Consider the following 57,671-nt stretch of genomic DNA (forward strand, 5'->3'; position numbering starts at 1 on the left):
CAAAATTTACCTTGAAGGCAATAGCCTTTGGGCAAGTATGCCTAACTCAAGACGTGTTATTGAAGTTGAACTCATGTCTGGTGAATATACTGTTGTCAGAGATGTACCAATTAATACTTTGGCAGGAAAACGAGTAAGACCTAGAGACCTACTGGTAAAAAATAATTTGTTATTTGTTTCTACTGGCAACTTAGGTACGGTTGAACTGTTTTCGCTTGATGATGAATCAGGTACCGCGGTTGCGAGTTTGAATCTTGCCTATCTTGTGCGTAACGGTGATATTTTTGCTGGTCAATTAGAGTTAAAAGGTCAAACCCTATATGTTGTGAGTGGTCAGGGTGATTTGCAGCTATATGATATTTCTTCGTGGCTAGAAGGTTTATATAACAGTACGATTGAGCTAAAAGACTATTTTTCAGTACTAGGTAATGCGGAAGCATTTGCTTTTCATGCCAGAGCATTATTTGTTGGTAGTGCCTTCCCTTATGTCGATGGTGAGCCAGCAGAAAATCCGATTAAAAAATCTAGCTCAGTAAGTCAGTTAGGTGGACGTTTAAATACTATTATCAATGATTTATTAACAATTACAGAGCAAGTACCTTTCTCTGAACAGGTCCTTCCAGTTAATAACCCTATCGAATTACAGTTCAACCGTCATCTTGATTATAATCAAGTCATTGATAATGGAGAGCAACTGTTTGAAGTAACACTCGATGGCTCAAAAGTTGAAGGTTATGTCTCGCTAGAGACAACAAATGATGGTTCAAGATTATTCTTCCAACCAACTTCTCTTTGGCAAGATAACAAACGCTATCGCGTAAGTTTATCGGGTGCGATTAAGGATAATCAAGGACAAAAGCTTGGTAATAATTACAGCTTTAGGTTTGTGGCTGCTGATAACGTTACGCCAAGTATTTTAGATGTTCGACCTGTGCTAGCTAACTGGCGAGGTGGTGAAGTAATTACCATTGTTGGCGAAAACTTTACAATGGATTCGACTATTAGATTAGGTGGTAAATTAGTTGAACAAGATAATATTACCCTGGTTCATGATAATCAAATAAGCTTCCAGTTACCTGCTTTAGCAAGTTCTCCTGGCGATAACTTATTGATGGGAATAACTGTTAGCAATGGCTTGTTGAGTGCTAGTCGTCGGGCAGCCTTTACTTATATTGCAGATCCAAAAATAACAGCGATTGGCGCTTATAATCGTTTTGATGACATCTTTGCACCAAGTGTTCATAGGTTTACTTTTAATGAACAAGAAATCGTTGCCATTTCAGGTACAGGATTTAGCTCATTCACCAAAGTCAGCATTAATGGTGAAGTTGCTAAAGATGTTGTTCTAGAAAGTGCCAACTTAATCAGCTTTAGGTTGCCTGAAAACACCTTAGGTCAGCTGTTAGTTTCAGTGAGTAATCACGTAGAAACAGTCGATATATTTACTAATGAAGACTTATCTATTGAGTTAATCTTTGAACCTCAAATGGGATATTCAGAGCAGCTTTATCGACATAATGATTTATTGTTGTTAGTTGAAGGTGTAGAAGAGGGCTCAACAAATTGGCGTTTAACAACGACTGCAGAAGCTGACTTACCTCAGGTATTAGCAACAGGAAATATAGCGGGTAGTGTCATTGATGTAGACATCAGTAATAACTATTTAGCGTTTGTTGTTGAGAATAGCCAACGACAAATATTTATTTATGATATCAGCAATATTTATGCACCTAAATTAATTAACCAGTTCACCAATGAGCAAGGGTTACCGCTTGATAATATAAACCTTATGGGAGACATATTAGTCGCCTCAAATGGTAATCAGTTGTTTAGTGCCTATATCCTTGGCCAAAATATTGAAACCCAAATACTGCCTGATGATGTGCGTGCTATCAATTACGATGAAGAGGGAATATATGTTTTGTATGAAACACATATTAATTTTTATGATGTTTCAAATTTAGCTACTTTACATGCTAGTTATCAACACTTCATTGCTAACCCAATAGCGTTATTGGTCAGTGGCCAAAGAGTGTTAATTCGTTCAACGACTGAAATTGAACTTATAAACAGCTTTAACTTAAAAAATAATCAAGTAGAGCCTCTTATTGGTCGAACTAGTATCAATCACAATCAGGCTGTTTTGAATGGTGAGCTATTGGTATTACGCACTAGTAATAGTGATATTTTCCAAATATTTGATATTGATTCCTTTGAGCAATCGTTACTGTTAAATCATTTAGCTGATGTTAGAACTCAGGATATTAATGAACTTAACTTTACGGATTTTTCGACTGACTTACTCGAATGGATTGAAACTGACACAAACCCCAAATCTGCGGGCACTTATGTCAACATCAAATTACCATTTAATAATGTATCGGCTCTTTCACCAAATGAAATAACCAGTGAGTCTGATACCTTAGCCTTGTCTGTTAGTGGTGACTCGGTCAATTGGGATCTGGCTGTGGTAAATGTTACTCCTGCAAGTACAGGTGTTGCTTTACCAGGATTTAATCACCCGCTAGGTAAAAAGGTCACCTTTGATGTTGTTGGTGCTAAGTATGAATTAGGTGAAAATTACGAAGTGAAATTTGCAACAAATCCACAACAAAGCATCCAAGGTGCAGAAGTAAATATCGATTTACCTTGGTATATATCAACTGCTGAGCTGTTTGGATTAGCCCCTACACGTCTGGTGAATATTACGCCAAAAAATAGTATTACGGGTCGCTCAGTAAACTATCAAGTAACAGGCCAACAATTAGGGAAAATATTAACACTCAAACTTGGTGAACTCACACTTACACCAGACGACTTTACAGTCAATGACCTTGGCACTGAATTAAGCTTTGTTGCAGCTTCTAGCAACTCAGGGTTTAAAACACTGCAAGCATTGCAGGCAGGCAGCATAGTAGCCTCTACACTACCAGCTGCAGTATTGTTATCTCAATCCATTCAAGTTACTGATGTTGTGACAGATAACCTTCTTGGAAATAATTCATTAAGTGATAGTGGCGGCAATAGAATTACAGTCTCAGGTCTTGGGTTAAATGGTGATTTGTCAGTTCATTTACTAGCACTTAATAGTGGGATGTCACCTTCACAGAGTAATAAAGTTATACATCATCTCAGTAATGGTTCAATAATTATTGATAACTCACCAGTTACAATCTCTGCACAGCAATATCAACTCGTTATAGTGAGAGAAGCAACTGATGAAGTTTATGTTGATGGTCAATTTACTCTTAATGGCATTGATGACACTCTGCCGGTGTTAATAAAAACAAACAATGTGCTTCCTTCATTTAATGGTAGTCCATTGGTACTTTCATTTAATGAAGAGGTCAGCGCCACTGGTTTTAGCGTGATTAAACAATTTAAAGATTATAGCGGTGATAGTGACCTTGATATTTCAAGCCGCTTTGAATTAGTTAATTTATCAGCTAGCTCGGTTGCATTACGTTTACTTAGCGGTCAAATACTAGAAAACAACGCTAACTATCTACTTCATGTTGAAGGCTTACAAGATTTATCTGGTAATTTATTGGCTAAAACAGGCGCTGATACTAAGCGACCGCTTGATGGTGTGTATAACGCTGCTTTCTTAGCACAAGATACTTTACCTCCGCGTAGCCTTAAAGTTGTACGTAAATCTGATGGTATTATCGTAAACCAAGCGATGTTATTAACACGTGGACGTGGCTATGACTTTGAGGTAACGGCTGAGGATAACTATACCAATGTAGCAGAACTTAACTTTACTTATCGACTGTCAACAGAATTTGAAGCGCCTAAAACGGGTGCTATTGTCATAGGAAATAGAACTTTTGGTCAAGATATGTTGGCCAATTACAGCTATTTTGAAGTTCGACTTGATGTAACTGATGGAGCTGGATTTTCAGCTAAAGCAGACTTTAGAGCAGCTTTACGTAACCCTATTGTTGAACTTGAAAGCTTTACTACTAACCCTATTGAGCCAGAAGAATCTGTTCGTGCTACCTTAACCTTTGACCTAAATGGCGATACGGATATGGTTAACATTACTCGTATGGGGGTTGATCAAATTCAAAATGGTCAGTCGATGGATGTATTTAATAACTATAATGCGATTGATGGCACAGTAACGGGTTCATTCTTAAACCCTAAAATTAGAGACTTATTGCCAGAAGGTGCAATGATTGCACCAGTAGAAATGACCAGTAAGTTGTTAGTTCAATATGGTTTTGGTTTCAGTAAGGTATTTGAACAAAATTATACCTTATTCCTCGACCGAACTCCGCCAACGCTAAGCATAGTCTCTCCTGAAAATGGCGATTTTATTGCCATCGATGAAAGAACCGATGTATTAATAAAATCCTTTGATAAATACGGTATAGAAACTGTTGAAGTATCTAAAAATGGCGGGGCATTTGTTTTACTTGAAGACCCTTCACGTTATAGCTTTACCGCAACTATTGATGATTTATCTACGAATATAACTATTGACGCACGGGCAACCGATCCTAATGGCAATATAAGCCCTATAGACAGCGTTACTTTGTATCCATATGATGCTGAAGCTGGTGCGCCAAAAGTTGAAATAATCTCGCCAGATAATGGAGATATTTTCCATGAAAATGAAACGGTAACTTTTGAAGTTCTATTAAGAAATGTTGTTGAAGCTGAATTCTATCTAGATATAGGTGGTGTTGAAGCTGAAGAGTCTACCGCTATCAAAATCAGTAGATCAGTAGATGGGCCTGAAAGACAATTTATTACTGCATCAATACCAGAAGTTAATGAAGATATTGTCGTCCTGGCACGCATACAACGAGGCTCATTAAAAAGCTTTAAGTTCCTTAGCATTCTCAATGATCAGGGGATTGAGGAAGAAGCTATTATTAACGTTAAGCCTGCTAAGCAAGTACTTAGTGGTACGCAGTTACATATTCAAAGTATGGCTCCTGCGGATATGCTTGATTTTGATGAATCCTCTCAGATTAGTATCTTTGATCCTGTAGGCTCACCGAGCAGTAAAAATGCCGCTGTTGGTCAATATATAATGGCTGAAATTAATGCTTTAGGTGCAGAAGTTTTGATTGAGTCGGCTTTACGTGACAAGTCAGGCAATGAAAATATAACTAATCATTCAGTTGATAAACTGCATTATTTTACCGATCAACAAAGTGTTGTTTATTTCCAATCAGCTAAAAATGAAAATATTGAATTCATTGAAACTATGGCAGGATTCCCAAGTGATAGTGAGCTGCTTATGGGGATTAATCGACTTGATGGTGGCTATCGTATTGCTACAGCATCAAAAACCTTATTTGACGAGAATAAAGGCCAATTAATAAAATTAATTTATACCGGAACAGGCATTGTTGCTCAGGTAAACGTTAATGGTCAACATCGACTTGATTTTTATGCTCTAGAAAATACTAACTTTAAAGCTGCGCAATCTCAGTTAATCTTTGGCGATATCATTGATGCCTCTGGCAATACCATATGGATAAAATACGGTGAGCAGATTGGTGCTACTTCAGTGACAGATAATGGCTTTGTTCCTGTTGCAGGGCGCTCACTTAAAGAGCCTTTATTAGCTGCGCATACCACAGGTAATAATTTACTTGTATTAACTGAGTCAGGGCTTTACCAATACAATATAGATTTAGAAAATGTACCTCAAGTACATCAAGCGTTTTATGTGGCTTTACCTGATCAGCTAGGGTTTAGCAGCCAAGGTAATCAATTGTTGGTCTGGAATGAAACTGAGCTATCACGTTATCAACTGCTTGACGGCGGTAGCTTACTTACTCCAGCTAATAACACCACAATCTTTAATGGTCAGGTAATAACCACTCGATTAGATGGAAACTTAACTTGGTTAAAAGTTGATACCGAAAAAGAACTTCAGTGGCAGGCTTATTCAGGTAATGAATTAGTTGGTCTATTACCAGAAGATAAAATGAGAGGGGATAGACTTTTTGTCGCCAAACGAGGTTATCAACTTCTTACGGGGAATAGCGCTAATAATAGTAGCGATCAAATCCTTTATCGCGAAATTAATATGGCTCAAAACCCATTAGCGATACCTTCTATTTCAACTGATGTTAGTCACTCTGTATTTGGTATTAATATATCAGTAAACGTAGCTAATGCTCCTATAGGTGCAAGCAATGTCACGTTTGTTGGTGGAAATGACCAAAAACTCCCTGCGCAATCACAGTGGAATACAGGCACGCTTCAATGGTTTATTGCCTATTCTGATCTGTCAGAAACGACAACAATAGCCGTTAATGTGTTAACTCATGCGGGTGTTCTTACTGACAATGTGGTTATTAATGCGGTAAATAATAGTATTTTACCTACTGTAATCCCTGCGGACTCAGTAAATGTTACAGAAAACGCATTGATACCTGTCATTGTAAATTACTTAACTTCGGCAAAAATTAATGAACACTTTGTTGGGACCCATAATGCGCAGTTAACATTATCGCCATTAACGTCAACGGCTTACCAATGGCTATCACTTGAAGACTTTGACAATAAAGCTTTCAATATACAAATTAACAATGGCCAGCAACAAGATGTTCAGCTTAATCTGGTGAGCAACGCAGCAGAGCAAGCAAATGTTATCTTGTTAAGTCCTGATAATAATCAACGTTTTGATGAAGGTGAATTTGCTAAGGTAGAGTATTCATCAAGCAGTTTAGATAGTGACATTTATCGTTTTACTCAAATCAGCTTATTTGATTTTAATCGTAACTTGGTAGCAACTGTATTAAGTAGCCAAGAAAACGGCAATCTTGACTTACGCCTGCCAAGCGTTGAGCAATTGGATACCTTCTATATCAATGTTCGAAGTTATTACGGTGAGCAATTCCGTTATAGTGAACGTGAAATTGGTATTCGTATTTCGCCAAAATTACAAGTACCTATGCCAGAAATATCAGGTATAACCAGTCAGGTATTTGCAGGCAGTAATGCAAGTTACCAGCTACTTAATGAGGCTAATGATCAATACCAAACACGCATTGAGGTTTTTGATGAACAGCAACAGTTAATCAGTTCTGATGTGTCAATGGTGAGCTTTATAGTTCCAGAAACAACAAATATGATCAGTGTTGTTGCTACCATCAGTGATAATTATGGTAACAAAAGAGAGATTGCACATGATATTGCTGTTGTTTCAGCTATTGAGGCAGTTCTTGTTACTAACAATGAACCGTTTGATCTTATGCTTCCAGATGTTGGCAATGCTTGGTTTGTTCGTGACAGAAGTATTTTTGACGACAAAGGCAGTTTACAAGTCACCTTAGACAGTAAAATCAGTGCAATTAGTCGCTTAACTGATCGTTTATTGGTTGCATTGGAGGACTCTAGCTTAGTTATTATTGATCCGATTGAAAATTTCCAAGTGGTTGGGACCTATGAAACTGATGCAGTAATTACAGATATTGCTGTACTCAATACGCAAATAATGGCTATCGGTAATAATGAAATTTATGCATTTACTGCTACAGGAAATGCCATAGAGACGGCAGAGCTAAAAACCTCATCGGTAGTAGGAAATAGCAGTAACTTACGTAATTATGAAGACGATGAGTTTGTGCTTGATATATCAGCAACGGGGCAATTATTTACCGTATTGCGTAGTGATTCGCTGTTAACATTTACCACCGACTTTATTAGCGATGAAAGCCTGATACAGAGTATTCCTAATGCTATAACAATGGTTACGCATTTAAATACAACCTTTGTTTCAGCAGAAAATGGTGCCTTGTATACCATTAATCAAAATGCAGGCTTGTCTGTTGTAGAGCTTAATATCAATATTGACAAGATTATTCGTTATGGGCATTACCTCATTGCTCTTGCTGATGGCAGAAACATATCACCTGCTGTACATTTTATTAATGTTAATAACCCTAATTATCCTGAGTTGGTGGCAAGTTATGGCTTAGCGTTACCTGAGTCAACGCTAAGTGCTAAGATCTACAATGGTAACGTATACATTGGCGACAATAGTCACGTCATTATTGATTTACAAAAGCCTAGTTATGACCCTACTGTTATTTATAGTAGTGAAAACGCCCGTGGTTTTGCTCAAGATATATCGATAAGTGATGGTGTTATTTCAGTTGCCGCAGAGCAATTAGGAGCTCAATTACTGCAATATAAAAATGGACTGTGGCAAGCAAATAACTATCCAGCACAAGCCTATATGATCGCATCACATGTAACTGAAATTGATGGTGATGCAATCTATTTAGCTCAACATGATCGCCGTGTGGTTGAGGTGCTGAATCGTTATTCAGTTGCATCTGAACAATTGGCTGGAAAAGTTGTATTTGACAATATTGTCGCTGAACATCTAGCCACTACGCCAACAATGTTGGTTGCTACAAACGGCAATCAAATTCACTTATCAGCAAAAGGAGACATTGCACTTCAAGGTCGTGTTGACTTACCTGTAGGTGAAAACATTGTTAGTTTGATTACCCATGGTGAAACTATTTTTGTTAGCACAGATAACCGCCGTTTGTATCGAGTTATTGCAGGAGATTTACCGCTTAATAGCTTTGAAGTAAGTATTAAGTCACTTATCGACGGTGGTAGCGATATAATAGAAAACCTAATTACTTCAGGTGACTACTTATTCTTCCAAGTGGGCAACAGCCTGCATAAGTTTGATCTCAACAACTTCACCGATACCTCTTTGGAACTAACAGACAGTCTTGGTCTTTCTGCAATGGTCTATGGTAACGGCCATGTTTGGTTTGCAGATAAAAGCAGTTCAACGGTACGAGTACGTCCTGTCGATGTTGCAACATGGTCAATCATTGATGACTTTACTTATGAGTTAAGTCACCAAGTAACCGCAATGGCTATCGATAATGGCTTACTGGCTATAGCAAAAGGTAATTTTGGCATAGAGATACTAGACCTCGGTCGATTTGACTCTGCTAATACTGCCTTGTTATTACCAGGTGCTAGCCAAGTATTTACACAAGGGCAGACGTTATTGTTGTCGTTAATGGATACAACTAATGTTAGCGCTGTTAATTACTTTATCAACGGAGACTTAGTTACCGGTACTGATGCGGCACCATTTGCTTTAGATTTATTAGTGCCTGCTAATTTGCGTAATGGTCAACCATTTTATATTTCTGCTGAAATTGAAACGATTAACGGTGAAGTTCTTGCACTGAATAATCGTGAAGTATTGTTACAAGGTGAAAACTTACCTGCGAATGGCTTTGACGTTATTTTGGTTGAACCGCAGCAAAATGGTGTCAGTTATGTACCTAAACCACTTGAAATTCGTGCAGAAGTAAGAAATAGCACACAACCTATTTACCAAGTTGAATACTACGAAGCTGACTCTGCAGATGGACCGTTTAAAATTATCGGCAAACATTTTGGACCGGAGTATGTTATTTATCGTGAGTATGGCGTGGCTGACAGTGGCACTTATATAAAGCTAAGAGCAATTGATATTTTTGGTAACTTTACTGAATCTAGCCCTGTACCTTTCACTCGTGTTGAAGATAACAATCAACCGCAATCAAGCGTATTTAATATTGATGGGCCACAAGTTATTGTTAATGGCACAGCCACTAATGATATTTTTGACAACCATGACTTCTCACTAAGTATGCAAGTGAGTGACCCTGAAAGTGGTATTGAATCGGCAATTCTTCGTCGTAATGGCATCATAGTCGCTGCAACCTTTGAAGATGGAAGTTTATCCTTTAAAGAAACTACGGCGCAAATAGATGACGTATTATCCTATGAATTAACAATGCGTGATAATGCCGGCAATAGTAATGTTGTCAGTGAAACTTATACTATTGTTGAAGATGTAGCCCCTGAAATTACTTCATTTACAGTGACAAACGCTCCTATTTTTGAGCAAGGGTTATTTACTGTTAACTATGAAGTAACGGATCAAGTAGCAATTGAACGCATTGAATTACTATGGAATGGTTTTACTACAACTGTAAATGCTAATAGCGTTAAAAAGTTATCAAAGCAGCTAGACCTTCGTGATACTCGTGCAGAGCGTATTGGGGCTGAGATATCACAACCGTTAATACTTAGAGTTATTGATGATATTGGTCAAGTTACAGAACAAGAAATCATCATTACACTACAGCCTAATCAAAAACCAGATGCATCAAAGTTATTGGTTGATTATCAAGCCAATGGCATTTATGGCAATAATATGGCGATACGTGTAGATGGCCTTAACGTTGCTAATGATGATAGAGAAAACCTACGTTTAGATATCATTGCAATATCTGGAACATCTGAGCGTATTGTGAGTACTGAATCAGTGGGTAGTGATGACTTTGCTCAATTGACACAGCGTTTACCATCTGCAGATACTCCTAATGACGAATATAACTTTAAAGTTCGTATAACAGATTATTTAGGGCAAGTATCAGAAACTGGGGTAATGACCGTTTCTCTTACTAGCTTACCTAATGAGATTCGTTTCTTTAAAGAGGCAAACCAAGTTAATTACAATCCAACAGTGGTTAATGTTGATGACTCACCGATTTACCAAATAGAGGTTATTGATCAGGCTAACCGCAGAGTAGCCAATCAAGATATTACTTGGCGATTAGTCAGTGTTGCTACAGGGGGGGATCCGGTTAATATCATACTGTCATCGTCTACTTCTGACATTAATGGCTTAGTGTCACTAGACTTTAATACGGCTCAAATGGCAGGTATATATAATTTAAGAGCTGAATTATCGGCTAAAACAAATATCCTTATTGAACGCAGAATTCGTATTGATGCGGGTGAAACCAGCGAACTTCGTTTTGACACTATTCAAGACGTGAAAGCTGGGGATATCTTTACTATCAATGTGAGTGCTCGAGATGAGGGTGGCAATATAGTTACTGGCGATTCAGTGACTAGCTTCTCCGTTGCATTGCCTTATCAAGGCTTTAATTTTGGTTTTGCAAATAACGTCAGGGTTACACCTTTGAACATGGGTGGTGAAATGGCAATTGTCACGCTAACCAATGGGCAAGTAAACTTCCCAGTATCCTCAATTACAGAGTCGGGAGCCTATTTTGCGAATATTACGGTTATTGAAAATTCTGGCATTGATGTGACATATATCCCTAACAGTAATGCAGCAGTTCTAAAAACCGATAAGCTAGCGTTTAATGTTATTTCAGCAGATCCTTTCCTGATACGCTTAGAGGAAAAATCTCGAACGAATCATCAATTTGGAGAATCGTCAAGACTGGAAGCTGGTGAAGAAGTGACTGTTACAGCAACATTGTTAGATCGCTTCTACAACAGGGTATTTACTTTAAATCCATCAAGTAATGCCCAAGATGCTGATTTAGCCCTGTCACTAACAGTAACAGGAGATGCTACTTTAAATGTTGATACACTATCGTTAGCACAAGGTTATAGCGAGTTTACTGTAAGTAACGAAATAGTCGAAACAATTCAGGTGAATGTTGAACTGACAAACGGTGCCAACAGTGATTTAGCACTCGACACGTTACAAACATTTGTACCGTTAGAGTTATCGTTTGAAAAACGTAAGCCGGCAATTATTAGCGAAGAATTTATTTCGGGTATTAATACCAATGTTATGCCATTAACACTGCATTACAGTGAAGTGGTAAATGACCTTGATGCATCTTTAGCAAATATTAGCCTTAATGGTGTGGCGGTAAATGGTATCTTTGAATTGTTTACTGTAATGAATGCAACAACGAATAGTGAAGCTACACAACTTGTCTTTACGCCAGAGGCTATATTTGAGCTAGGACATTGTTACGATATTGATACCACTAACTCATCTTTACGTGGTGTGGCAGCTAATGATGCTGTACTGGAACAAACACTTAATGCATGTGCACCACAGTCATTAATGTCAGTGCCGCAAAAGTTATACCTGCTTGAGGGAGAAACAACCACCGTTAGCATATTGCTCGATAATCAAATTGATGGCATTTTTGGTCAAGCTGTTGTCGCTAGGGTTGAAAGTCAGGCGCCACTTAAACTAGTTGACCCACAATCGTTTGTTATAAATGGTGCACAATTTGATATTACTTTGCCGGTTCATACAGGTACAGGTTTAACAGACGGACAGCAAGTGATGGTAGAACTTTACCTTCAAAATGACTCTACCGAACGTGACATAAATACAGGTAATCGTCTTCTATTAACCGTATTGCAAGCCAACGGTGATTTTGACGGAGATGGTATTCCTAATGGCGTTGAATTTACCTTAACAGGTTACGACCCAACACAGATTGATAGTGATGGCGACGGAATTAACGATGGTGATGAGGATATTGATGCTGATGGACTTAGTAATGCTCAAGAAATACAGGCTAATACTAAATTAGATAATAGCGATAGTGATAATGATGGTATTAATGACTTTGATGAAGTAATCATTCATCAGTCTAACCCTAATTTAGTGGATTCTGACTCAGATGGCATATCTGACTTCATTGAGGTTATATCAGAGTCTGATCCGACCAATTCGTTAGAAGCTTTTGTTGACCCGTTCTATATTACGGCTATGCAGGTTACACCATTAAATATTACTCGAGATTTAGCTGTTGACTCTTCGTCGATACAATTAGCTGTAACGGTTACCTTTGAATACCAAGGACGTGTTGAAACAGTCGATATTACTCAGCAAAGTGACTTGTTATCATTTATCTCAGCTGATGAACAAATTGCAACGGTGAATGCAACAGGGTTAATCTCATTAATTACCAGTGGAAATACTGAAGTAACGGTGACCTTTATTGAAAACCCATTACTTACTGATACGGTGAACTTAGTGTTAAGTTTAACGCAAGTAGAACCTTTTATTATGGAACAGGAGCCTAATAACAGCCTCGAAGAAGCCCAAAATATTGACTTTAACTTCAATCTTCTTTATTCACCAGACATTGGCGATGCATACACTAATACCTCTACTGTTATTCCTCATGTCAGTATTTCTGGTACAGGTGATTACAGCCACGATTATTATAAGTTTACGGTTACTGCGGTGAACTCCCTTGTGATTTTTGATGTTGATAACGGTTTAACTGGTGAGTCAGCACTTCATAGCTCTGTTACTTTATACAATCAAAGCGGTGAGTATATTGCCAGTAGTGATCCTTATTCAGTTATTGAACACGGGCAGGGTGGAAGTTCGTCTAATCGAGATGCATTCTTAGCTTATACTTTTGCTAATCCGGGTAAATATGTTCTTAAAGTTTCTCAGTTTGAATTTGAGGGAGAGGGATTTGAAGGCGGTGAGTTTGGTAATGGATCGCCATTACCAGATTATAGTAGCTATATGCTACATATATCACTTGAAAATGGTGGTCTTGATGATACTGATGGTGATGGCTTAAGTGATGATTGGGAATTAGAGGTCGGCCTAGATAAAGATGACCCTACGGACGCATTGTTAGATAACGATGCAGACGGATTAAATAACGTAAATGAATACAAGTATGGAACTCACCCGTTTTTAGCTGATACCGATAGTGATGGCTTAAGTGATTACTTTGAAATCAATACTTCGCAGACTAATCCCGTACTAGCTGATACTGATGGTGATACTTTATCTGACTTTGACGAATATTATACCCTTAATACAGACCCCTTAATTGCAGATACCGATAATGATGGCCTTGATGATGGTATCGATAAGGAAAACGATTGGTTATTTTTCTTTAATGGTGAAAGTATATTGGGGAATTTTGGTACTTCGGTGAGTAGTGCTGGTGATGTAGATGGTGATGGCGTTTTAGATGTTATTGTTGGAGCTCCTTATGCTAACGATTATAAAGGGGGAGCATATGTTTATTCTGGTGCCAATGGTCAGTTAATTTATACCTTTAGTGGAGAGGCTTCAAATGACTCTTTCGGTTGGTCGGTGAGTGATGCTGGTGATGTTAATAATGACGGGCATGCCGATGTTATTGTCGGTGCGTATGGAAACGATACCAATGGAAATCGTTCAGGCAACGCTACGATATTCTCAGGTGCTACTGGTGAACTGCTTTATAGTTTTTTTGGTGAAGCTGAAGGTGACCAATTCGGGTATTCGGTCAGTGGGGCTGGTGATGTCAATAAAGATGGGCATGCCGATGTAATCGTGGGCGCTATTGACAGTGATAAAAATGGCTCTAGTTCAGGCAGTGCAACCATTTTCTCGGGAGAAAACGGTGAGCCGCTTTATACTTTTTATGGAGAATTTGCATATGACAATTTCGGTACTTCAGTAAGTGCTGCTGGAGATATTAATAACGATGGTCATACAGATGTGATTGTTGGGGCAACGGGGAACGATACCAACGGAGATAGTTCTGGCAGTGCGACAATATTCTCTGGTGCTAGTGGCGAAACAATATATACCTTTTATGGTGATGCATCAGGTGATCGTTTGGGCAATTCGGTAAGTGCAGCTGGCGATGTTAATAAGGATGGTCATGTTGATGTTATCGTTGGTGCAAAATATAGTGATATAAATGCTAACGGCTCAGGCAGTGCAATAATATTCTCGGGTGCAAATGGCGATAAAATCTATACCCTTTCAGGTAACTTTGAATATGAATTTTTCGGTGTTTCGGTTAGTGCTGCAGGCGATGTCAATAACGATGGTCATGCCGATGTCATTGTTGGTAACCTAGCTCAGGGTAATGACAGTCTCCCCAGTGCACGTATTTATTCCGGTGCCGATGCTTCAATCCTTTCAACTATATACGGGAAAAACTCATACGAGGTTGTCAGTGGTCTTGGCGACATTGATGGTGATGGCTATCCAGAGGTAATTGTTGGTGGCTATAATTACGCCAGTATTATTTCTGTACATAGTGACTGGGATGGTGATGGTCTAGTGTTCCTAGACGATCCTCACCCATATGTACATGAATTTGCCGACAGTGATGATGATGGCTTAAGCGATTTATTTGAGCTTGAAATTGGAACTAATTGGAATAAAGCGGATTCCGATGGAGATACCTTAAACGATTTTGATGAGTATTATACCCTTAATACACACCATTTATATGCAGACACCGATGGTGACGGTGTTAACGATGGCATTGATACGGTTGATGACTGGTTATATTTCTATCATAGTTCAGATTATGGTGGTGGATTTGGTAATTCAGTAAGTGATGCCGGAGATGTGGATAAAGATGGCTATGCTGATTATATTGTTGGTGCATATTATGGCGACAATAACGGTGATAACTCGGGTAGTGCAACAATATTCTCTGGTGCAAATGGTAAGGTCATTTATACATTTAACGGTGAGGCAGCAGATGATTATTTCGGTTATTCGGTTAGCGGTGCTGGCGATGTGAATGGTGATGGTTATGCTGATGTAATTGTTGGCGCTTATCAAAATGATTCTGGCGGTAATAATTCAGGTAGCGCAACAATCTTTTCAGGTGCTTCAGGCAAACCTCTTCATACCTTTTATGGTGAAGCTGCAAATGATTATTTCGGTTATTCTGTTAGCGGTGCTGGCGATGTAAATGGTGATGGCTTTGCCGATGTCATTGTTGGTGCTTATCAAAATGATACTGCTGGTTCTAACTCAGGTAGTGCAACCATATACTCAGGCGACGATGGCGAGGTGATTTATACTATTAAGGGTGAATCTTCTTATGACTACTTCGGTTATTCGGTAAGTGATGCCGGCGATGTAAATCAGGATGGTTTTGCTGATGTTATTGTTGGCGCTTATGGTGATGATAATAATGGATCTAGCTCTGGCAGTGCGACAATAATCTCTGGCGCGAATGGCGAACGTCTTTATATTTTTAATGGTGAATCTGCAAATTATGAATTTGGTCGTTCGGTAAGTTCAGCGGGCGATGTTAATAAAGATGGTTCTTCTGATGTTGTTGTTGGTGCTTATAAAAACAGATCTAATGGCTCTAATTCAGGCAGAGCCACAATATTTTCAGGTGCTAGTGGCGAGCTGCTTTATAATTTCCATGGGGATGAATCATCTTATTTAGGGTATTCGGTAAGTGGTGCTGGCGATATCAATAATGATGGTTATTCAGATGTAATGATTGGCGCTACTTACGACAGTACTAATGAATACCAAGCAGGCAGTGTGTTAATTATCTCAGGCTTTGATGGATCAACACTGACAACTATATTTGGACAATCTCGACAAGGATCGTTAGGAGTATCAGTAAGTCCTTTAGGGGACATTGATGATGACGGTTATCCTGAAGTTATCATTTCTACAAAAAGAAATGGTGTACGTATTGTTTCAGCAAATGGTGATTGGGATGGAGATGGTCTGGTGTTATCGGCAGACCCACACCCATACATACATGAGTATGGAGATACCGATGGTGATGGATTAAGCGATTTATTTGAACTTGAAATAGGTACTGATCGGAATAATCCCGATACCGACGGTGATACATTGACCGATTATGAAGAATATAACTCGAATAAAACAGACCCTTTGATTGCCGATACTGATGGCGATGGCGTTAACGATGGTGAAGATCAGTATGATGACTGGTTATATTTTATTAATGGTGAGTCGAGTAATAATTTTGGTCAGTCGGTAAGTGATGCTGGAGATGTAAATAATGATGGTTATGTCGATATAATTGTCGGGGTTCCAGGGGATTCCACTACTGCCTATAAGTCTGGCCGTGCAACCATATTCTCTGGTGTTAATGGTAAGCCTCTTTATACTTTTTATGGTAAGGAACAATATGATGATTTTGGTTATTCAGTCAGTGGTGCAGGTGATATTAACAACGATGGATATGATGACGTAATTGTGGGTGCTCATGGTGCGTCTACCTCTGGAACGGCAACTATATTTTCAGGTGAAAATGGAGAAGTACTCTATACCCTGAATGGTGATACTTCTGGCAGCAAATTTGGTTTTTCTGTAAGCGGTGCTGGTGATGTTGATAAAGATGGCCATGACGACGTAATTGTTGGTGCTTACGCTAACGGTACTAATGGTTATAACTCAGGCAGTGCTACCATATTCTCTGGTGACAGTGGTGAGCCGATTTATACTCTTTATGGTGAGGTTACTTATGATTATTTTGGTAGGTCGGTAAGTGATGCTGGCGATGTGAATAAAGATGGTTATGCTGATGTAATTGTTGGAGTTTCTGGTGACGACTTTAATGGCTCTAATTCAGGACGAGCGACAATATTCTCTGGAGTTGATGGCGAGCCCCTTTATACCTTTTATGGTGAGGCTTCGGGTGATAGTTTTGGAGAGTCTGTGAGTGGTGCTGGCGATATTGATAATGATGGACATCCTGATGTGATTGTCGGGGCAATTAGTAACGATACAAATGGCTCTAATTCTGGCAGTGCGAGGATATTCTCTGGTGCTAATGGCGACATAATTAACACTTTCTATGGCGAGTCTTCTGGGGATAACTTTGGTAAGTCGGTTAGTGGTGCAGGAGATTTTAATAACGATGGCCATGCTGATGTAATTGTTGGTGCACCTAATACCACTAACTATAACTCAGGTACAGCGACGATATTTTCAGGTCTTAATGGTGATGTTATTTTACAAATTAATGGTCGCCAAAATAAAAATGGTTATTTAGGCACTTCAGTCAGTGGCTTAGGTGATATTAATGGTGATGGTTACGCAGAGATTATTGTGGGTTCTCATGGTGATGACATTAATGGCTATAAGTCTGGTCATGTTCGTGTGATTTCAGCAAATCAGGTACCTGGTGTTATACCTGAAATAGATGCTCCAGAAATCGAATTGCCTCAGTAGTAGTTGTTGGCATTGATGTTTTAATGATAACATTAAGAACTTATGTAAGTCCTTAATGTGTAATAATTTTATATAGTTGTAGCAATAGGTAAATAATAATGAAACTAGTTAATGTTGCGGTAATAATAGCCTGTGCCTCTCTTGGCGCTTGCGATATGTTATCTAGCAAAGATCTTAACAAGGAAAAGTTTGAGGCATATTTAACACTTAAACGTATTCCTTTAAATGATGAAGCGCGCTATGAGCGCATGAAAAAAGAATACAATCAACGTGCGGCATTAGTTAGCGCAATTGATAGCACTAAAAAGCTCAAACCTCTGACAATAAATGCTGAAGTTGAGCAATTTCGTAAGCAATTAGTCATCAGCCGTTATTTTGAACAATATTTGAATGATGCGGTAACGGATCAGGGCCTTCAGAATTTTTATAATCAAAATATTGAAAATTACAAAAGCCGTAAAATACATGCTGCACACATTCTGTTTCGTGTGAACCCCAAAATGGGTGAAGTAGAAAGACAGGCGTTATTAACTTCTGCTCAGGACACATATAGTAAAATAACGAGTGGCAACGATTTTTCAAAATTGGCTAAATCTCAATCAGACGACAAAGTTTCTGGCACAAAAGGAGGCGATTTAGGTTGGATTAAACAAGGCGCAGTATCTGCCGAGTTTTCACAAAAAGTATTCAATCTAAAAGCGGGCGAAGTTTCAGCACCCTTTTTAACTGCTTATGGCTATCACATAGTTAAAGTAATTGAAGAGCCACAAGAAATCACTAAGTCATTTGAAAGTGTAAAAGGTGATATTCGTTATCAGCTGCGTAACCAAAGTAAACAAGCTGAAATGGCAAGATTGATAAAATCGGCTGAATAGCCTGAAGATAAAACCGAGGTCGTGCTTGAGTATTAAAGTGAATCTACTAACTACTTTAAGCCATGGCTGAGGTTATTCCGAATTAAACTCATACTTTTAGTATGCAAGGAGTCTCATTGCGACTCCTTAGAATTTATACACCAGTTTCATTAATTGAGTGATCAATTTTATACCTAGGGAAGTTGGCCAAGGACACGGCATTTATTTAATAATTAGTTGTTTTGATTATTAAATAAATTACAAAGCATTGGCAGTTTTAACTAGTAAATAAAGTCACATAGTTAGCGATAATGGTATTACTTTTAAAATAGCAAATACTGTAAAATAATAAAAAAGGCTTACTATTGTGAACGCATTATCTCAATCTATTACTATATTGCTTGGTAGCATTCTATTGCTGAGCAGTTGCAATCATGCGGAAGAAAAAAAGCATGATTTACCCGTTGAACATAGCGCAATTTTGGCTCAAGTTAATAATGAAGTAATTACCGATGAAGATGTGCAATTTTTTATAAATAAAACCTTTGGCAGCAACTCTGTGGCCATCAGAAATCAACAAATAAAGAAAAACATATTAGCAAGCCTAGTCGCTTCAAAAGCAATGAAAATTGCCATGCAAGGCGAGTTATCTCAAGATAAAATTAATGATATTAAAATAAAAACGCAACACTACGAAGAAGAGTTATTCATTAAAGAATACCTTGAGCAATACGCCATTCCTGAGCCTGTAACTTCCTCAATGATCAGTAGTTATTATCAAGAACACTTAGAGCAATTTGGTCAAGTGAAAGTGAAAACAGTAGAAATATTACAACGTAAATCAAAGCTCAACGAAAATGAACGAGATGCCATTTTAACAAGCCTAGCAACAATTAATGCAACAGATAATTGGCAATACTTTGCTGAAAACAAAGGTAAACACTTACGTTTAAGCTATGTAAAAACAAAGTTTTCTCCAGGGCTCTTTGATAAAGAAGTTGCTGAAGTTATTGAAACACTCAATAAGGATGAAAACTCTAAAATAATTTTTGTGCAAGGCCAGCCCTACATCATCAGAGTAATAGCGATACAAACCTTGCCCGCTAAATCTTTATCCTCCGTTAGCACAGCTATCCGTAAAAAATTGGCAGCACTGCAATTGAAAAAAGCGGTTAAAGAAAGCTCGAAGCAGGTATTGCAACAAGTAAATGTTGTTTACATGGAGTCAAACGGATAATGAAAAATATAAGAGTAGCCATTAAAAAGATATTTATTGTTCAACTTTCAAAAATCAGTAGTTTTCTCATGAGTAAAATTGCTCATTGTTATTATGGGTTATAGGCTAGGTTATGATTACACTACAAAAGGTTATGCTATTTTTATTGGTTTTTTTTACTTGTTTAGCAAGTGTTGCCGAAGAAGTTACTCCAGTTAATGAAGCCATTATTGGTGATCTTGATAATGACGGCGATGTCGATTTTACTGATTTGCGTACTATGAGCTTGATGATAAGAAGGGGAGAGGTCCTCCCTCCCTCTTATGATTTGAATCAAGATGGAGTTATTGACTCCCGTGATGCAAGGGAACTGAGGTTTCTATGTAGTTATCTGTATTGTAAAGCTGCTCCCGCTGCGAGCTTATTTTATCCTGGTTATGCAGAAAATCGCCCGCTACTAAATACAGAAGCCTTTATTGTCAAGCTGACTCCGCTAATAGATAGAATTGATCTGGTTGAGTTTAACCTTAATAACACAAGCTGGCATCAGGGCAGTTTTATTGAAGGCAGCTATCAACATAATTTTGGTTTGCTCAGTATTGGTACACATGAATTGCAAATTAGAGTTAATGGTTCTAACCACTATAAGTCGAGTGATGGCTCTCCTATATTTATAATTAATGTTGAATCACCAGAAGATTACCCCGATACAGTAAAGCCACAAATACAATTAAATAACACAGGACCGATTGAAGTTGAAGACAGCTTCTATATCGTATCAGGGGTAGCTGAAGATCCAGTTCAGCCATATTCCGGCATAAAATCGATAATCATTGAGTCTGACCGATATCCTGAAGCCCAGTTTACCGGCAGTTTTGATAGCAGTAATGGTGCTTTTGCTATTGAAGTCCCGTTAAAAGCCTTAGCAAATGCCATCAAGGTAACTGCTCAAGATAATTCTGGTAACGAAGCTTATGTTGAGCTAGTTATTAATAGAGATCCAGCACCTTCTTTAATGAACATATTGCCAAATAATGGCAGTGTCACTACTAACAGTAATACCACCATTAGTGGTGAAATTTTTTCTATTCTCCCAGTGAATGAACTGACATTCTGGATGGATGAATGGCAACTCACACCAACAACAACTGATACACCCAATGTTTATGCATTCTCAATTCCTGGGGTAGCACTAGAACATGGCTTGAATACTTTTAACCTAACGGTAAAGAGTTCTAGCAATAAGCAAGACCAATTTGTACTTAATATTCACTATACCGTGGAAAATGCAGATGAAATTGCAGCACCTACAATTACCCTCAACAGTCCTAGTGACGGAGCATTGCTCAATCAAGAAAGCTTTCGCGTGTCGGCATTTATACAAAGCAGTGCAGGGCCATTAACAGTAATGTTTAATGGTAATGTTGTTGTTGAAGCGACGAGTGGAAAAACACAGTATAACTTAAACGAATTAGTGAGCTTTAATGATATAGAGAGTGTCATTGCCGCCACTATTGTTGCTACTGACAGTTTGAACAAGTCCTCAACTCAAAATATCACTTATTATCGAGACATTTCTGAACCAATAATTACCTTAGAGTCACCATTATCTCTTTCAGAAACAAACTTGATTAGTGGCTCGCCTTATCTAATGAAAGGCACTATAAGTGATGATAACTTGGCGAGTGTTTTATTTAATAATGAGCCAGTCACCTTACAACCAACAGGTATTGATAATACTTACGCTTTTTCAGTGTCAATCCCAGTAGCAAGTCAAACAACTTTACCGGTAACAATATCTGCCTATGATCAAAGTGGTAACCATCGAAGGGTAGAATACCTTTTACATAATAATGAAACGGCATCTTTAGTGCCGTTAATGCCAGCGCAGGATACTGCGTATATCACTAAAGGTGATCCTATTTCGGTGCAGGTAGTCGCTCGAATGGATGGCATCTTAGGAAACGAAACTGCGAGCATTCAATTTTTATCAGATAATAACTTGAGTACTCCGGTCAATATGGATATTAGCGGTACTTTAGCAAGTGGCACTATAAGGTTACCAGCCATAGCTGCACAGATGAAAATAATTATCTCCCTTCACGGCCAAAATGGCGAACTTATCACTCAAAGTGAAATAGATGTGAACGTAACATCCTTCATTGATGTTGCTGTTGAGGTTGTGCGGGTAGAGCCTATTAACAACAGTGACTTCATTGAGCCAAATGCGCCGATAGAAATTTATTTTAATAAAGAAATAGATTTAAGTTTATTGTCGGTGCAGGTGCTCGAAACTTTACACGGAAAAACTTATATTAATGAAGATGACTTGGGCACTGACTACCTTAGCTCAGAAGGCTACAAGTTAGTTGATATTCATCGCAATAATATGCTTGTACCGGGAGAAACTGAGCTTAACCCTGGGAGCACAGGTGTTGCCTTTTATGCAAATAAAATGTTTGGTTTTAATGCCGAGGTTTATGTTGATGTGATATATGACGGAAATGAAGTATCACGTTCATTTTTTTCAGTAAGAGAATTACCAACTTTAATTAATGGCGCTGTAGCGGATCAATTTGGACAACCGTTAGCAGGGGTTGAGGTTGAAATACCTGAATTGAACCGTAAAACAAAGACCGATGGTGACGGCGGTTTTGCCTTTGGTTATCAAGAAACAGGTGAGCAGGTAATTCCGAGCGGACAGTATACCTTAGCAATAAATCAAAACTTCACTACGCCTAATCTAGGCATGATAAATACTCAAATAAGTGTACAGAGAAACTATGGTAACAATTTAGAAAGGCTCACATTACAAGAATTAGACCGTAATATTGCATTTCAAAGTATAAGCAGTGGTCAAGTTAATAACCTTGTTGGTGGCGACTTAATACTTGATCTTACTCAAGCTAAAGTTCTTTTTGATAAAGGACGAACAGATGGTGCAGCCCATTTGCAGTTCCTGCCATTTGAACATATTGGTGTAAGAATGTGGCCAGGTGCAGTACCTTTATGGATATACTCAAGCCAACCTAAAGGCGTTACGGTTGAAGGTGATATTAGCTTAACGTTAAGTATTCCCAAACTGTCAGGTAGTCATAACTACTTAAATCCAGAGTCATACCCCTATGTAGTGTTAGTGGGTTACAACGCTAACCAACAAGTTATTGAACCTATTGGGGTTGGGCGAGTTGAAAATAACAAAGTGATAAGTGTCGGCACCGTTAATCTTACTTCGTTAGATTTTATTGGTTATGCACAAGTTCATCAAAATTTAGCAGAATCTTTAATAAGTTATGCAGAAGGTGATGTAACAATACAACAATTAAAAGCACAGTTACAAGCCGTGTTGAAGGAAGAAGGTTAAGACACATGATGAGTCAATTAATGAACTGTTTAACTAACAGGTTCACCACAATAATAGTGAGTTTTAAGCATAAAAAACGTACCCTTTTATGGGGGCTTGTTGGCATACTTTCTTCTAGTTCTGCTTTTGCTATTTGGGGGCCTGCTATGTACGTAGGACCTGTACCTAATGTCGCTATGAAACATGGTTATGTTATGGCGCGTTCGGTTGTACTTGATCCTGCAACCAATCAACCTATTTTAGTGAATTACAATGAAGATGGCACTGAAGCTGGTGTGGTATCAGTAGGTGGCGGAAATAATGTAACTGAACTATCAATTATGTCTGCAGCCGCTTTTTTTGCCGAGCAACAGCGCATAGAAGTATTTAAGCTGCAATACAAAGACACACTGGCCAAAGGTGCACAATTAATGTCGCGTGATGCCTTTTTATCGGCCAGTTTTAAGACGGCCGACAATATCACCATTATTTCGTCCCCTGGTTTATCTAGTAATATAAACAGTGTGTTAGTAAGAGGGCAAAGTGATCGCATATTACCTGACCCTAATCAATTAGCCTTGCTTAAGCTTTCATTTGACCATACCACTGCTCAGGTGGCTGATGACTCAGTATCGCTTGTCGTCAGTCCTGAAGGAAATATTCTTGCGCAATCAAATAAACATATAGGTTATCGTACCGGATTTTTTGGCAAGCCCAATGAAGCACAAACAGGAAAAAGCCACGGCAGCGTAGATCGTGATGAAACGGTATTTGGCCCAGTACCCGGTGTCAAAGTTAACGTAGATGAATTTGCTTATATAGGCGGGGTTGATGTAACGGATAGAAACGGAAAATATGGTTTTTCATTTTTCATGCCTATATGCCCTATTGGGGGATTTGAATTTACCACCAACGTATGGTCCGAACTTCATTATACCAATTTACTACCCATGGGCAGTCCTGTACGATCGTACTTTTTACAAACACCAGGCTACGACTATTGTTATGCCGATTTAGTGCCTGTTATGTTAGTACCAGCAGTTATTGGTATTTTAGCCAGTATATCGACGCCCTTTTATCAAAGTAACCTCTATGCTGATGTGATGTTCCTCACAGGGGTGATGTATATTAGCAACCAACATGGCTTTGATGTGCCCATTGGTGAAACAACACATACCTCTTTTAGTGAAGAGGCCGATGACCGCTTACAGCACTTTTATGATTTTAATGGTGACGGACAGGCGGATAGTGTAGTTCAAGGTCACTTGGTAACAAAAGCCAATGCAGATGGCGATGATGAAGAGGTTTTTGAAGCCAATGCCGATGGTGATTTACAAGGACTTTATTTTCAAACACCTGAAGCAGGGGAAGCACCTGATTTACTACGTGTTATTGACCAAGAGGTTCGTAAAGCCTCTGTTGGTTTGTTAGAGAGTATTAGTACTGCTGATTTACGGAATACCGACGTGCTCTTTTTTAGAGAGTCGACCGGGCAATTAATCATGGAACGAAACGGCTTAAAAGAAGCTGAGGTTAGAGGCGGTGAAGTACAGCTAGATGAAGAAACGCAACTTGTTGGCTACCGAGTTATGCTGCGCGGCCCTAGAGATTGGGGCCTGAATATAGGTGGCGGAGTAGGCTATAAAGGACGAAAATCAAACTATGAAGAATGGGCGACTGATTATCAATTAACCGAGCCGTTTCAACAGAAAAAGTCTGACTACATTCGTGAAGGCGAGTACATTAAAATTGTTGCCATTAACCGCGCTACGGGTTACATGGGCACCGCCAAAGCGCAAATAAATAGAACATATTCAGGAAGCCTGACCGTATTAGCACCACCTATTGTTTTAAGACCACCTAATTTAAAAATATGGGCAGAACGAAAATACGATGTTGAAAAAGGCCTGACAAAAGGTGAAGAACGCACCTATACCATTGGTACTGAAGGTGCAGCCTTAACCAGTGATACCACTATCACCATTTATACCGAATGGCTCGATGAATACGGAAACCCCCTACCAGAGGAGCTTGGCTTAGATGATGGCGAGCAGTATGGTTTTACTGGACGCTTGGCAAAAGTTGTTGGAGCAAACCAATTACAGGGCGTTGGCGCAGGTAATGACTTAGCCTCTTTTGCGATAGCACCAGGCAGAAAAACACAAGTTATCAATGTAGGTAGTAATCTAAGCACTGCTGAGCACTACTATGTGCATGTTATTGGCAAGGGTAAAGATCAAGAGTGTGGTAGTGGCGGTAGTTGCCCAAGCTTTACTGAACCTGGTTTCACCGCACCTTATGACAGCAGACCTAACCTGTTAGTGCCTTTCTTAGTGCCACTTCCCGATGAAGACCTAACTTGGCTAACCTACCATGTATATCGTGGTTTACTCGCTGATGACACTATTACCGACAAACCTAATAAACCGTTGCCAGCTTATAGTTGGGCGTATCGTCCAGAGTATCAATTCAGCCAATTCGGCTTAGAAATGCAATCAATTACCGCAACCGATGACAATGGCACAACAACGGGCTCTAATATCCTAAATAGTGACAATCCGATTATAACCATTAGCGATGACTACATCACAGCGTTGTACTCTTTAATTAGTAGTAACTATGACAGATTAACCGCGATAGACGGCCCACAACAATTAGTCTTAGCACTAGGTCAAGAAGAGCAAATTATTACCATCGGTGAAGATAACAGCATTTCCTTCAGCAATATCGAGCATTTAGCAAACTTAGATCCAGAAGACTTTTTAACTATGCGATTATACAGTAATAATGATGCCAGTAATATATTGTGGGAGTATGCTTTTTTAACCAATGACTTAGATATCGATTCAGACAATAACAATGGTTTTGGTAAGCCAGACTTATCTGCGGCTGAAGAACGTATTGAGTCAAAGTTTAATGATGAAGATAAACCAGGGAAACTAATTTTTGTTGATGCAAGTATTGAAAATGAAGGAGGTAATGATAATACTTTACCAGGCTTTGCTAACTATAACGCAATAGAACAAACCACTTTTGTACCTCTAGTTATTCATGTCAACCTTGGAGAAGAGGGGGGGCGTGATAATACGTTCTTACAACTTTCTTATTATGCTTCTGTACCAGAAAGCCAAGCAAAGTTCGAATATCACTTTTATGATGAAGATGCCAAAAACGATGGTGATGAAGAGTCAGACAAAGACAAAAAACAATACATTCCAAGTAAGGGGGTATTGAGAGTTTGGACTAAAAAGTCAACAAAAGACAGAAACCACTTATCTGTCACTGAGGCTGGTGACTTTGTGCCAACAGGTACCCTGATTCCTTTAAGTAAGTTACCTGAATTGACTGATGACAAGTTAACCTTGTATGTTGAAGTCGTCGGTATTAGTGAAATACCCGGAAATTACTTAATTCAAGCTAAGGTTGAAAGCCTATAACGCCTCTAATCAATGTGTTATTTGTCACTTGAATTTATGATGGAGATGATTTGAATATTAAAATTAAAAGGAAGTGTCCTATGAAAAAACTAGCAAAATATTATCTAGGTGCATTAATGCTCTGTAGCTTAATACTTTCACCATTAGCTTCGGCTACAGATGACCAAGCCGCGATAAACCGATTAGTGCAGTTAAGCACTATACCAACGCAAGCATCCATTGATGAAGTAATTGCTTTAGCTAGTGAAGGTAGCACTAATGTAATGCGGCAACAGTTTGTTTTTACTGCGTTGATACGCATTGGACCTTCGGTCAGTGGTGACTCTTATGCTAAAGGAATTTTGGATACAGGTACGGCAAGTGCTAAAAACCTACAAGGTGCGCTAGCTTATTTATCCAGCCACCCTGAGAGCTGGATGATTCCTTATGTGGCAACCTATATTCAACCAAGCCAAGCGGGTATCATTCGTTCAATGGCGGCTTATTTGGCCGGACGTCTAAATCTAACCGACCAAAAAAACAACATACTAACGGTAATGGCAGATACTACCATTGCGGACGACCGTATTCATGCAGCTTTAGGTTTGTCACATCTTATTACGGGCACTGAATTTAATACGGTTATTGACGGCTCTAGTATGCGAAGTTGGGATAAAAAACTCATACATCGTTACCATGTTTTTAATTGGGTAAGTAATGATGAAAAAGATAAGTTAGTGGGTACGCTATATCAACGCAGCGAAACATTTTTAGTACTTACAGCATATGAATATTTGCTAACGAACAATAAAATTGATTTACTAAAACGCCTTAAAATCATTAATGAAGACAATGGTAATGCTGCAATAACGTATCCTCCCATGCAAGCTATTGTACGCATGTTAGGTTATCAAATAAGTGGCACTTACGATGCTGCGAAAATTACTAAATCAGCATTAATGTAACAATAAATGCATCCTATGTAGCAGCAAGGTTTGTAACCTTTTTATTATAAGTTTATTAATTTTTCCGTCATGGCATTTATTATAGAAAAGAGAAGAGAATTCAATGACAAAAGCACAATATTCACACCGTAAGATATTAACAAAACTCACTGTACTGTTTTTACTTTTATCTATGGCCGGCTGTTCAGTAGTTTCGGGACGTTATGGTCCTTTTACCTTCACCGTGCAAACTCAAAGTGGTGCGAAAGTAGATGATATTATCGTTGGTTTGTCATTTAATCGCCCTAATTCACTTTTTCGCTCTAACCATACTTATAGAGAAAAACTCCTTGTTAACAGTGGTGAAAAAGTTACCTTGCCTCGCGGTTATGTGCTTGATACTGAGGATACCGGTATTGGCATGATCTTAAGTGTGCAACATATGGATTATTATCAGTATTCAACAGAATATGTCACCATTAATACTGCCGATAAAAATGTTATTATTGTTTTACCAGATCCTATTATTAAAAAAAATAAGGGGGTTACTGAAAAAGAGATTAAAAACGGAATGAAATGGGGGGCTAAAAGCCGATTAGAAGCAATACATAGACAACAAATCGCTCGTTTACATTCTATTTCACAACGTTATTTTGTTGCTTTGGTAAAATTAGGTCGAGAAGATTTGGTCGAAAAATATTTGACATTAAAAATGACAGCTATTTTTGGTGATAAGATGAATTCCTCTGAAGCTAAAGCAGTTGAACAACAAGTTAGAGAGGGTATTCGTGTACGTACTTAATAAGCAATTAAATAACTCGATAGTTAAAATACTACTAACCATCTTTGTTGCCAATATCTCTTTTGCAGCGTTGGCGCATGATACCAAAGTTACCCATCCGGTTATCACCCTTGAAGCTATTCGCCTACTTGAAAAACAAGATAAAGTTAAAGGTGAGTTTACTGAGCTTTACCGTATGACATCAGATGGACGGATACTTGACAGTGGTGAATTTCCTTTATTTTGGGGCGCATGGAATACAACAACGAATGGCCCTTGGTTATCGACTGCTGAGAATCAACGCATCTATCCTGATATGGCTGCGGCAAATGTCGATGAAGCCGATGGTTTTTGGCATGATTTAGTTACCACACCTTATGCTAATTTGCATGAAATTAATGATATGACGGTAATTAGTGGTGTCGTACGTGAAGATCACCCATTTACTAAGGTATTAAACCACTTTTATCATGCCTATAGTACAGCTCCATTAACAATACTGGGTAAAGAGCTTGGTGAAAATAGTAAAACTCGCGCATTATCTTTTTTAGTTCGTTCAGCTAACCAGTATGGTTATGAAATAGGTCATGATGTTAGTGATGATAACTGGGAAGACGACTGGTATGACATTGACGAAACGTTAAAAAATAATATTAGAGCAGCTAGCGTAAACCCCGACAAAGTGTATTTTTCCAAACATTTATCTTTTCAAACTTTTGGTGAAGCTTTGCATCATGTGGAAGATATGAGTTCAATTGCCCACGTACAAAACGATGGTCATCTGGTTTTTTCTGATGATGAGCTAGATGACTACGAAGGGCATTATTTACCAAATAAAATTTTTCAATTTTATGGTACCGGACCTGACGATGCTCCGACCACTAATGATAGTAATTGGTTTTTAAATGCGGGTAGTGCCGCGGCTACGGTAAACACCGTAAAAGATATTTGGCCAGATAAACAAAGTACCATTAAATGGACAAGCAATAGTTTGGCGCATAAAGTCTACAATGCCTCTGTTTTTCAAGGTGTTTTACAACCTGATGGTATAAATACACCAACGAGTGATGAGATTGAGTCGGGTGGTGAACTTGCTGATATGTTTCAGTATAAAGAGTTAGATGAAAATGGTATTACGAAAAATAAAGGGCTGTACCATGACAACCGTTCGTTTTATGAGTTTGCCGTATGGACTATTGAAGGTGTAGGTAATTATCACTATAAAACTTTTTGGTGGTCTAATAATGATTGGTGGCCAACGGAGAGGTTTGATGGCCCCGCCGGTTATTATTATCTCGAGCAAAAAACGGGTGACTCTTTTCGAGGAGACGAAAGTGACTTTGCCGTTACTCATAACGGAATACGGGCTGAATTAACTCAAGAATATAGTAAAGATAATAATGCTCTTAATGGTAATACTGAAAAAAATAAACTGCTGACTAAATTTGGCCAACAATTGGTGCCCTTAGCTATTCAGTATTCAGCTGGCTTTTCAGCTTACTGGTATAACACTATTAATTCACCTCCATATTTGAAGGCACTGAAGGTTAAGCAACAAGTTATTAAAGTTAAACAAGCCGATGATACTTTGGCTGATTATGAATTTACTGCTTATGATGCGCGTTGGAAAAATGGTCATGCGTTTTTAGCTAATACTCAAGATAGTATAGATACGTCGGTGGGTTATGTATCACAAGCACTATTTACTGCGAAACGAAAACTGAATCGTGAAATCCCCACTGCACCGTTATATCATAATCAAGACATTGATATTTATTTAACTTTCAGTGAGCCGATTAAATCACCGCAGGAAGGTAATAGTGGTTTTGAAATAGGTTTAAAACTTGAATCAGCGCTAAGAAATGGTGAAATATCTGAATCCGCGTCTATTAAAATGCTAAATAAGGCTGACCTTGTATTTATTGATTTAGATGACTCAAGTAACCCTAAAGTACTCGCCATTAGAGATGATTTTCCTGAGCTTGATGCTACAAATGTACACTTAAAAGGTAGTCGTTGGTTGGTTATTATTAAAAAGTCAGCCATTGAATCTATTGAACATTTATATGGTGCGGTACGTTTAGTGGTTAAAGCCAATGATAAGAATCTTCATAGTAGTATTGGAGGTGCAGACCTTGATGATAGACCAAGAACTCCTGCTCGAATTAAAGCCACATTATTAAATGCGGAACCGCACTATGCTTGGTATGATGGTAATATTGCATTAGATAGTATTTTCTCTGCAAGCAAGGACGCTAGTGGAAAGCCTATTACTAACAAACACTTTAAATATGACACTGGTAAAGGCGACCAAAACCATATTTTGTGGTTTAGTCCTCAAGTTACAGAAGACGACCTGACTGAACAAATCGAAAGAAATAAAAACCAAGGTTACGACGGCGTATCAGTTACAGGAATACCTAAAGAAGATAAAGATTAATCGAATTAATAACAATTGAAATTAACAACATCAAAATTAACAAGGACAGTCGCTTATCATTGAATAATACAAATCTCTAAATTATGATTAATACATAATCATAATTTAGAGATTTGTTATGACAACAGCAAGAAAGCAATTGATTAGCTTAGCTGATACACCTTATTATCACTGTATTTCTCGTTGTGTTCGACGTGCCTTTTTGTGCGGTGAAGATAAAAATACAGGGCAGGATTTTGACCATCGGCGAGGTTAGGTAGTGGAAAATATTGGGACACCCAAACTTTATTGATTAAATCACAGCTCTTTATTGTGGTTGAATAACCACCAGTAAAGAGGTGTTCAATATGACTCAAGCACGTAGCAAACAAGTATCCCTTCAAGACACCCGTTATTATCACTTAATATCCCGTTGTGTTCGACGTGCCTATTTATGCGGCGAAGACAATCACACCAAGCAAAGCTTTGAACACCGCCGACAATGGATGGTTGAGCGTATTCGCTTTTTAATGTCTATTTTTGCTATAGATATAGCGGCTTATGCGGTTATGTCGAATCACTATCACCTTGTTGTGTATATTGATGAAAGCGAAGCACTGGCATGGAGTGACGATGAGGTTTGTCAGCGTTGGCAGCAGCTTTACCATAGCCATCCATTAGTTGAGCGATTACAAAAAAGTGAGAGCAGTTGCCAAGCTGAGATTGATAAAACGCAAAAGATTATCAATCAATGGCGAAGTCGCTTAAGTGATTTATCTTGGCTGATGCGTAACTTAAATGAACATATCGCCCTAAACAGCATCTCGCTGGTATTCGTGTGGGTAAAATTCATTGGTTTGTCGTTTCACAAGCTAGATTAACTTAATAAGTTCATGGTAACCTCAGCATATTTACTTTACATTGGTTGCGTATTAGGCGTGCTGTATTTTAATTAAAAATAGCCTTCACTAAACTATTAAAAGTTAAAAAATTATAAAATGACTATGTTATTAGAAAAAGAAGATTTAATTGCATTAAACCGTACAGGTGAAAATTTAAAAAGTGTTTTACGTCACTTAGTACATGAGTTTCCTCAGGCAGCACAAACCATTGCCGGCATGTCAAACTGGCTCGAATTTAATCGCTCTAATTGTCAACGTATTCTTAACGCTATTAATAAAAGCAAAGATGGAAAACAGGTACTATGCGACTTACCTGGCATCGCGGGTCTACAAGAATTTTTGACGCAAGTGAGTAAACAGTCATTAGAAACGCAGTTTATGTTAGAAGCGCGAAGCGCTGTAGCTGCCTTTGATAGCCAGCTAAAAAAATACGCACGCAGCCATGCAGAATTAAAACGTTTATTAAGTCATAAATCATCTATTACCATTGATAAAAATCAACTGAGTGCACAAGAAAAACGTGAACAGCATTATGTAGCGTCGAAACAACTGATTGGCTCGTCAATTGATACATTGTTTAGCTGTTACGTATTAAAAGAAAGTGATCAAAACAAAGAGTTTCTGCAAGAAGTCGCCATGATTTCTAAACAGAATATTGTTCGCTCAAAAGCTGCGCCACCCTTTGTACAGTTTTATACTCGTCCAAACCCTGACGGCTTTACTACACCAGAAAAAATTACTGCAGAATCACGCATAGAGCTGGGCCGATTTCATATCGGTGTGGTTGATGAATACTCGAGCGAAGGATTATTATCGGCCTACGCGAGTTATTCACCAAGTAATTCAGGCATTGTGTTTAATGATTTACCTGGCGTTAAAAGCTTTGATGCCACCTTTTTATTCTGTAACCCTGATGAATTGGCCAATCCTTTAGAACATGAGAGTAAATGCAGTTCAACCAGTATTTCTATAAAAAACCCAACCAAAAAGTTAGTGATGTTAGTTTTTCTTGAAAAGAAACTCGATATGCGTAGTACTGTTAATGTCGGCTGTTATTCGGGAAATCAAAAAGTAGAAGAGGGTAATTTGCGTTCTGATGACATGTGGACTGAACGTTTAGCTGAATTCCCTGAATTAAAAGTATTACACCCTGACTCCCCCGGCGCACAAGTCAACGGCACTATGGCTATTGGTGAAATGAGCGATTATTTATTTTCATTTGCTAACTTAGACAAAAAGAATTTTTCTTGTTATTTATTGGAAGTTGCCTACCCAATATGGTCGTCAACTTATCGTATTTATTTTGAGCATAGTCTTTGAGTGTAGTCTTTAAGCTTAACTAGGTAAATGAACTATGTAAGCGAGCTAGGTAAGCGAGCTAGGTAAGTAAGTATTGTAATCCGCGGTTAAAATTTAATAGTGAAATGGCGTCATAGAAGACGCCATTTTACTAAGTTATACAATGGTTGTTATAACGTGTTGATAGTTATAATACATTGATAAGTGAGACTTATTGGCAAGTTCCAGCTTTACTCCACACATTACTAAACACTGCTGGAGAAGCACCTGTTGACCACCAAATTGCGTCATACTTATGTCCGTTGTGGGATACTTTATCACCTACGGCATAAGAGGTAGAGACTGACCATGCAGCTAGCCCATCACAACCTTGGTTATTGCTATCATCACTTAGCGTCACTGTTTGGCTTGAACTATGGCTAAGTCCTTCAGCATCATAGACAGTTAAGCTTACTTGATAACTACCTGGTGCGTTATATGTGTAGCTTGGATTGTCATTTGTTGAAGAGCTGCCATCACCAAAGCTCCAGCTATAGCTGCTGACTGCTTTATCGTCAGTGGCTGTGTTGTTAAAACTCACAGATAATGCGGTTGCATTATAAGTAAAGCTAGAAACTGGTGCTTGGTTTTCATCAGGAATTGAAGTACCGTCACATTCAGCTAATTTTTTCCAAACATTACTATAAATTGCAGGAGAAGCGCCGGTAGACCACCAAGTTGACTCATACTCATAACCACCATGGCTGACTTTATCACCTATTTGGTAATTGGTACTTGCAGACCATGTTGGCGCACAGTCACCAATGATAATGCCATCTGCTACCGTTACTGTAGCCGTTTTACTATCAGTTAGACCTTGAGCGTCACTAACGGTTAAACTGACTTGGTAACTGCCATCTGCAGAATAGGTGTGACTAGGATTGCTCGCTGATGATGAACTGCCATCACCAAAGCTCCAATTATGACTTGTAACTGAGGTGTCATCAGTCGATTTATCGGTTAAGGTTACTGTTAAGCCATTAACATTCGAAGAAAAATCAGCCTCTGGTGCATAATTAGGTGGTGGGGTACCACAGACATTTTTTAAGTAACTGTCAGCATCTTTTGCTTTAACAATGCCATAGCCATAATAATTATCACGCCCACTGCTGCCTTTATCTTGTGCACTGGCGTTTAAGCCATTACGTAATTGTTGTACGGTACAGTTTGGGTTATTTCCCCATACTAATGCAGCAACGCCGGAAACATGTGGCGCTGCCATTGAGGTACCACTTAATGATTTATAACCGCCATCGTTATAGGTTGAATTTACTCCAACCCCAGGAGCGGCAATTTCCACTTGGCTGTTATATTGTGAAAAGTTAGCGACACTGCCTGAACTGTCAACTGCGGCTACTGACATAACCGATCCGTATGACGCTGGGTATGACATAGATGAGTTGCCATCATTGCCCGCGGCGGCAACATTTAATATGCCAGAAGCGAAGGCTGAATCAAAAGCCGTTTGCTCAGCTGTAGACGACGCACTACCACCTAAACTCATACTAATAACCGTTGCACCTGCCGCCTTACATTGGCTAACGGCCTCAATAAGATCAGAGCCATAAGCCCAGCTACCTGAATCGTTAAAGACTTTAACAATATGTAAACCTAATTTACCTGAAGGGTTAACACCGACAACACCTTGATTATTACTGCCAATTGCGGCAATGGTTCCAGCAACGTGTGTTCCATGGCCATTACCGTCGTTATACCAATTACCGGTATTGTTACTACCATAACCGTCATCACCTGTTACGCCTGAGCTAGGTAAGTCAGCATGGCTTAACGTATAGCCGGTATCCATAATACAGACTTTCTGGTTAACCGATCCCGAGTCTGACAATTGCAAAGCTTGAACCATAGTGATGCCATAAGGTGTACTTTCTGCCAATAGGTAACGTTTAGGATCAACTTCAATAGATTGAATTGACGTATCTTTTGCTAAGGCTGCTTGTTGACTTGGTGTTAGGATTACGGCCATTGCATTTGAGGCGGGCAAACGTTTGACAATTTGTGCATCAACATTAGCTGCAGCTTGATCAAATAATGCATTGACTTGTAGGCCTTGTGCAAAAGACATGCTCGCGTTACTTTTTAATGCTTTATCTGCCTTGAAGGTAACAATAAAGCGTTGTTCTTCTTTTATTATTGGTTGTGCATTTAAAGACAGAGTAACTAAAGGCAAGGCGATAGCCGCTGCTAACATTGATAATTTAAACTTTCCATTATTCATATTCTTCTCTCTATTTTAATAATTATTGTTTTTATTCGTTAAATTTTTATTCGTTAAAACAGACCACTTGTTAACATGGCGTTAAATAATATGACTAAAAAGTAACAGTAAGCAAGTAGGTATTTATTGTGTCTGAGAGTGTTTTTGTTTGGTATCTGAGATTTACCTTGGCTTTTTTTAGAACTGAATTGTCAGTTAGTACGAAAAAGTAGGTCATTTTACTCTATGAAAATTAATGATATTTCTTATCTGGTTAACCACTACAACTATAGATTTAGTAGTTTGCTTTTAGCCAAATATTGCCATAACGATATATCGGCTTTGGTTATATGTTATTTCTTAATGTTATATGTGTGGATGTAAGGGATAAAGGGTAAAGGATTAAGTGTTAGCATTATGGTTAATTGTTTTGATTGTGTAAGTAATTGTATTTAAGGTTGTTTATTTGAGTGGGTTATGTCGGTTCTACGGTTTATCCTTTATCGTGAACTCATTTTATTCTTCCCTAATTCCCTAAATACATGGCTAACCACCTAACTCCAATACGGTTTTAATTGTCTAACTCGCTAACATTTTTTAATGACATATGTATGACAATACAAATGACTAGGTTAACCTTTTGTTAACAAGTGTAAATTTTATGTTACGCATACATGCCTTTGTCTACTTGGTTTTGTTTGTTTTTTATTCTTTTTTTATAGTGGGATTGTCTGGAATGACCAGTTAGTTATTTTAATAAATGATTGAAATTCGATCAATCTAAGATAGTATTTGAGGTTCTGTGGTTTGGGTTAATTCCAAGCAGTAGCCATCGAGATATTAAAATAATTATAAAGAGACAGGTAACTATGAAAAATTTATTCAAAGAAAATAAACAAAGCAGAGCTATTTTATCACTCAGTGTATTAGCAACTACCTTAGCGTTATGTTCAACAAGTGTGCAAGCAAATGAAGTAACACCGCAAGTTGTTGGCGGTAGCGAAACTACGCCGTATTCACGTCCGTATCAAGTCGCCTTATTAATGAATGGTCGCCAAGGCTGTGGCGGTACATTAATCAGCAAAGACTGGGTGTTAACGGCTGGTCATTGTCTAGATAGTGCATCAACGAGTAACTTAACTGTAAAAATTGGCGCGCATAGCATGAGTGCTGGCGACGGCACTACACACAGTGTTAGCCAAATTATTTCTCATGAAAATTGGCGCGGAGCAAGCAATATTACCTCTGGTTACGATATCGCAGTATTGCGTTTAGCAACACCTGCTAGTAGTTCAATTACGCCAGCATCATTGCCAACCCAAGTTATTGCGGATCAAATTGCATCGGTTGGTCAATACGTAACAGTCTCTGGGTGGGGATTAACGTATGGCGGCAGTAGAACCCCAAGTGATAAGTTACGCGAAGTGGCTTTACCGGTAATTTCTAATTCGAGCTGTTCAAGTCAGTTGGGTGCAAATGTAGATAGTGGTGTTATTTGTGGTGGTGGTCCAAATGGTACTTCTGCATGTAATGGTGATAGTGGTGGCCCATATGCAATACAATCGGGTGGTAAATATTACAGTATTGGCACAGTAAGTTGGGGTAAAAATTGTGTCGGTGCAACAGCATTTACTCGCACAACCGCATATTTAGCTTGGATTGAGAGTAAAACGGGGGTTAAACCTGATGACGGTACTGTAATAGATGAAGCGCCTGAAGCGCGTTTTTCTTCTTCAGTAAATGGTAATACCGTGTCGTTTAGTAATAATTCAACTGATGATAAAGGTATTGCTAGTTCAAGCTGGAGTTTTGGTGATGCGACTTCAAGCTCAGCAACTAACCCTGTTCATACTTATGATAATGCGGGCAGTTACACTGTAACACTTACGGTAACTGATACAAAAGGTCAAACTGATTCAACAGCAGCAAGCGTTATTATTGCTGGTGATACGTGTCCATCATTAGCGACAAGTGAGCAGGCGTACCCAGCGTGGAGTGCTTCAGCAAGTTATACTATTGCTGATAAAGTGTCGCATCAAGGCATTAACTACGAAGCTACGTGGTGGTCTACCGGCGCTGTGCCAACCATTTATACTAATGTGTGGAAAGTTATTGGTGATGATGGCGGTGATGATCAATGTCCAGATGAGAATGAAGTACCAGTAGCAAGTTTCTCCGTTTCTACAAATGAGTTAACGGCGTCATTTAGTAATAGTTCATCAGATGATAAAGCGGTTGTTTCAAACAGCTGGAACTTTGGCGATGGTGTAACTTCTTCTACTGCTAACCCTACACATACGTATGCCGCTGATGGTAGTTACAACGTTGTCTTAACGGTAATGGACAGTGAAGGTCTATCAAATACGGTTAGCAAAGTAGTCGTTGTCAGTGGTGATGTTATTGTTGACCCAGGTTGTGATGGCATTTCTGCTTGGTCTTCATCAACCTCTTATGCGCTTGGCGATAAAGTGTCTTATAACGGTAAAAAATATGATGCTATTTGGTGGTCAACAGGTGCTTCTCCAGAAATTTTTAGTAATGTTTGGACATTTACAGGTGTTTGCCAGTAACACTGATTATTAAGTTCTTTATAAAATGGCGTCTTAATGACGCCATTTCTATATACTTTACAGGAGAGAAAACACTTCGATTCACAGTTAACTGTTTTAAATAAACCCTTCCTAAAGCATTCTATAATCCAGCTAACCCCTTGCATTGTATAGTGGCATGGGGATATTTCGTAAACTAATCTAGCGGTGCCAGCAGCGCTCCTAAAATATCATCGGTTAAACTCAGTTTTTTATCACTTACTTCTTCAGTTAACAATGCCTTGGCTAGCTCGGCCTTATTTTGCTGTATTTTCAGAATCTTTTCTTCGATTGAATTTTCAATAATGTACTTGTAAACAAATACTGGTTTGTCTTGGCCAATACGATAAGCTCTGTCTGTGGCTTGGTTTTCTACCGCTGGGTTCCACCAAGGGTCAAAATGAATAACTGTGTCGGCTGCGGTTAAGTTTAAACCTACACCACCTGCGCGTAAGCTAATTAAAAACACGGGCACATCACCACGTTGAAACTTATCAACGACCTCTTGTCGCTTAGTGGTTGCACCGGTTAATTTAACAAAACCAATATCCGCAGCTACTAGCTCCTCCTCTATCAAAGCAAGCATGCTGGTAAACTGCGAAAAGATTAATATTCTACGGCCTTCATCAATTTGCTCTGGCAGCGTTTCCATTAAATAATCAAGCTTGGCGGACTTGTTTACTTTTTTAGCGCCTTCAAGCGATAATAACTTAGGGTGGTTACATACTTGTCTTAATTTTAATAACGCATCTAAAACTTCTATCTGACTACGTTTTAAGCCTTTCTCAGCAATAATATCTTTTAAGCGACTATCCATGGCTAAACGCACTGACTCATATAACTCAGCTTGTTTACCTTCAATCCGTAAGGTTTGAATTATTATTGTTTTTGGTGGTAGCTCAGTGGCTATTTTGTCTTTAGTTCTACGTAAAATAAACGGTTTGATACGCTGATTTAATAACTGCTTACGCTCTTGCTCGCCATGTTTTTCTATAGGTGTTCTAAACAGCTTGGCAAATTGCCTTTGACCACCTAAAAAACCGGGCAGTAAAAAATTAAACTGTGCCCAAAACTCACCTAAATGATTCTCCATAGGTGTACCTGTTAAACACAATTTATGCTGCGCTTTGAGTGACTGAAACGCTTGGTATAATTTAGTTTTTGGATTCTTTATATAGTGAGCTTCATCAAGAATAAGATAATAAAATTTATGTTGACGATAAAGATCTAAATCTTTAGTGAGTAAGGCATAACTGGTAATAATTAAATCAACCGGATTTTTGACTTCTTCATTATCTTCAAGCCTTTGCAGGCAACCGAAGTGTTGATGACGTTTAGTACCGTGTAAGACTTGATAAGAAAGTTCAGGGGTAAATTTTTCAATTTCATTGGCCCAGTTAAAAATAACACTGGTGGGCGCAACAATTAATACCGGCTTAGTCAAACGGCCTTGCTGTTTTTCAATTAATAAATGTGCCAAGGTTTGAATGGTTTTACCTAAACCCATATCATCAGCCAAAATACCGTTTAATTGATACTCCCGCAAAAACTGTAACCAGTTGAGTCCTTGCTGCTGATAAGTTCTTAACGTCGCGTTTAAACCTGTCGGCAGTGCCACAGCGGTTATTTGTTGAAAGTCTCTCAGTTTATCAGCTAAGGCTCTTAACTTACTTGTGCCTGTTGCTATCATTCCTTGGTCATCTAACATCGATAACGTTTGATGTCCTTGAAAGCGCGATAGCTCCATGGTGCCATCTTTATTTAATGCGTTAGGCATAAATAGTTCAATAAACTGCTTTAATATTGGCTGTACGCTTTGATAACGCAAGGCAACAAATTCACCATGCTCTAAGTCAACATAAATAGGGGTGTTGGGCGAAATAAGGGGTTCTTTTTCGATAACTAAACCATCATCATCGACATTTTCGTGAGTGACTTGTTCAGGGTCAACCTTGTCTCTATCTAAGAGTGCCGATCGTGGTAATTGTTCAATAGCACCCAGCAAAATTGGAAAGGCGGGCATTTTTTTGCCATCAATGGTTAAGTTTAATCCTAACGAGAAAAAATCATGGTCATCGGTTTCAATCACTTCGGCATCAAATATACTATCGGTGACAAGCGATTTATAATAAAAAGCATCGGCAAAGCTGATATGCCAACCTAGCTCTTTAAGTAAGGGGATTTCTTGATCTAAAAACTGATGCCAAGCATAACGGCCTTGCAGCATCATGGAAAATTTAGGTGTTTTATCGGCAAGTGAAGCGCCTTTATTCAAAAGCTCAGCATTAATAAAAGCGTACCGCTTAGGTATAGGCACAATACTAAATTTTAAGCGGGTCAATTTATCAATAACCGCTTGCTCAAAGGTCAAGTCTCGATAAATCTTCCCTTCGTTTGATGCCTCAATTGAAGCCTCGTTTGAATTCTCACCCGAAATCGCACTTGGACTATCGTTTTCACCCTCACTATCACCATCATTAACAGATAAGGTTTCGGGTGTAATGGTAACACTCTCATTGTGCGGATTAACTAAATTTCCTTGATAGGAAAAATTAACCCTGACATTACCCGTTTGAGGATTTTTTTCTAGCGGCGTAGAAAAATATAAATGCACTTCGGGCTTGGTTAGATCTTGTGAGAACTGTGTTTTGGGTTTAGGTAAGCGTTGCACCGCATCACCTAACGACATAGACAGTTTATTCAATACCCAGGGCAGTTTATCTTCTTCAAAAATGGGGGCGTTGAGTAAATCGGCTTCAAAATCACAGCGAGTATTAGTATTAATTTGTCCAAAGCAATTTTTTTCTTCATCATAAAAACAAAGCGGTTGTGCTTTAATAATTTGAATACTGCTTGAGGGCTCATTGAAAACCAGCTGTAACGTATGTAAATTATTATCCAGTGCTATCCATTGCCACTCTGCTTCTATGGGCTCACTTAAGGTAATAGCTTGGTCTAAGTTGAATTTTGTATCCCAAAAACAGCGATTTGTTTTTATAATCTGTGCAAATAAATCAAAATATTTAATGTCATCGCCAAATTGGTTGGTACGCATTAGCTCGGTAATTACCGCCACATCCTCGTTAGTAGCATAGGCACTATTAATTAACGAACTGGTAGAATATTCACTGCCAAGGGAACTACTCCAGCCGCCACTTTTTTTGGCGCGGGTAGATTTTATCGCCAAAGTTAAATAATCGTCTTCGTTAAAACTGTTGGGTTTTAAAAAGAACAGTAACGATTTTTGCTGAGGATTGGGTTGATACCTACTGGGCTGAGCTTGAAAGTGGCTGAGCCATCTATCAATAATTCTTTCAGGGGTGGCAATACTGTTTCTATCAAAGTGTTCATGAATAAAACACTGTGCTAGGGCGGCACCATGTTTACAGTCACGGCCGACATAACAATCACAATAACTGGCAATACCATCATTTTTAATATTTAACACTAAACGCGTTAAGTAACTTGACTGATTAGAGCGCTCACTAAAAACGACACCACGAATTATTTCACCATCAAGGGCACAGGTTTTAATACCATCAGCCTGATAAATTCTAGCGCCTTTTTTCCACTCATTTTTAGTGAAATGTCGTTCAAGTAATGCAGGAGTAAAAGTGTTTTTGGCCATAAGTTCTTAATTAGTAAGCATTAAAGTTGGTTTTGTCGCTTAGGCAGCTTAGCGTGTTATTTGCTTTCAATAACATGATAAATATAAATTACCCTAATAATAGCTAAGGATACATCTGCGGGTAATGTTAATAGCGAGTCAGGTATTATTTTAGCCGAATAATAGCATAAAGGCTTATTTTTCATAAGGAGAACAGTGATTTTTTGTTTAATTAGTAATGCATTAATTTTTAATTAACTATTATATTAAACTTTGATTTGTATAAATTTTATCTCATCATTTATTGGCATGAATCAATAATTAGAGGATTGTCTTTATGTCAGAATAGAAAATAGCAGATATAAAAATACCTACACGAAATATAGGGTAAAATATAAACATTAATAACCTTGGTTTAACAGTGCTTAATTACTGTCAACCTTACTATTACGAGTTAAAGCTGGTTGACTCTCGTTTCACCAACCTAGGAATGTGCTTATAGTTATTATCTTGTTTTGTTTCTACTTGCTTGGCTGTTAACTCAAGCCCTATTTTGGCTGCTTGCATGGCCATTTCTTCAATGGGGTAATTTAGGGTACTCAATTTTGGTCTTGAATATCTTGACAGTAAAACATCATCAAAACCTAGTACTGAAATATCCAATGGCACTTTAAAACCATTATCTTCTAGGGTCGAAATTGCCCCTATTGCCATGGCATCGTTATAAACAAATAGTGCAGAAAATTGTTTTCCCGAGGCGAGTAGTTTCTGCGTGGCTATCTCTCCGCCTTGCAGAGTAGGCTCACCAAAAGAAATTAGCTCTGCTTCAATGTCAGTGCCTGCTGATTGCAGCTCACTTTGAAAGCCTTGTAACCGAAGCAGGGGATCGTCTATTTGATGTTTACTTGAAATGCAGGCAAATTTTTGATGGTTTAAAGCTAACAAATGGCGTGCGGCAATTTTTCCGCCTTCCAGATTATCTAGCCAAACACAGCGATGTGCTATCTCTTCGATATAGCGGTCAATAAGTACTAAACCAGAGACTTTATTGGCTAGGTCAATCAAAGTCTCATCAGCTAGTTTTTTGCTATGTACCACCATTACATCACATCGTCTTTCAATTAATAAATTGATGGCCTGTATTTCTGTTTCAGCACTTACCAAGCCAGTACTTAATAAAAGTTGCATGTTATTTTGGCGGGCCACTTGCTCAACACCATTAGCTAATGAGGCAAAAAAGGGGTCGATTAGATCAGGAATGACAACACCTAAAGTTGTACTCTTTTTCGTGACTAGTGCGCGGGCATTCGCATTTGGGGTGTAGTTTAAATCTTTCATCACCTTTAATACATTTTCAATAGTCTTTTTACTGACTTTTGGACCATTGTTTAATACACGAGAAACAGATGCTACTGAAACGCCAGCGATGCGAGCTACATCTTTTATTGTTGCCATAAGGGTAAATGTTTACATTGAGGATTTAGTTAATTGCAGAGCAAATATACACTAGTTAACGGCTAGCTATCAAGGTGCAGTCTGGTGATACCAAGTCCAATAAGTTTCTTCGCACTCAGCGAGAGTTAAAAGTTTTAGAGGCAAGGCACTGATCGCAGAGAATGGTTATTCCCTTCTCAAAATCAATAACGTAGCATATAAACCTTTTAAACTCGCCCTTTGGGAGCTTTCCAGCGATTCGATAACCGCGCAGAATTTCTTTTATATAGAATGACTATATACAAAAAAATTCTATTTATTCTCAAACCGCTGGTAAGCTCTGAGTGGGAACTAACGTAATGGACTTGGTATTTGGTTAACTCTTGCATAAAAAAGGGTAAACGTTTACCCTTGGTTTTTAATGTTCAAGAAATCACTGTTTAAAAAGATTATGACTATCGAATTTGACCCTACGGAACATCCACATAGACGATATAACCCACTTATTGATGAATGGGTATTAGTTTCACCTCACCGAGCAAAGCGACCTTGGCAAGGGCAGGTAGAAAAACTTGATGAGCAAGAAAAGTCTGCTTATGACAAAGAATGCTTTTTATGTGCCGGCAACACTCGCATCAATGGTGAAGTTAATGATGACTATAAAAATACTTTTGTTTTCACCAATGACTTTGCCGCGATAAAAAATGACACACCTATTGTGACCAGTGATGATCCGCTTTTTAAAATGGCAACAGAGCAGGGCGAGAGTAGAGTTATCTGTTTTTCTCCGGATCATAGTAAATCCATACCTGAGTTATCCATTAATGAAATTAACAAGGTTGTTAATGCTTGGCAAAGTCAATGTGAAGAATTGGGTCAACGTTATACCAGCGTGCAGGTCTTTGAAAATAAAGGCAGTGTTATGGGCTGTTCTAACCCACACCCTCATGGGCAAGTATGGGCACAACAACAATTGCCCACCTTGGTAATGAAAAAGCAAAATGCGCAGCAGGCTTATTTAGCAAAATATGGCAGTAATTTATTGCAAGATTATGTAACTAGAGAGATTGAAAACAAAGAGCGCATAGTGGTGATAAATGAAGATTGGTTGGTTGTGGTGCCGTACTGGGCAGCATGGCCGTTTGAAACCTTGCTAGTACCACGCTTTAAAGTATCAAGAATGACTGAATTGGATGCAACTAAGAAATTATCACTCGCAGATATTATTAAACAAATCACAATCAAATATGACAACTTATTTAACTGCTCATTCCCTTATTCAATGGGTTGGCACGGCGCACCTTTTGACAAGCAACAACATGATGAATGGACCTTACACGCCAGTTTCTTTCCGCCACTATTAAGATCGGCCACCGTGCGTAAATTTATGGTTGGATATGAAATGATGGCTGAAGCGCAGCGTGATTTGACTGCCGAGCAAGCAGCAAAAAGGCTGCGAGAGTTATCCGATGTTCATTATAAGGAGCAAGGTTAATGCCACAGCACCTTCAACCTCAAGTAGCTGAGATACAAAAAGATCTTGCACAAGAGCAACTTGTTAAGCAGTTATTTAAAGAACAATTTCAGAGTAACGAAGAGGTAATTTGTCACGCGCCAGGTCGAGTCAATTTAATTGGCGATCACACCGATTACAATAACGGCTTTGTTCTGCCCGCAGCGATTAATTATGGCACCACCATTGCGGTATCAAGACGAGCAGACAATACAGTTAAAGTGTACGCACATGATTGTGACCAGCAAACCAATAAGTTCAGTCTTGATGATATTTGCTTTGATCAACAAATGATGTGGAGCAATTATGTTAAAGGTACATTACAAGCGTTAATGAATAAGTACCCAAACATTAAAGGCGCAAACATAGTGGTTACTGGTAATGTTCCACAAGGTGCGGGTTTAAGCTCTTCAGCAAGTTTTGAAATAGTACTTTTGAAAGCGTTTTCTCAACTTTATAAATTAAATTTAGATGGTATTAATGCCGCGCTTATCGGTCAACAAGCAGAGAATAATTTTGTTGGTTGCAATTGTGGCATCATGGACCAACTTATCTCAGCCATGGGACAACAGGGTCATGCCATGTTACTTGACTGCCAAGACCTGTCTTTTGAAGACGCACCTATTCCTGATGATTTAACGTTGTTTATTGTTAATTCCAACGTAAAACGTGGCTTGGTTGATAGTGAATACAACTTAAGGCGTCAGCAATGTGAAGCTGTTGCTAAGTACTTTGCTGTTGCTACCTTACGTGATGTTACCTTAGCGCAATTAATGGCAGCAAAAGAACAAATTGAGCCCGTGTTATTTAAACGCGCTAAACATGTTATTACAGAAAATGCTCGTGTGCTTGCTAGTTTAGTTGCATTGAAAAACAATAATATGGCCGCGATTAGTCAATTAATGAAAGATTCTCATATTTCTTTACGTGATGACTTTGAAATCAGCACCAAGGAAATGGATGGCTTAGTTAACATTATTGATAGTGTATTAGGTGTTAACGGCGGCGTTAGAATGACAGGCGGCGGCTTTGGTGGTTGTGTGGTTGCCCTGGTACCTAAATCATTAGTTGCACAAGTAAAGAGTGTTGTTAACGACAACTATGAAAAGAGATTTAATTTAAAGCCGAACATTTATTTATGTGAAGCGACACAAGGTGCGTTTAGGTAATTAGCTAACCTAACCTAATATATTAGCCTTCAACTACAACGGGCTAAAGTGAACAACTGATGAAAATAATAATTATAACGATAAGGTGTACAAACAATGGAATTTACCAATAAATTGGGGACAATAGATAGCACCATCTTTATTGTCTATGTCATAGGGCTGCTTTGTCTTGCCTTGTGGGTTTCTCGTAATGAGAAAAAAGAAGGCGCAAATACTGAAGATTACTTTCTAGCGAGTAAGTCATTGCCTTGGTGGGCAATTGGCGCCTCTTTAATTGCCGCAAATATTTCCGCCGAACAAATTATTGGTATGTCAGGCTCAGGTTACGCTATTGGTTTAGCCATTGCGTCTTACGAGTGGATGGCGGCAATAACCTTGGTGTTGGTTGGTAAATATATGCTGCCTATTTTCTTAGAAAATAAAATATTCACCATGCCGCAATACCTTGAACAACGCTTTGATAATAAAGTTAAAACAACTATGGCTATTTTCTGGTTAGCGGTTTACACCTTTGTTAACTTAACCGCAGTGTTATGGTTAGGTGGCATGGCTATTGAAACCGTAGCCGGTGTTGACTGGATGTTTGGCATGATATTTTTAGCCGTATTCTCCGTTGCTTACTCATTATATGGAGGCTTAAAAGCGGTAGCTTTTACCGACATATTACAAGTTGTGTTATTAGTGTTTGGTGGTTTGTTATTAAGCTACTTAGCCTTAGATGCCGTTGCTGATGGACAAGGCGTTTTAGCTGGCTTTGGTATTCTTACTGAGCAAATGCCTGGGCATTTTGACATGATCTTAAGTACCGATAATGACCATTATATGAGCCTACCAGGTATTTCAGTACTAATTGGCGGTATGTGGGTAATGAATTTTAGTTACTGGGGTTTTAACCAATATATTATTCAGCGCGCATTAGCTGCTAAAGATCTTAAAGAAGCACAAAAAGGTATCGCTTTTGCAGCCTACTTGAAATTATTAATGCCACTTATTGTGGTATTGCCAGGCATTGCCGCGGTTGTACTTTATCCGACATTAACTACGCCAGACCAAGCTTATCCGTCAATGATGGCATTAATGCCTGTTGGTATTAAAGGTTTAGTATTTGCCGCCTTAGTCGCAGCGATTGTCTCTTCACTTGCTTCAATGACTAACAGTATCTCTACCATCTTTACTATGGATATTTATAGTCACTTTAAGCCGAATGAGAGCCAACGCCATTATGTTCATATTGGTCGTATTGCGGCGTTAGTTTCTCTATGTATAGCTCTTATTGTTGCCCAGCCATTATTGGGTAAATTTGACCAAGCGTTCCAGTATATTCAAGAGTTCACTGGCTTCTTTACCCCTGGTATTGTGGTGATCTTTGTTATGGGCATGTTTTGGAAACGCGCCACATCAATGGGTGCGCTATCGGCAGCGTTAGGCTCAGCGGTATTTTCGTTAGTGCTTAAATTTGCTTGGCCTGAATTGCCATTTATGGACCGTGTTGGTTTAGTATTTTTATTGTGTTTAGCGCTTTGTTATTTCGTATCTATTGCAGGTAAAGCAAATACCACCGATAGCAGTGTGAGCCTAGAGCAAGTGAGCTTTGCAACAACTAAGTCATTTAATGTTGCAGCAGTTGGCGTAGTACTCATTCTTACAGCTTTATATGCCACTTGGTGGTAACTAGCTTATATGGCACAAAGTAGTAAAAAATATAATTAATAGTGGCCAATTTATTGGCCCTTTTATTTTTAAAAATGAAAGTATAGCTCCGATAATAGCGGCTCAGCTTTTGCTATTGATGGACCGTTTCAGCAGGTAATAACTGATACCTTGTGCTGGCAGTTGAACAATCTAAATGGATTTTTAGTCTAATGATAAATTTGGCAACAGAACAAGAAGCAGAATTAGCAATAGAATTGGTATCCGAATTGCCATCAGGATTACCGTCAGAGTTGTCTTTAGAAATACCGTCTGCATTAGTAAGCAAAATGGAAACAATTGTATTAACTAATAACAGTGATATGTCTGTTGAAATAATTAACTTTGGTGCGCGCATTAAGTCAGTTAAGTTTCCGGTGCATGGCCAACCGACAGAAATGGCGCTAGGTTATGCATCTCCAACCGATTACTTAACGGATGAATTTTATTTAGGCGCAACATGTGGCCGGGTATGTAATCGTATTGCTGGCGGCAAGTTTAAAATTGAAGGCCGTCACTACCAGTTACCCTTAAATGATGGGATGAATTGTTTACACGGTGGAGCGGATAATTTCTCTTTACGTTATTGGCAAGTATGTAAGCAGACACTTACTAATAGCTCTGTTACTTTATTGCTGGTTTCCCCTAATGGCGATCAAGGCTTTCCTGGGGAACTCAATTTATCTATTACATATCAATTAAGTGAGGATAATAAACTAAGCATACAATACTCGGCCAATACCGATTTAGCCACGCCAATTAACTTAACCAATCACGCATACTTTAATTTGGGTGAAAAAGACTGCCAATCATTATATTTACAACTAATGTCTTCAACATTGCTTGAAACCGACGCCGCCAATATACCTACGGGCAATATTCTCTCGGTAGCAAAAAGTGATTATAATTTTAGAGAGCCTGCGGCTATCGGCTTTCGGCAACAAAATAGTGTCAATGAATCCCTTAAAAATAAAAATGGCTACGACCATTGTTTTGTTTTAGACAATACGCCGTTCAATCAGCCTAAAGCAGTACTTACGTCACTAAAAAATCAAATCAGCTTATCTGTATATACCGATCAACCAGCAATACAGCTTTACACTGGCTTCTACTTAAGTGGCCAATTTAGCGCATACCAAGGTTTGTGTTTAGAAGCACAAAATTATACCGATGCTGAAAACAATGAACATTTCCCCAGTAATATATTGCAGCCAAACCAGCAATATCAACGAAAAATAATTTATCAATTTGAATCAATAAATTAACCAATGCTGATATAGCCATGCATGTTATGAAATACGTTTTTCGTGGTGTTGTTTTTAGGTATTATTTTTAGGTGTGGATTTATGAAGGATTTGCTAATTAACTCTGTCGAGTCGCAGGGGATTACTCGCTAATATAAAACATACTTATCGATTATTTGTTGATATTCGCCACTCGCTTTTATTGAGTGTAATGTTTTATTAAATTGCTCTAATAGCCCTATATATTCTGAATCCTTACGGATTAAAAGGCATAACGGCACAGTATATAGAACATTATCTCCGTGCTTAATATTTAATAAATGTTGTTCCAACTTAGGTGTTATTTGTATCTGTTTTTTTACATGTGCTTTGATTGAGAGGTTATCATCTAAAAATATATCCCCTCTGTTTAGCGCTAACATACCAACAGCACTGGTGTAATTTGGTGCCCATATCACCTTAAACTGTTTAAGATTTTCTTCTGCCCAGCCATCTCCTTGATAGTCTATCATTTGGAAAGGCTGCAATTGCTTAATGTTGTTAATTGCTAGTATTTGTTCTCGTTTGGGATTGTCATTATTGTAATGAACGGTAAAATCGAGCCTGATTATAGGCTCACTGGCAACCAAAAAAACTAACCTGTTAGGCGTTGGAATTGTTACCAATGCATCAGCAAGGCCGCTAGATACTATTTTTTGTGCTCTTCGCCATGGAAATAGTTCATATTTAAGATCTTGCTCCATTTTAGAAAATATACTGACCAGCAAATCATAAACTATACCAGCCTTTCTACCTTCACTGTCTATATAGACATAAGGCGCAAAATCTTGATCGTCAGCCAAATAAAATGGCTTATTATCCGCCAATACTGTTGGCGTTAGTAAAGTCAGTAAAGTGCAATAAATTAATATTTTCATTTTAATTTTCATTTTAAAAGTATAGTTCTAAACTTTGCAGAAAACACTCATGAAATCATCGCGTGTAGGCCAAAATGTACTAGAAAAATTGAAGTATAAAAACAACGTTTAACTTGAACCATTGATTTATAAGTAACGCTAGTAGAATTTTTTTGTGCTAAAACTCAAAACATACTAGCTTTAACCAAGGTCAGGCTTTTACATCTTTTTTATCTGAGAGGGACAGCTTTATGATTAGCTGATACTGTTGGCATGCCGCCAATACACAGGGAAGAATGTAGAGTAATTACCGCTATTAGCCATTGAAATGGTATTATTACAGTTAATGGTAATTTTGCTTTGGCTTTCATTAGTTACAGGTATTTAATTACTAGCAACAATTACTGACATAAATAGGCTCATGCTTATTATATTAATAGTGAGTAATTGTTGTTCTGATAAGACAAATACAATTTAAGTTAAAGTTAAGGTAAAAAGAGTAAATGGTAGATAACAAGCAACCCAATAGCAGCCAGTTAAATCCAAACCAACTAGACCCAAGCCAGTTAAATAATGCTTACCAAGAGCAAGGTTACTTTGTTATTAGAAATTATTTTAGTGCCGCTGAAATAGAATCACTCAGAGAAGTTGTTTTAAAGTTTCACCAGTTATGGAAAAAAGATAACGCCGAATTCTATAAAGAAGTCGCGTTCAATTCGTCCTTAATTACCGGTAGTGAATACTTAGAACCCGACGACAGAATAAAGCTTTTTAACTTTATCAGCTGTAACAAAATGATGGTTATTGTTGATGCCGTCATAAAAAATAATCCAGCTTTTATGAATACCCAATTGTTTTTTAATCCTATTAATCCAGAGCTTAAAGACTTTTGGCACCGAGATTGTCAGTATGATCACGACATAGACGTGCAAAAAGTCGTTATTCACGAGACACAAGTAGTGCACCTACGCGTTCCTTTATTTGATGAACTTGGCATGGAGCTAGTACCAGGTACACATAAACGTTGGGATAGTGAAGAAGAATTTAATGTTCGCCAAGAAGAAAAGGGTAGATTGAGTAACGAAGCCCTTTCTACAGGTAAAAAAATTGAATTAGCCGCTGGCGATTTGTTAGTTTTTTCTGCGGATATGATCCACCGAGGCTTATACGGTATGGACCGATTAGCACTTGATATATTAGTGTTTGATTCAGCGGGTGATTTTGTTGATTATGTAGATCCCGATTGTTTACCTGATAGCGCCATGTTAGAGCAAATTGACAACTCAAGGTTATTTGCCAATACCCTTGAGTTAATTTCACAGACTGAAGGGTAACACCTAAAATTAATAGGTTACGATCCTATGGATGAGACTCGAGGGTGTCATCCCCTGTATTGTATACCTTCAGTAACGCTACTTTATAAATACTATTAGTGTATTACCGGCACCATACCAAGCATTTGCATAAATTGTGCGCTAATAATAAACACACCTAATACCGCCGCCGTGGTTAATGCTACTTTTCCTCCCCTCACTTGATACATATTAACGCCAGACTGGATCGCGGTATCGAGTGTTTTTCTTCGTTGCTTCCACACCATTAAAACAGGTAAGAATATCGCCAAAATTACCAGTGCGATAGCTGCATATCCCAACGCCATGATAAAACCTTGCGGGTAAAATAACGCGAAACCCAAGGGGGGGGTAAAAGTAACTAATGCGGTAATAAATCTGTCTTTGTTAGAGTCGCCTTTATTTAGTACGTCACTGAAAAAGTCGAATAAACCTAAACTAACACCCAAAAAAGAAGTCGCCAGTGCTAAGTTAGCAAAAATGGTTAAGGTGTTAGCGATGGCTGAGCTTTGCAGTAAAGACGATAAGCTGGCGATAAATCCATCGAGCCCTTGGCTGTCATACAGGTTTTGTTGACTGATAACACCTTGGCTAACAATTTGCCAAAATAAATAGATTACTAATGGCATAGACGCGCCAATAATCATCACTTTACGTAGTGATTGAATGTTAAAACCCATATATTTCACAATAGAAGGAATAGAGCCGTGGAAGCCAAAAGACGTTACTATCACCGGAATAGCTGAGATTATTAAGCCTTGTTGCATTGGCATATTAAGTAAATATTCGCCTTGAATATGAGGCGTTAATATAAAAAAGATACTCGTTAATACCATGACTTTTATAATGAACAAAACCCGATTAATTTTATCAACGGTACTTGCGCCTAACGTAATAATAGAGCCAAATAATAATGCAAAAGCAATGGCGCCAGTTTGTGGAGGAACTTCTCCAGCACTCCAGTTAGAAAGCATTAACTGTAATTGACCACCACCACCGGCGATATAGGCGGCGCAAAGGGAATAAAAAAGAAAAATCATAGAAAAATTAGCGATGAACTGACCTTTTTTACCGAGTATATTTTTGGCCAATGTGTTTAATGTGGCGTTAGGTGGAGCGTGTTGATGCAGCTCTAACGTAAGCAGGGCGGTATAAGTCATTAAGCACCAAGCAAAGAATAATATGACCATGGCTGTTAAAAATCCTAAGCCAGAAGAGGCGATAGGTAATGCTAGCATTCCTGCACCAATAGTTGTGCCAGCAATGATTAACATGCTACCGATTGTTTTATTTATTATCACGGTGATGTATCTCTATACATAAATTTATGAAGCTAACATAAAATGAACGAGAGACAATTGGAATTATTTTCGATAAATAACTGAAAAGGTTTGTAGAGGTTAATTTACAGTGATCTATTTGATAGGCTTATTTGAGTCGTTTTATAGGCAAAGATTTACCTATAAAACGACTCAATATTTTGTTGTTCTGTTATTAATTAACTTACCTATTAAGTGAGTAGTTAAGTGAGCAATTAAGTCGCCAACTTATACGTGTTTACCGCGTGTCCACGTTGTGTTTTTTTCCAATAGTCGCTCGCCGGCGTCAACTGCACCAGTCTCCATCGTTGTGCCCATTGAGTCATTCCAGCGATTTAGGTAACCAAATAAAGAAATTACCCCTAATATTTCAACTATTTCACCTTCATCCCAATATTCATGCAAATTAGCACTAATTACATCATCAACGGCATTAGGAATACTTGACGCGGCAAGCGCAAATTCAAAGGCCGCTTTTTCAGCCTCAGTGTATAAAGAACTTTCTCTAAACGTCCAAATATTGTCTAAGCGCTCATCGGTGCCGCCATAGCGTTCAGCCGCTAAAATGGTATGAGCTTCACAATATCTACAGCCAGTATGTGCGCTAGTAATGTAGCCTATAAGACGCTTTTGCTCTGCCGTTACAGTGCCGTCATTAGCCATCACCGCCATGTTCAAATTAATAAATGCTTTGGCAATTGCGGGTCGGCGTTGCATGGTTAAGACACTGTTTGGGCAAAAACCTAATGTTTCATTAAAAAACTTGGCGAGTTCTGCTACTTCTTCATTTTCATCTGTTGCTAACGGTTTTACTAAGGGCATAGGGTGATCCTGCTGGTTGATTATTATTCTATTTTCAATATATATAATAGATGATGCATATGCAACATCTAATGTTGTTGTTTAAATTATCTACTGGGTTAATGCTAATAAGTTAATCAACAACAGAGTAACAACGTGATGTTATTGAATCGCTATACACTCATTAGATAACCTGAGTTTTGGATAAAGAGGGGAATTGAGTAGGAGCTGCTTATCCAGAGCCGATGTTAGACGGGTATAAGGTGTTTAGTGACTAAGTTGTTTAAGCCTATAGCGAGGCTACAATTTTTATGATTAAATAATCTTAAGTAAACAATAACTTTAGGAAATATTATTAGTCCCTCAGCACGTAATAAAGCTTTTAAGCTGTCTAATAAAATAACGCCCCAGCTTGATTTAAATAATCACTTACCTTTTCGTATTGCGGTTGTCAGTAATTTATTAGCGTTGAACCGTGATTGGAAAATTCGAGAGCTTTGTGATTTAGAGCCTAGAGAAATGCGAGTGTTATTAAATATTGGCTCATACATGCCAATTAAAGCAGCAGATATTGCTTATCAATCACGTATTGATTCTTACAATGTTAGTCGAGCAGTAAAAGCACTGCAAAAGAAGAATTTGATTGATATACAGCCTGACGAACACAGCCGAAATATAAAATACTTAGTGCTAAACGAGCAAGGCATTAAGTTATATCATCAAGTCACTCAAACAATGAATGAAAGAGCAGACGAGCTTGAAAGTGTGCTTGATAAGGAAGAGAGTGCGCTTTTTTACCGTATGCTTGAAAAAATTGAAGAAAAAGCAGAAAAAATACTAGCAGAGCAAGCCATGAGCAAAATAGCTGATGGAGCAGAGCCGCCTGCAGATCAAAAAGAACTGATTCGTTGGTATAAAAAAAGTACTGGCAAATAAAGCAAGGGTAAATAAAGTAACGGTAATAAATTAATATAGTTAGGCCGTATTTAATATTAGCCGTACTTTTTGACCGTAAATTCCATTGCCGTACCGCAGCAAATAACCTATTTGCGTGACAAGTTGTTTATAGAGACTTGTTTGCTCCCATTCATTTGTCTCTACAAATTAGCCCATTGCTGCTTTACACCCACAAGGTGCACAAGACCAAACGTTAGGCAAATAGCTGAACTCCAAAACCAGAATGCAGTGCTGTTACCTAGTGGCGCCACTTCAGAGCTAGCTGCTACGAATATACCACCGATACCGCGCAATAAATAAACGGCAGTAATAGCTATAAGTGCTAAGCGCATTAAGGGCAGTTTTATTATTAATCCTGCGGCAGAAAAAGCATAAAGCGACCAAATAGCCAAAACAAGCACGATACCGGAGGTGATGATTGTTGGTTGTAAACTGCCTTGTTCGGCAAGCTTTGCCATGTGCTCACCAGCGCCAAAAAAACGATACCAAGAGGCGCCAAAAACTATGCAACCCACGTGCAACAAAGAGGCGAGGGCACTTAATGTACCGGAAATAATTAAATAGATATTCATTGGACAGTTCTCTTTAATTGGCTCATATGAGCAATAATGAAATTTTATTGGTCTTTATTGATTAAGTATCAATGGCTTGTCCATTGCCTACTTGAGTTTCCCGCCGATTTACGAACCAAATGGTGAAGAATGCCATCGCTAACATTGATTCGATAATAATAGCGCCAATAATACCTTCATTTACAAACCCTCGTGAAAATTCATAACTTCCTAATAGAGCTAAACTTGACATGGTTACCACTAAGCTAAGTGCAATCGCTTGTCGGGCTTGACCATTTTGTAGATTTCGGGAGAAAAACATTAATACACTTACGCCTAACATTAGCATTGCAGCACGACGAGCAACAAAATAAGCGGCTTCGCTTCCTGTAACTCCTACGTCGGATAAAAAATTCTCAGGGGTTTTGAATAATAAATAAAATATATAAAAGCATAATAAGGACGTAAATAAGGCTAATATTTTAAACAGGTAGACAGTTAATATGTTTTGAATTTTTGATTCGACTTTTAGTGTATTCATAATATTTCCTTATTTAGCCGTAATAAATTTTGAATAGTCAGTAACAATATTGGCGCCAATTTGCGTTAACAAGTTCATTAACCCTAAGTGAGCACGGTCAAAACAGGGTTGCTCGCTATACATGCCCGATAAAAATTTTACCGCGTCGCCACTGACATTGTCAGGCTTTCCTGGGCAAGGAGTTTTAGTGGTAAAGTCGAATGTTTTACTTACATAAGCTTGACCTAGCCACTGTCCATAATACTGTAAATCAGGGAATATTTTTGATTCAAAAGTATTAAAATCTACACTGTGGTCAATAAACTTAAGTGCTTGGTAACTGGTAAACAGTGCTTTTTTATTTTTGTTGAAAATATAGCTATCAACAATTTTTGGCATCATAGCGGTGAAGCTATCAACAAAGTCATCACTCAAGCTACGCACACAACCAAAGTCTAAAACGCCGAGCTGCTCATCGCCTAATACTAAGAAGTTACCTGGGTGAGGGTCAGCGTGTATTTTTTTCAGTGTTAAGGCGCTATACCAAAAAAAATCGAATAGCTTTTGTCCTAGCGCATTTCTTTGTAGCTGATTTGGTTTGTTGTCTAGCCATTTATCTAGGTGTTGGCCGTTTAACATCTCCATTGATAATATTCTAGTCGTTGATAACTGCTGATTAACCTTGGGAATAACAATGCCGTTTAGCTTCATTTCTTGCCCAAACCAGTTCAGATTACGGGCTTCATTTTTATAGTTTATCTCTTCAGATAATCTGTTTTTTATTTCAGCTAATACTAGGGTGAATACTTGTTTTTTTGGCATGTTTTTGGTGGTTTTAGCTAATAGCCAAAACAATTTTTCTAACATTTTTAGATCGCTGTCAATGGTTGCTCCTATGCCGGGATACTGAACCTTTACCGCGAGTTTTTCATTGTTAAACGATAAAGCTTGGTGAACTTGACCTATGCTTGCTGCAGAAAAAGCTTCGCTATCAAACTCCTTAAATAGCTGTTTTGGCGTGTTGCCTAGCTCTTGCACCATTTGCTTTCTGACCAGCGCTCGGTTAATCGGGGGCACTTCATGGCAAGCCGACTTTAATTTATTGCGAATGGTTTCAGGTAGAATGTCGGTTTCCATGCTTAATAGTTGAGACAACTTAATTGCTGTGCCTCTAAGCTGACTTAATACGGTAAAAACTAACTCGCCTATTTGCTCTTCGTGTTGTTGCTGAGATTGCTCAGTATTTTTTGTTTGAGCGTTTGTATCGTTAGCATTTTTCGCTGAAAAGGCTTTTCGCACTTTATAGCCCGCATGTTTTAAGCCTATTTTTGTGACTGCTGCGCCAGTAATTACACTACGTGATAACGTTGAGGTGGGGACCTTTTTTGAGGTAGGCATAACTACACCGCTGCTGTTTGGTTTTTGTTTTTATCTTTGTTTTGGCTCTGTTTATTTCTGTGTTGCATTAACAAACTTATTAATGGCGGAAACATAAGCCAAAAACCGGAATCTGGCATGATGGTAATACCAATTACGGTTAATAGTAAAAGGTTAAGTGTCACTGAAAGTGGTACTCGGCTGTTATTTACAGAATCAAAGTGTTTTATTAATAACCCTGTAATGAAGAGTGCTTGCCCAAATAAGAAAAACCATACTGCTGCGGCTGAGCGATCAGTCGTTAGGCTATTAATAATACCATTATCATACAGAGAGCTATATTCAGCTGCGAACATAATAACTGCAAATAAGGTGTGACATGCTGATACTGCAATAATCCAATTACCTTGCCAATTTTTCATAATACATTCCTTTATAATATTGTTAATTCTATTTTTTTATTCAATAATTTAAATAAATACTATCAAGTAGATTTGTTAACTAGGTATTAGGTTGAATGAAATAAGTAAAACCTAATTAGTGCCTTACAACCCAAATGATTTCTTCATTACTAATTTGTTTAAAAAGCCACTACCCATAAAGCGGAATAAATGTGCTTTTACAAAAAAGCTGACTAGCTCAGTTGCTTTAGAGACAATACCGCTTCTCAATATTTCTACGCCAAGGTCTAGCGACATATCGACCATTTGTGTGGTATTGCTGAATTCTTCAGAGTCATCGTTAACCCAATACAAGAGTACGGCTAATAAGTAGTCATTAGCGAGTTTTGCTGTGGCATCGGTAAACGGAGATTGGGCAATTTCGCCTGTTTGCTCAGCGTCGTTAAGTAAGTTTCGGATAAGGTCGACAAACTCTTCCCTAACTGGGGCAACGTCTTTAAATAAAATACTGGGTGACTGCATTATCATATTGATGCTGTCGCAAACAAACTCTCGGTTGGGTAAGAAGTTATTCAAATAGATATCAATGAGCAACTGCAATTTTTCTTGTAAAGAGTATTCAGATAAGTCGTCTTCAGCTAAAAATTGCTGCGCTGTTTCTGTAGCCATTAAGCCGTAATATCCGTAAATCAGTTTGTCTTTATTGGCGAAATATTTGTAAATTGTCGCATCACCAATGCCAGCTTCTCGGGCTATTTGTTTCATGCTGGTGGCTTCAAAACCATTTTCACTGAATAGCTCAACGGCTGTGTTAATTATTTTTAATCTGATCTCAGCTTGTTGTTGCTTAGATAACCTTGCCATAAGATACACCCTATCGTTTAAGTGCGTTTATTTAGTTGTTATATGATAGATCGTATTCTTAATAATTCCAAGCGTTGATTGTATTTTATTCGCTTTACCGTGTTTTACTTTATTTTTACTGAATTTTGTCTCGTACAGTTGTGAGTTTTTGGTATCTATTTGAATGTGTTGCGTTGAAG

Annotated in this window: 29 protein-coding genes (1 of these 29 only partly in view); 18 read left to right on the forward strand and 11 right to left on the reverse strand. The window is 38.4% G+C overall.

The features are described from left to right. The 11 genes from GAB14E_RS00880 to GAB14E_RS00835 form a co-directional block, all read left to right on the forward strand. Positions 1-17,782, forward strand: the end of a protein-coding gene (locus GAB14E_RS00880) for an Ig-like domain-containing protein (RefSeq protein WP_033084530.1). It extends 20,120 nt beyond the left edge of the window; the window shows 17,782 of its 37,902 coding nt (coding positions 20,121-37,902); the start codon falls outside the window, past its left edge; it ends in the stop codon at positions 17,780-17,782. 98 nt (positions 17,783-17,880) lie between these two features. Next, entirely contained in the window at positions 17,881-18,657 is a 777-nt protein-coding gene (locus tag GAB14E_RS00875; protein ID WP_033084531.1) for a peptidylprolyl isomerase, read from the forward strand. A gap of 346 nt (positions 18,658-19,003) precedes the next feature. After that, complete coding sequence (locus tag GAB14E_RS00870; RefSeq protein WP_033084532.1) at positions 19,004-19,873, forward strand: peptidyl-prolyl cis-trans isomerase; 870 nt, start codon at positions 19,004-19,006, stop codon at positions 19,871-19,873. A gap of 112 nt (positions 19,874-19,985) precedes the next feature. Continuing rightward, a complete protein-coding gene (locus GAB14E_RS00865; protein WP_033084533.1) occupies positions 19,986-23,216 on the forward strand; it encodes a dockerin type I domain-containing protein in 3,231 nt (1,076 codons plus the stop codon). Between the two features lie 5 nt (positions 23,217-23,221). Beyond that, positions 23,222-26,632 (forward strand): hypothetical protein, encoded by a 3,411-nt coding sequence (locus tag GAB14E_RS00860; protein WP_156115810.1) that lies wholly within the window; start codon positions 23,222-23,224, stop codon positions 26,630-26,632. Between the two features lie 80 nt (positions 26,633-26,712). Further along, on the forward strand, positions 26,713-27,576 hold the full coding sequence (locus tag GAB14E_RS00855; protein ID WP_033084535.1) for a hypothetical protein: 864 nt from the start codon (positions 26,713-26,715) through the stop codon (positions 27,574-27,576). A gap of 103 nt (positions 27,577-27,679) precedes the next feature. Next, on the forward strand, positions 27,680-28,357 hold the full coding sequence (locus GAB14E_RS00850) for a hypothetical protein (RefSeq protein WP_033084536.1): 678 nt from the start codon (positions 27,680-27,682) through the stop codon (positions 28,355-28,357). Next, a complete protein-coding gene (locus GAB14E_RS00845; RefSeq protein WP_033084537.1) occupies positions 28,344-30,776 on the forward strand; it encodes a hypothetical protein in 2,433 nt (810 codons plus the stop codon). Before GAB14E_RS00850 ends, GAB14E_RS00845 begins: the two co-directional genes overlap by 14 nt. 118 nt (positions 30,777-30,894) lie before the next feature. Continuing rightward, positions 30,895-31,032 carry a hypothetical protein gene (locus GAB14E_RS24990; protein WP_231562131.1) on the forward strand — a complete coding sequence of 46 codons (138 nt, stop codon included), beginning with the start codon at positions 30,895-30,897 and terminating at the stop codon, positions 31,030-31,032. Between the two features lie 91 nt (positions 31,033-31,123). Continuing rightward, positions 31,124-31,636, forward strand: coding sequence for a transposase (locus tag GAB14E_RS00840; RefSeq protein ID WP_052094137.1), 513 nt, complete (start codon positions 31,124-31,126; stop codon positions 31,634-31,636). Positions 31,637-31,753: 117 nt separating this feature from the next. After that, positions 31,754-32,977 (forward strand): hypothetical protein, encoded by a 1,224-nt coding sequence (locus GAB14E_RS00835; RefSeq protein WP_033084538.1) that lies wholly within the window; start codon positions 31,754-31,756, stop codon positions 32,975-32,977. 190 nt (positions 32,978-33,167) lie between these two features. Here the strand turns inward: GAB14E_RS00835 and GAB14E_RS00830 are convergent, their stop codons facing one another. Next, the gene (locus GAB14E_RS00830; RefSeq protein ID WP_033084539.1) at positions 33,168-35,231 is read right to left on the reverse strand and encodes a S8 family serine peptidase; all 2,064 of its coding nucleotides are present in this window, start codon (positions 35,229-35,231) and stop codon (positions 33,168-33,170) included. A gap of 848 nt (positions 35,232-36,079) precedes the next feature. On the opposite strand from GAB14E_RS00830, the gene GAB14E_RS24320 reads away from it, so the two are divergent. Then, entirely contained in the window at positions 36,080-37,780 is a 1,701-nt protein-coding gene (locus tag GAB14E_RS24320; protein ID WP_052094139.1) for a trypsin-like serine protease, read from the forward strand. 175 nt (positions 37,781-37,955) lie between these two features. Here the strand turns inward: GAB14E_RS24320 and GAB14E_RS00820 are convergent, their stop codons facing one another. Together GAB14E_RS00820 and GAB14E_RS00815 are read right to left on the reverse strand one after the other, a co-directional pair. After that, complete coding sequence (locus GAB14E_RS00820; protein ID WP_033084540.1) at positions 37,956-41,426, reverse strand: DEAD/DEAH box helicase; 3,471 nt, start codon at positions 41,424-41,426, stop codon at positions 37,956-37,958. Positions 41,427-41,852: 426 nt separating this feature from the next. Further along, positions 41,853-42,860, reverse strand: a complete 1,008-nt coding sequence (locus GAB14E_RS00815; protein WP_033084541.1) for a LacI family DNA-binding transcriptional regulator — start codon at positions 42,858-42,860, stop codon at positions 41,853-41,855. A gap of 430 nt (positions 42,861-43,290) precedes the next feature. On the opposite strand from GAB14E_RS00815, the gene GAB14E_RS00810 reads away from it, so the two are divergent. From GAB14E_RS00810 to GAB14E_RS00795, 4 genes are all read left to right on the forward strand, one after another. Further along, on the forward strand, positions 43,291-44,334 hold the full coding sequence (locus GAB14E_RS00810; protein WP_033084542.1) for a UDP-glucose--hexose-1-phosphate uridylyltransferase: 1,044 nt from the start codon (positions 43,291-43,293) through the stop codon (positions 44,332-44,334). Beyond that, on the forward strand, positions 44,334-45,521 hold the full coding sequence (galK, locus tag GAB14E_RS00805) for a galactokinase (RefSeq protein WP_052094140.1): 1,188 nt from the start codon (positions 44,334-44,336) through the stop codon (positions 45,519-45,521). Before GAB14E_RS00810 ends, galK begins: the two co-directional genes overlap by 1 nt. 96 nt (positions 45,522-45,617) lie before the next feature. Further along, positions 45,618-47,192 (forward strand): sodium/sugar symporter, encoded by a 1,575-nt coding sequence (locus tag GAB14E_RS00800; protein WP_033084543.1) that lies wholly within the window; start codon positions 45,618-45,620, stop codon positions 47,190-47,192. 191 nt (positions 47,193-47,383) lie between these two features. Further along, on the forward strand, positions 47,384-48,475 hold the full coding sequence (locus tag GAB14E_RS00795; RefSeq protein WP_081967927.1) for an aldose epimerase family protein: 1,092 nt from the start codon (positions 47,384-47,386) through the stop codon (positions 48,473-48,475). Positions 48,476-48,603: 128 nt separating this feature from the next. Here GAB14E_RS00795 and GAB14E_RS00790 read toward each other — a convergent pair whose 3' ends face one another. Then, entirely contained in the window at positions 48,604-49,371 is a 768-nt protein-coding gene (locus tag GAB14E_RS00790; protein WP_197061258.1) for a substrate-binding periplasmic protein, read from the reverse strand. Between the two features lie 482 nt (positions 49,372-49,853). On the opposite strand from GAB14E_RS00790, the gene GAB14E_RS00785 reads away from it, so the two are divergent. Continuing rightward, positions 49,854-50,684 carry a phytanoyl-CoA dioxygenase family protein gene (locus tag GAB14E_RS00785; protein ID WP_033084545.1) on the forward strand — a complete coding sequence of 277 codons (831 nt, stop codon included), beginning with the start codon at positions 49,854-49,856 and terminating at the stop codon, positions 50,682-50,684. Positions 50,685-50,779: 95 nt separating this feature from the next. Here the strand turns inward: GAB14E_RS00785 and GAB14E_RS00780 are convergent, their stop codons facing one another. Beyond that, positions 50,780-52,003, reverse strand: a complete 1,224-nt coding sequence (locus GAB14E_RS00780; RefSeq protein ID WP_033084546.1) for an aromatic amino acid transport family protein — start codon at positions 52,001-52,003, stop codon at positions 50,780-50,782. Positions 52,004-52,249: 246 nt separating this feature from the next. Next, positions 52,250-52,843: a carboxymuconolactone decarboxylase family protein gene (locus tag GAB14E_RS00775; RefSeq protein WP_033084547.1), complete on the reverse strand. Its 594-nt coding sequence runs from the start codon at positions 52,841-52,843 to the stop codon at positions 52,250-52,252. A 447-nt stretch (positions 52,844-53,290) separates the two neighbouring features. Between GAB14E_RS00775 and GAB14E_RS0123590 the strand changes: the two genes are divergently transcribed. Further along, complete coding sequence (locus GAB14E_RS0123590; RefSeq protein WP_197061259.1) at positions 53,291-53,758, forward strand: MarR family winged helix-turn-helix transcriptional regulator; 468 nt, start codon at positions 53,291-53,293, stop codon at positions 53,756-53,758. 161 nt (positions 53,759-53,919) lie between these two features. Here GAB14E_RS0123590 and GAB14E_RS00770 read toward each other — a convergent pair whose 3' ends face one another. The 5 genes from GAB14E_RS00770 to GAB14E_RS00750 form a co-directional block, all read right to left on the reverse strand. Next, on the reverse strand, positions 53,920-54,351 hold the full coding sequence (locus GAB14E_RS00770; protein ID WP_033084549.1) for a hypothetical protein: 432 nt from the start codon (positions 54,349-54,351) through the stop codon (positions 53,920-53,922). A gap of 61 nt (positions 54,352-54,412) precedes the next feature. Continuing rightward, on the reverse strand, positions 54,413-54,871 hold the full coding sequence (locus GAB14E_RS00765; RefSeq protein WP_033084550.1) for a hypothetical protein: 459 nt from the start codon (positions 54,869-54,871) through the stop codon (positions 54,413-54,415). A 9-nt stretch (positions 54,872-54,880) separates the two neighbouring features. Next, on the reverse strand, positions 54,881-56,248 hold the full coding sequence (locus tag GAB14E_RS00760; RefSeq protein ID WP_033084551.1) for an ABC1 kinase family protein: 1,368 nt from the start codon (positions 56,246-56,248) through the stop codon (positions 54,881-54,883). Between the two features lie 2 nt (positions 56,249-56,250). Continuing rightward, complete coding sequence (locus tag GAB14E_RS00755) at positions 56,251-56,649, reverse strand: DUF6463 family protein (protein WP_033084552.1); 399 nt, start codon at positions 56,647-56,649, stop codon at positions 56,251-56,253. Positions 56,650-56,772: 123 nt separating this feature from the next. After that, complete coding sequence (locus GAB14E_RS00750; protein WP_033084553.1) at positions 56,773-57,492, reverse strand: TetR/AcrR family transcriptional regulator; 720 nt, start codon at positions 57,490-57,492, stop codon at positions 56,773-56,775. Positions 57,493-57,671: the final 179 nt, after the last annotated feature.

This window comes from Colwellia psychrerythraea, from assembly GCF_000764185.1.
GTDB classification, from domain to species: Bacteria; Pseudomonadota; Gammaproteobacteria; order Enterobacterales; family Alteromonadaceae; genus Colwellia; species Colwellia psychrerythraea_B.

Coding starts and splice junctions, on each gene's coding strand:
- GAB14E_RS00875 (WP_033084531.1), top strand. CDS start 17,881: ATGAAACTAGTTAATGTTGCGGTAATAATAGCCTGTGCCTCTCTTGGC.
- GAB14E_RS00865 (WP_033084533.1), top strand. CDS start 19,986: ATGATTACACTACAAAAGGTTATGCTATTTTTATTGGTTTTTTTTACT.
- GAB14E_RS00860 (WP_156115810.1), top strand. CDS start 23,222: ATGATGAGTCAATTAATGAACTGTTTAACTAACAGGTTCACCACAATA.
- GAB14E_RS00855 (WP_033084535.1), top strand. CDS start 26,713: ATGAAAAAACTAGCAAAATATTATCTAGGTGCATTAATGCTCTGTAGC.
- GAB14E_RS00850 (WP_033084536.1), top strand. CDS start 27,680: ATGACAAAAGCACAATATTCACACCGTAAGATATTAACAAAACTCACT.
- GAB14E_RS24990 (WP_231562131.1), top strand. CDS start 30,895: ATGACAACAGCAAGAAAGCAATTGATTAGCTTAGCTGATACACCTTAT.
- GAB14E_RS00840 (WP_052094137.1), top strand. CDS start 31,124: ATGACTCAAGCACGTAGCAAACAAGTATCCCTTCAAGACACCCGTTAT.
- GAB14E_RS00835 (WP_033084538.1), top strand. CDS start 31,754: ATGACTATGTTATTAGAAAAAGAAGATTTAATTGCATTAAACCGTACA.
- GAB14E_RS00830 (WP_033084539.1), bottom strand. CDS start 35,231: ATGAATAATGGAAAGTTTAAATTATCAATGTTAGCAGCGGCTATCGCC.
- GAB14E_RS24320 (WP_052094139.1), top strand. CDS start 36,080: ATGAAAAATTTATTCAAAGAAAATAAACAAAGCAGAGCTATTTTATCA.
- GAB14E_RS00820 (WP_033084540.1), bottom strand. CDS start 41,426: ATGGCCAAAAACACTTTTACTCCTGCATTACTTGAACGACATTTCACT.
- GAB14E_RS00815 (WP_033084541.1), bottom strand. CDS start 42,860: ATGGCAACAATAAAAGATGTAGCTCGCATCGCTGGCGTTTCAGTAGCA.
- GAB14E_RS00810 (WP_033084542.1), top strand. CDS start 43,291: ATGACTATCGAATTTGACCCTACGGAACATCCACATAGACGATATAAC.
- galK (WP_052094140.1), top strand. CDS start 44,334: ATGCCACAGCACCTTCAACCTCAAGTAGCTGAGATACAAAAAGATCTT.
- GAB14E_RS00800 (WP_033084543.1), top strand. CDS start 45,618: ATGGAATTTACCAATAAATTGGGGACAATAGATAGCACCATCTTTATT.
- GAB14E_RS00795 (WP_081967927.1), top strand. CDS start 47,384: ATGATAAATTTGGCAACAGAACAAGAAGCAGAATTAGCAATAGAATTG.
- GAB14E_RS00790 (WP_197061258.1), bottom strand. CDS start 49,371: ATGAAAATATTAATTTATTGCACTTTACTGACTTTACTAACGCCAACA.
- GAB14E_RS00785 (WP_033084545.1), top strand. CDS start 49,854: ATGGTAGATAACAAGCAACCCAATAGCAGCCAGTTAAATCCAAACCAA.
- GAB14E_RS00775 (WP_033084547.1), bottom strand. CDS start 52,843: ATGCCCTTAGTAAAACCGTTAGCAACAGATGAAAATGAAGAAGTAGCA.
- GAB14E_RS00770 (WP_033084549.1), bottom strand. CDS start 54,351: ATGAATATCTATTTAATTATTTCCGGTACATTAAGTGCCCTCGCCTCT.
- GAB14E_RS00765 (WP_033084550.1), bottom strand. CDS start 54,871: ATGAATACACTAAAAGTCGAATCAAAAATTCAAAACATATTAACTGTC.
- GAB14E_RS00760 (WP_033084551.1), bottom strand. CDS start 56,248: ATGCCTACCTCAAAAAAGGTCCCCACCTCAACGTTATCACGTAGTGTA.
- GAB14E_RS00755 (WP_033084552.1), bottom strand. CDS start 56,649: ATGAAAAATTGGCAAGGTAATTGGATTATTGCAGTATCAGCATGTCAC.
- GAB14E_RS00750 (WP_033084553.1), bottom strand. CDS start 57,492: ATGGCAAGGTTATCTAAGCAACAACAAGCTGAGATCAGATTAAAAATA.